36 protein-coding genes are annotated in these 43,076 nt (G+C 63.6%); 29 read left to right on the top strand and 7 right to left on the bottom strand.

Annotated features, from left to right (window positions below; translation table 11 throughout):
• The first annotated feature begins 601 nt into the window (after window positions 1-601).
• Window positions 602-1,639 (top strand): transporter, encoded by a 1,038-nt coding sequence (locus ACZ9H4_RS36070; protein ID WP_476122965.1) that lies wholly within the window; start codon window positions 602-604, stop codon window positions 1,637-1,639.
• A 343-nt stretch (window positions 1,640-1,982) separates the two neighbouring features.
• On the opposite strand, the gene hmpA is transcribed toward ACZ9H4_RS36070, so the two are convergent.
• Entirely contained in the window at window positions 1,983-3,164 is a 1,182-nt protein-coding gene (gene hmpA / locus ACZ9H4_RS36065) for an NO-inducible flavohemoprotein (RefSeq protein WP_476122963.1), read from the bottom strand.
• Between the two features lie 109 nt (window positions 3,165-3,273).
• On the opposite strand from hmpA, the gene norR reads away from it, so the two are divergent.
• From norR to ACZ9H4_RS36020, 9 genes are all read left to right on the top strand, one after another.
• Entirely contained in the window at window positions 3,274-4,869 is a 1,596-nt protein-coding gene (gene norR, locus ACZ9H4_RS36060) for a nitric oxide reductase transcriptional regulator NorR (protein ID WP_476122961.1), read from the top strand.
• Window positions 4,870-5,117: 248 nt separating this feature from the next.
• Complete coding sequence (locus ACZ9H4_RS36055) at window positions 5,118-6,653, top strand: class I adenylate-forming enzyme family protein (protein ID WP_408150241.1); 1,536 nt, start codon at window positions 5,118-5,120, stop codon at window positions 6,651-6,653.
• A 106-nt stretch (window positions 6,654-6,759) separates the two neighbouring features.
• Entirely contained in the window at window positions 6,760-7,950 is a 1,191-nt protein-coding gene (locus ACZ9H4_RS36050) for an ABC transporter substrate-binding protein (RefSeq protein WP_476122959.1), read from the top strand.
• 44 nt (window positions 7,951-7,994) lie between these two features.
• Window positions 7,995-9,149 carry an acyl-CoA dehydrogenase family protein gene (locus tag ACZ9H4_RS36045; protein ID WP_476122957.1) on the top strand — a complete coding sequence of 385 codons (1,155 nt, stop codon included), beginning with the start codon at window positions 7,995-7,997 and terminating at the stop codon, window positions 9,147-9,149.
• A 41-nt stretch (window positions 9,150-9,190) separates the two neighbouring features.
• Window positions 9,191-10,375: an ABC transporter substrate-binding protein gene (locus tag ACZ9H4_RS36040; RefSeq protein ID WP_476122955.1), complete on the top strand. Its 1,185-nt coding sequence runs from the start codon at window positions 9,191-9,193 to the stop codon at window positions 10,373-10,375.
• 58 nt (window positions 10,376-10,433) lie between these two features.
• Entirely contained in the window at window positions 10,434-11,306 is an 873-nt protein-coding gene (locus ACZ9H4_RS36035; RefSeq protein WP_476122953.1) for a branched-chain amino acid ABC transporter permease, read from the top strand.
• Complete coding sequence (locus ACZ9H4_RS36030; protein WP_476122951.1) at window positions 11,303-12,259, top strand: branched-chain amino acid ABC transporter permease; 957 nt, start codon at window positions 11,303-11,305, stop codon at window positions 12,257-12,259. Before ACZ9H4_RS36035 ends, ACZ9H4_RS36030 begins: the two co-directional genes overlap by 4 nt.
• On the top strand, window positions 12,246-12,974 hold the full coding sequence (locus ACZ9H4_RS36025) for an ABC transporter ATP-binding protein (protein WP_408150252.1): 729 nt from the start codon (window positions 12,246-12,248) through the stop codon (window positions 12,972-12,974). Before ACZ9H4_RS36030 ends, ACZ9H4_RS36025 begins: the two co-directional genes overlap by 14 nt.
• The gene (locus ACZ9H4_RS36020) at window positions 12,967-13,668 is read left to right on the top strand and encodes an ABC transporter ATP-binding protein (protein WP_408150254.1); all 702 of its coding nucleotides are present in this window, start codon (window positions 12,967-12,969) and stop codon (window positions 13,666-13,668) included. The genes ACZ9H4_RS36025 and ACZ9H4_RS36020 overlap by 8 nt, the downstream gene beginning before the upstream one ends.
• Window positions 13,669-13,676: 8 nt before the next feature.
• Here the strand turns inward: ACZ9H4_RS36020 and ACZ9H4_RS36015 are convergent, their stop codons facing one another.
• On the bottom strand, window positions 13,677-14,579 hold the full coding sequence (locus tag ACZ9H4_RS36015) for a LysR substrate-binding domain-containing protein (RefSeq protein WP_476122948.1): 903 nt from the start codon (window positions 14,577-14,579) through the stop codon (window positions 13,677-13,679).
• Between the two features lie 186 nt (window positions 14,580-14,765).
• Between ACZ9H4_RS36015 and ACZ9H4_RS36010 the strand changes: the two genes are divergently transcribed.
• The 14 genes from ACZ9H4_RS36010 to ACZ9H4_RS35945 all read left to right on the top strand — a co-directional run bounded on the left by ACZ9H4_RS36010 (window position 14,766) and on the right by ACZ9H4_RS35945 (window position 30,654).
• Window positions 14,766-15,671, top strand: a complete 906-nt coding sequence (locus tag ACZ9H4_RS36010; protein WP_408150286.1) for an SDR family NAD(P)-dependent oxidoreductase — start codon at window positions 14,766-14,768, stop codon at window positions 15,669-15,671.
• A 2-nt stretch (window positions 15,672-15,673) separates the two neighbouring features.
• Window positions 15,674-16,990, top strand: coding sequence for an acetyl-CoA hydrolase/transferase family protein (locus ACZ9H4_RS36005; protein WP_476122946.1), 1,317 nt, complete (start codon window positions 15,674-15,676; stop codon window positions 16,988-16,990).
• 25 nt (window positions 16,991-17,015) lie between these two features.
• Window positions 17,016-18,212: an acetyl-CoA C-acetyltransferase gene (locus ACZ9H4_RS36000; protein ID WP_476122944.1), complete on the top strand. Its 1,197-nt coding sequence runs from the start codon at window positions 17,016-17,018 to the stop codon at window positions 18,210-18,212.
• A gap of 74 nt (window positions 18,213-18,286) precedes the next feature.
• On the top strand, window positions 18,287-19,459 hold the full coding sequence (locus ACZ9H4_RS35995; protein WP_476122942.1) for a phenylacetate--CoA ligase family protein: 1,173 nt from the start codon (window positions 18,287-18,289) through the stop codon (window positions 19,457-19,459).
• A complete protein-coding gene (locus ACZ9H4_RS35990) occupies window positions 19,456-20,589 on the top strand; it encodes a lipoate--protein ligase family protein (protein WP_476122940.1) in 1,134 nt (377 codons plus the stop codon). The genes ACZ9H4_RS35995 and ACZ9H4_RS35990 overlap by 4 nt, the downstream gene beginning before the upstream one ends.
• On the top strand, window positions 20,586-21,377 hold the full coding sequence (locus ACZ9H4_RS35985; protein ID WP_476122938.1) for an enoyl-CoA hydratase/isomerase family protein: 792 nt from the start codon (window positions 20,586-20,588) through the stop codon (window positions 21,375-21,377). The genes ACZ9H4_RS35990 and ACZ9H4_RS35985 overlap by 4 nt, the downstream gene beginning before the upstream one ends.
• Window positions 21,378-21,384: 7 nt before the next feature.
• Window positions 21,385-22,254 (top strand): MaoC/PaaZ C-terminal domain-containing protein, encoded by an 870-nt coding sequence (locus tag ACZ9H4_RS35980; RefSeq protein ID WP_476122936.1) that lies wholly within the window; start codon window positions 21,385-21,387, stop codon window positions 22,252-22,254.
• Between the two features lie 107 nt (window positions 22,255-22,361).
• Window positions 22,362-23,180 carry a citryl-CoA lyase gene (locus tag ACZ9H4_RS35975; protein ID WP_476122934.1) on the top strand — a complete coding sequence of 273 codons (819 nt, stop codon included), beginning with the start codon at window positions 22,362-22,364 and terminating at the stop codon, window positions 23,178-23,180.
• A gap of 156 nt (window positions 23,181-23,336) precedes the next feature.
• Window positions 23,337-24,179 (top strand): HTD2 family dehydratase, encoded by an 843-nt coding sequence (locus tag ACZ9H4_RS35970; RefSeq protein WP_476122932.1) that lies wholly within the window; start codon window positions 23,337-23,339, stop codon window positions 24,177-24,179.
• Between the two features lie 40 nt (window positions 24,180-24,219).
• Window positions 24,220-25,383, top strand: coding sequence for an acyl-CoA dehydrogenase family protein (locus ACZ9H4_RS35965; RefSeq protein ID WP_408150274.1), 1,164 nt, complete (start codon window positions 24,220-24,222; stop codon window positions 25,381-25,383).
• A 26-nt stretch (window positions 25,384-25,409) separates the two neighbouring features.
• Window positions 25,410-26,588 (top strand): CaiB/BaiF CoA transferase family protein, encoded by a 1,179-nt coding sequence (locus ACZ9H4_RS35960; protein ID WP_408150276.1) that lies wholly within the window; start codon window positions 25,410-25,412, stop codon window positions 26,586-26,588.
• An 82-nt stretch (window positions 26,589-26,670) separates the two neighbouring features.
• Entirely contained in the window at window positions 26,671-28,059 is a 1,389-nt protein-coding gene (locus ACZ9H4_RS35955; RefSeq protein ID WP_408150278.1) for an MmgE/PrpD family protein, read from the top strand.
• Window positions 28,056-28,868: an HpcH/HpaI aldolase/citrate lyase family protein gene (locus ACZ9H4_RS35950; protein ID WP_408329162.1), complete on the top strand. Its 813-nt coding sequence runs from the start codon at window positions 28,056-28,058 to the stop codon at window positions 28,866-28,868. The genes ACZ9H4_RS35955 and ACZ9H4_RS35950 overlap by 4 nt, the downstream gene beginning before the upstream one ends.
• A gap of 400 nt (window positions 28,869-29,268) precedes the next feature.
• Entirely contained in the window at window positions 29,269-30,654 is a 1,386-nt protein-coding gene (locus ACZ9H4_RS35945) for an MFS transporter (protein ID WP_408150282.1), read from the top strand.
• Window positions 30,655-30,860: 206 nt separating this feature from the next.
• Here the strand turns inward: ACZ9H4_RS35945 and ACZ9H4_RS35940 are convergent, their stop codons facing one another.
• From ACZ9H4_RS35940 to ACZ9H4_RS35930, 3 genes are all read right to left on the bottom strand, one after another.
• A complete protein-coding gene (locus ACZ9H4_RS35940) occupies window positions 30,861-31,229 on the bottom strand; it encodes a response regulator (RefSeq protein WP_408150284.1) in 369 nt (122 codons plus the stop codon).
• Between the two features lie 434 nt (window positions 31,230-31,663).
• The gene (locus ACZ9H4_RS35935; RefSeq protein ID WP_476122928.1) at window positions 31,664-32,608 is read right to left on the bottom strand and encodes an electron transfer flavoprotein subunit alpha/FixB family protein; all 945 of its coding nucleotides are present in this window, start codon (window positions 32,606-32,608) and stop codon (window positions 31,664-31,666) included.
• 22 nt (window positions 32,609-32,630) lie between these two features.
• Complete coding sequence (locus ACZ9H4_RS35930) at window positions 32,631-33,380, bottom strand: electron transfer flavoprotein subunit beta/FixA family protein (RefSeq protein ID WP_476122968.1); 750 nt, start codon at window positions 33,378-33,380, stop codon at window positions 32,631-32,633.
• 171 nt (window positions 33,381-33,551) lie between these two features.
• Here ACZ9H4_RS35930 and ACZ9H4_RS35925 point away from each other — a divergent pair, with 171 nt between their 5' ends.
• The 4 genes from ACZ9H4_RS35925 (at window position 33,552) to ACZ9H4_RS35910 (ending at window position 38,744) form a co-directional block, all read left to right on the top strand.
• Window positions 33,552-34,439 (top strand): LysR family transcriptional regulator, encoded by an 888-nt coding sequence (locus tag ACZ9H4_RS35925; RefSeq protein ID WP_408150825.1) that lies wholly within the window; start codon window positions 33,552-33,554, stop codon window positions 34,437-34,439.
• 171 nt (window positions 34,440-34,610) lie between these two features.
• Window positions 34,611-36,110 (top strand): L-piperidine-6-carboxylate dehydrogenase, encoded by a 1,500-nt coding sequence (gene amaB / locus ACZ9H4_RS35920; protein ID WP_408150826.1) that lies wholly within the window; start codon window positions 34,611-34,613, stop codon window positions 36,108-36,110.
• Between the two features lie 120 nt (window positions 36,111-36,230).
• The gene (locus tag ACZ9H4_RS35915; RefSeq protein ID WP_408158136.1) at window positions 36,231-37,403 is read left to right on the top strand and encodes an NAD(P)/FAD-dependent oxidoreductase; all 1,173 of its coding nucleotides are present in this window, start codon (window positions 36,231-36,233) and stop codon (window positions 37,401-37,403) included.
• A gap of 132 nt (window positions 37,404-37,535) precedes the next feature.
• Window positions 37,536-38,744, top strand: a complete 1,209-nt coding sequence (locus ACZ9H4_RS35910; protein ID WP_408150835.1) for an aminotransferase-like domain-containing protein — start codon at window positions 37,536-37,538, stop codon at window positions 38,742-38,744.
• Between the two features lie 362 nt (window positions 38,745-39,106).
• Here the strand turns inward: ACZ9H4_RS35910 and ACZ9H4_RS35905 are convergent, their stop codons facing one another.
• Window positions 39,107-39,583, bottom strand: coding sequence for a PRC-barrel domain-containing protein (locus ACZ9H4_RS35905; RefSeq protein ID WP_408158140.1), 477 nt, complete (start codon window positions 39,581-39,583; stop codon window positions 39,107-39,109).
• Window positions 39,584-40,074: 491 nt separating this feature from the next.
• Here ACZ9H4_RS35905 and ACZ9H4_RS35900 point away from each other — a divergent pair, with 491 nt between their 5' ends.
• Window positions 40,075-40,479 carry a hypothetical protein gene (locus tag ACZ9H4_RS35900; RefSeq protein WP_476122925.1) on the top strand — a complete coding sequence of 135 codons (405 nt, stop codon included), beginning with the start codon at window positions 40,075-40,077 and terminating at the stop codon, window positions 40,477-40,479.
• A 48-nt stretch (window positions 40,480-40,527) separates the two neighbouring features.
• Here the strand turns inward: ACZ9H4_RS35900 and rpoD are convergent, their stop codons facing one another.
• Complete coding sequence (gene rpoD / locus ACZ9H4_RS35895) at window positions 40,528-42,522, bottom strand: RNA polymerase sigma factor RpoD (protein ID WP_408150832.1); 1,995 nt, start codon at window positions 42,520-42,522, stop codon at window positions 40,528-40,530.
• Window positions 42,523-43,076: the final 554 nt, after the last annotated feature.

Genomic DNA, 43,076 nt, shown 5'->3' with positions numbered 1-43,076 from the left:
GGCGCTCAACTGACCGGGGCGCCGGTCCTGCGGATTAAAGGTGCGGACGTCGCGCCGTAACAGGCCACCCGATCTCAATCTCGATCCCGATCCCGCTCCGCCACGCGCAACGCATGGCACATCAGCCGCCTGGCGGCCCCCCATCTCAACCCGGCCGCCAACTGAAGGCCGGACCGCTCGCGGCGTGCGCGTCGTCCTGAGCGCGCAGTCAGAGAACTCCAGCCGCTCTGGCGCTTTGCTTCAACTTGACTTGCATCGTACGCGTAAGCGCGCGCCCGGCGGATGATCACCCATACATTCTTCTCCGCCCCGCTAGTCAGGACCTTCAAATGAACCTCCCACTGATCGCGTCCTGACGCCGCAATATGACGTTCTTGTGACCATTAAACCTCAATAGCCTGAACGTTAGGCTCTGGTAAGCAAACAAAAAATTAACGGGTTAACCTTCTTTCGATTGGCCGCGATATGCTCGGGCATTTCGTTCCAATCCAGTCTGCGCGTACCGAAGATGGGAATCGCGGCGTGCCTGCCGGAATTTCATCTTCAGCCGCAAAAATGGCCGGATGCCGATTCGGCACGGGAAGCAAACGCTGAACGACATATGAAATCTGACCTGCTATTGCAAACCTACGGTGCCGATTCGTCCGGCATGGTATGCGGCTTCCTTTTTTCTTCGACCCGCGCCGGGCGGCCGATCGACGCGGACCAGGTCCTCGAATGGCTTCGTGAGCAAGACGTGCACGGTGAGGCGAAAGAGGCCGGCGAGTTTCTCTGGCTTCATTTCAATCTGGCGCACAGCACGAGCGAGCGCTGGATGAGAGCGCAACTCGACTTGCCGGAGGCATTCTTCGACGCATTGCAGGAGGGTTCGCACTCGACGCGTATCGAACATGCAGATGGCGCGCTACGCGCAGTCGTCAACGACGTCATGTTCAACCTCGAGTTCATTCCTTCTGAAATCGCGACGTTATGGATCTACGCGAATCAGCGGATCATCGTTACCGCGCGCCTCAAGCCGCTGCGCTCGGTCGACCGCTTGCGCGCGTCGGTCAGAGAAGGGGAAATATTCAGGTCACCTGCGGAATTGCTGGTTCACCTGATGCGCGACCAGGCTGACTTGCTGGTGCAGATTGTCCGGCGAACCAGCGCGGACGTCGACCGGATCGAGGACCGCTTCCTTTCGCAACGGCCGACACAGAACCGGCTCGACCTCGGCGCGATGCGTCGTATGCTGACGCGGTTGCAACGCATGCTCGCACCGGAGCCTGGCGCGATCTTCCGTTTGCTCGCACGGCCGCCGCGCTGGCTTCAGCAAGAAGACGTGCAGGATCTGCGCGAATCGACGGAAGAGTTCTCCGTTGTTCTCTCCGATGTGGCCGGACTGATCGAGCGGGTCAGGCTGCTGCAGGAAGAAATCATCTCCCGGCTCGAAGAGCAGAACAACCGCACGCTGTTCACGCTGACGCTGGTGACCGTGCTGGCGATGCCGATCAATATCGTCGCGGGCTTCTTCGGAATGAACGTGGGGGGTATCCCATTCGCCGAGAATCGCCACGGGTTTTGGGTCATGGTGTTCCTGGTCGCCGCCTTCACGGGGCTGGCCGGGTGGTGGGCGTTTCGCCGGCGCAAGGAGCGGTAGGAAAGAGCGGGTTCACGTGACCGTGAGAGCGTGCGCGCCGCTCTTCAATCAACTTTTCTCCGCCCGAAGAGCACGTCAAGGCGCCCGCAGAGTCCTGCGTCCAGACCTGTTCGTGCAAGTACGAGCCCGACGCGCATCATCGTCGTGAATGGACGCCTGGATGTCCGCAAGCACCGCAATCTGGATGCGAGCGGCCACATAATGCTGGGCACGAAGCCCATCGTGAGAAGCGATAGACAAAACAAAGTGGCCGATGGAAGGAGAACCCGGAGGCCCCCCAAGCAACTTCAATTCCCCTACCGCCCCCAACGATTCAAAACAGCCGACAAACACTCAAACAGGCCTATTCAAGCGCCGAAGCCGGCCCAAAGAACTCATAACGGCTTTGCGACTCCGGCACACCAATCGCCTTGAGATGCTTCTTCACCGCTTTCATGAACGCGATCGGCCCGAGGAAATAGACGTCGACATCACGCGTTTCCGGCAACCATTGAGCAAGGCGTGTCTCGTCGAGATAGCCGATGCCATGCGCGTCCGCATCACCCGCACGATGTTGCTCATAGCAATAGAAGCGCTTCAGCCGCGGATAGCGCGCAGCCAATGCGTCGATCGCATCACGGAACGCATGAACCCCGCCATGCCGCGCCGAATGGATAAAGTGCACAGGACGATCGGTATTCAGCGCGGCTTGCAGCATCGCCAGCGTGGGCGTGATGCCCACACCGCCGCTGATCAGCACCAACGGCTTGTCGGTATGTTCGAGCTTGAAATCGCCGGCCGGCGCGAACAGTTCCACGGTGTCGTTTTCGTTCACGCGCGTATGCAGATAGTTCGACACTTTTCCGTTCGGTTCGCGTTTCACGCTGATGCGGTACTCACGTCCATTCGCCATGGCCGAGAGCGAATAATTGCGGCGCACTTCTTCGCCATCGATGACCAGTCGCACGCCGATGTACTGCCCGGGATGAAATGCGAGCAACTCGCCGCCATCGTCAGGACGCAGATAGAACGACGTGATCTCATCGCTCTCACGCACTTTGCGCGCGACCCGGAACAGACGCGTGCCGCGCCACCCACCCGGTGCCGCTTCCCGTTCGGCGTAGATTTGTTCTTCGAGCCCGCTCAGCAGATCGGCGAGTTGCTGGTAGGCAGCGGCCCATGCCGCGATGACCGCATCGGTTGCGATTTCCGCGCCGAGCACTTCGCGGATGGCGCGCAGCAGGCACTGCCCGACGATTGGATAATGCTCCGGCAGGATATTCAGCGAGACATGCTTGTTGACGATCTGTGCGACCAATCCGCCGAGCTGGTCGAGTTGATCGATATGACGCGCGTACATCAGCACGCCATTGGCCAACGCACGCGGTTGCGCGCCGCTTGCCTGATTCGCCTGATTGAACAGTGGGCGCACTTCCGGATATTCGCTCAACATCAGGTTGTAGAAGTGCGTGGTCAGCGCCTCGCCTCCGCTTTCGAGCAGAGGAATGGTTGCTTTGACAATGGCGCGGTGTTCGGCGGAAAGCATATGAAGTCCTTGGGTGATGGTTTATGCAACTGATCTGCGAGACGGGACTTACTATCCACGATTCGTGCCAGGTATAAAATGCAGTTAAATCAAAGATCTGGGTATTAAAATGGTCGATTCGACCCCGGTCAAAAAGACTCCTGACGGAGTCAATCTGACTGCAGAAGCACTGCTTGACGCGCTGACGCCGCTGATCCTCGATCTGTCGCGCGATCTGTCCGACCGCGAACGCTATCGCCGTTTGCTCAGCAGTCTGCGCACGCTATTTCCGGGTGACGCCGCCGCGCTATTGCGTCTCGAAGGCGACACGCTCGTGCCGCTGGCTATCGATGGCCTGAGCAGCGATACGCTCGGACGGCGTTTTCGGGTCGGCGATCATCCGCGCTTCGAACGTTTGCTGTCGCGGCCCGAGCCGACGCGCTTCGCGGCCGACTCCGATTTGCCTGACCCCTACGACGGCCTCGTGCAAGGCGTGCCTGGGAAGCTCGAAGTGCACGACTGCCTCGGCTGTCCGCTGTTCATTCGCGGTCGCCCTTGGGGCCTGCTCACGCTCGACGCACTGGACCCAGCCCGCTTCGACGCGATCGACATGGCCTCGCTGCGTGCATTTCTCGGCCTTGCCGCCGCGACGGTGAGCGTCGTGGAACGGATCGACACGCTGGCCCGCAGTGGAGAAGAAGCGCGCCTTCGCGCTGAAGCCTACCGGCAGGCGAGCAGCCAGAGCCGTCGCGAGTTGATCGGCAGCAGCGATGCTCATCACCACATGGTCAAGGAGATCGAGGTGGTCGCCGCAAGCGACCTGACCGTGCTGATCACAGGCGAGACCGGCGTTGGCAAGGAACTCGTGGCGAATGCGATCCACGCGTTGTCGCCGCGAGCGAACAAGCCGCTGGTGAGTCTGAACTGCGCGGCGTTGCCGGACACGCTGGTCGAGAGTGAATTGTTCGGGCATGTGCGCGGCGCGTTCTCGGGCGCGTCGTCGGATCGGCGCGGCAAATTCGAACTCGCGGACGGCGGCACGATCTTTCTTGACGAGGTGGGAGAGCTGCCGCTCGCCGTGCAAGCCAAACTCTTGCGTGTACTTCAGAACGGCCAGCTACAGAGAATTGGTTCGGATCACGAACATAAAGTCGACGTGCGGCTGATCACCGCGACGAATCGCGACCTCGCCGAAGAAGTGCGGGCAGGGCGGTTTCGGGCGGACTTTTATCATCGTCTGAGTGTCTACCCGTTGCGCGTGCCGCCCTTGCGCGAGCGAGGTCGCGACGTGCTGCTGCTGGCAGGCTTTTTCCTCGAAGAGAATCGCTCGCGGCTTGGCTTGCTGAGTCTGCGGCTGGCGGCGGACGCGCAGGCCGCGTTGTTGCGCTATTCGTGGCCGGGCAATGTGCGGGAACTCGAGCATCTGATCGGGCGCAGTGCGTTGAAGGCGCTGGCCGCCAATCGTGAGCATCGCCGCATTCTCACGCTGAGCGCCGCCGACTTTGCGCTGTCCGATACGCCGCACGGAGAAAAAATCCCGGCACCCACAGGGGTGACGCAGGAGAGCGGAGCGAAGGATTTTCGCAGCGCGGTGACGGAGTTCGAGCGTTCCATCGTGCTCGACGCGCTCGCACGCAACAAGCAGAATTGGGCGGCGGTCGCACGTGAACTCGGGCTCGACAGGGCAAATCTGAATCGTCTGGCGAGGCGGCTTGGGCTTAAATGAATCACAGCTGAAAAGGCTCAGTAGTCGATGACGCGAGCGCATCGACGGCGATCTGTCATCAACGGAACACCTTCACCGCTTTTTCCCACACCCTTCACCCTTGCAGACACGTCAGTAAAACTACCAGGTTAAGCCACGCCGAATCCCCACTTCGCTGAAAACAAATTGTGAGCGCCGCGCGGCTCGAAGACACTGGCATCCAGTCGAGCGGCGCATTCAGGCGTCGCGCAGCTTAGGGGATAGGGACCATGACATTGGCTGGACCGGAGCCGCACAAGATCAGCGACATTGCACGTCACTGGGCGGCGGCCACGCCCGACGCCATTGCGATTCGCGAAGAGGGCGCGCAGTTGAGCTTTGGACGTTTGTGGCAGAACGTCGAAGCGGCAACGCGATTCCTGCGCGAGCAGGGCGTCGACAGCGGCGACCGCGTGATGATCGTCGCGGAAAACTGCACGGCGGTGATCACGCTGTTGTTCGCGCTGTCGGAACTGGGGGCGTGGCCCGCGATCGTCAACGCGCGCCTGTCCGAGCGTGAGATCGAGGCGATCCGCGAACACTGCACGCCGCGTCTGATGATCTTCACGCACTCGGCTTCGCCCGATGCGGTACGTCATGGCGTGCGCTATCGAGCCCGCGAGATCGCACCGCAAGGGCTGGGGCCGTTGATGCTTGGCGCGCATGACGCCGCCGCGATACGTGAGCCGGAAGCACAGGCGCGCGAGGTGGCGTTGCTGATCTACACGTCGGGCACCACCGGCAAGCCGAAGGGCGTGATGGCCACGCATCGCGGCCTGCTGCATTTCGCACGCGTCTCGGCGAGTTCGCGCGACATGACGCCCGCCGATTGCGCGTACGCGGTCATGCCGATCTCGCACATTTTCGGCCTTGCTACGTTGCTGCTCGCGACCTTCCAGGCCGGCGCGAGTCTGCTGCTCGCGGCGCGTTTCAGCGCGGAAGAGGTACTCGCCGCGCTCGCCGCCGACGAAATCTCGATCCTGCAAGGCGTGCCCACCATGTTCACGCGCATCGTCGCCCAGGTGCGCGAGCAGGGCGGCCTGCGCTTCACGTCGAAGCTGCGTTATCTGTACACCGGTGGCGGTCCGTTGGACCCGACCTTGAAGAAGGATGTCGAAGCGTTGTTCGGTCAGCCTCTGCATCACGGCTACGGGATGACCGAATACGCGGGCTCGCTGTTCATCACGCGGATGGAGCGGCCGCGTGAGGATTGCTCGTCGGGCGAGATCGTCGAAGGCGCGGAACTGCGCATTGTCGATGCCGAACACAACGACGTCGAGCGCGGCACACCGGGAGAGTTGTGGGTGCGCGGCCCCGGCGTGATGCGCGGCTACTATCGCGCGCCGGAACAAACCGCTGAAGCGTTGCGCCCCGGCGGCTGGCTGAACACCGGCGACATCGGCCGCCTCGGCGACGACGGCGCGCTGTTCATCGTCGGCCGTACCAAGGACCTGATCATTCGCTCGGGCTTCAACGTCTATCCGATCGAAGTCGAATCGGTGATCAACACGCACGAGTCGATCAAGCAATCGGCGGTAGTGGGCCGCACGACCGGCGACGGCAACGAGGAAGTGATCGCCTTCGTAGAACTGAAAGAGGACGCCGAGTTCGACGTCGAAGAACTGCAGGACTATCTGGCCGACCGACTCTCCGCATACAAGCGGCCCGCGCAGATCGTTCGCATCGATGCGATTCCGACCACCGCGAGCGGCAAGCTGCTCAAGCAGAAGCTGCGGGCGCTCGCCGGAGAATTGCAGGCGCACTAGAAAGCGCACGAGGCCGCCGCGCCGCGCGGCCTCGGTGCGCTCATCGCCAACCAGGGCGGCGGCAGCAACACCTCGAAAACAGGCCAATCAAGGCCACGGAGGAGACATGAAGCAATTCGCGTTGCGCGGCCGGATCGCCGCGAGCTTTCTCGCCGGCACAATGTTGTTCGCTGGCGCGTGCACCGAGGTCTACGCTGCCGAATGGCGCGTCGGCGTCGAGTTGCCGCTGACCGGTTCGCTCGCGCAGGCCGGCACTGAAATGTATCGCGGCATTCAGGTCGCCGCCGATGTCTACAACCGTCGCAATCCGCAAAACAGGATCACGCTGGTCGCGATCGACGACGAATCGAATCCGGCCAAGGCCGTCGCCGCCGTCGAGAAGCTTGCGTCGCAAAACGTGCTCGCGATTGCTGGCGCGGCCAATTCCAATTGCGCGGGCCCGGCGTCCGAAGCGGCGAGCAAGGCCGGCATCGTGTACATGACTTCAGGCGGCACCAGCGACGACATGGTGCGCCGTGGCCTGAAGAACTTCTTTCGCGTCAGCAACACGCCCGGCTATACCAAAGGCATGCTCGGCCTGTTCCAGCAGCTCGGCGTGAAGTCGGTGTCGATCGTCTATTCGACGAAAGACGCGACGAGCGATCTTGCCCAGCAACTCGACAGCGCGCTCAAAGCCAAGGGCATGACGACCACGCTGCACGCGTTCGACCCGTCGATGACCGACTTCAAGCCGATCGTCAACAAGGTCAAGCTGCAGGACAAGTCGGATGCGATGGCGATGATCGGCTACGAAAACGACTACGTCGGCATCCTGCGCGCCGCGAAAGTGCTCAAGCCGAACCTGAAGGCGATCGCCGCACCGTGGGCATTCGCGAGCCCGAAGATGGCCGCGTCGTTTCCCGATCTGGTGCCGAACGTGTACGGCGCGACCGTGCTCGCTTCCCCGGCCGACTATCGCTCGGCCGATCAACGCGAGTTTTCCGATACCTATAAGCGCCTCTTCAGGAGCGATTCGAACTACCAGTCGCAGACTTCGTTCGCTTACGCGCAGTTGCTGTTCGATGCGATTGCCCGCGCGCAGAAGGCCGGCACGCTCGACAAGGGCGGCCTTGCCGACAGTCTGCGCCAGAGCGCCGGCGACGGCACCTTCCTCGGCAAGGTCAGCTTCGACTCACGCGGCGACAACCCCGGCTACGTTGCGCACATGGGCCAGTTCGCGCACGACGGCAAGCTGGCCGTGGTATGGCCCGCCGACTACGCGACCGCCAAACCCGTTTATCCAGGTGTGCCGTGGTAAGCCGCGCGCCGTCCAACACGCCATCACGAAAGAGGTAAGCAGCGATGATCCGCGATCAGGAAACCATGAACGTTCTGCTCGACAACGTTGCGCGCTTCGTGCGCGAGCGTCTCGTGCCGAACGAAGAACGCGTCGCCGAAACCGACGAGATTCCCGCCGATGTCGTCGACGACATGAAAGCACTCGGCCTCTTCGGCCTGACAATTCCCGAGCAATACGGAGGCCTCGATCTGACGATGGAGGAAGAAGTGCTCGTCATGTTCGAACTCGGCAAGACCTCGCCCGCGTTTCGCTCGATCATCGGCACGACGGTCGGCATCGGCTCGCAAGGCATCGTGATCGACGGCACCAATGAGCAGAAAGCGCAGTGGTTGCCGAAGCTCGCGAGCGGCGAGACGATTGCGAGCTTTGCACTGACGGAGCCGGAGTCGGGCTCGGACGCCGCGTCGCTGAAAACGCGCGCTGTGCGTGACGGCGATCACTACGTGGTGAACGGCACGAAGCGATTCATTACCAATGCGCCGCAAGCCGGCATCTTCACGCTGATGGCGCGCACCAATCCCGACGAGCCGCGCGCGGGCGGCATCACCGCGTTCATCGTCGAAGCGGACACGCCGGGCATCAGCTTCGGCAAGCGCGATCGCAAGATGGGGCAGAAAGGCGCGCATACCTGCGACGTGATCTTCGAGAACTGCAGGGTGCCGGTGCGCAACGTGATCGGCGGCAAGGAAGGGGTCGGCTTCAAGACGGCGATGAAAGTGCTCGACAAGGGCCGCATTCATATTGCCGCGATCTGTGTGGGTGTCGCGCAGCGCGTGCTCGACGATGCATTGCGCTACGCGATGGAGCGCAAGCAGTTCGGTCAACCGATCGCCGAATTTCAACTGATTCAGGCGATGCTCGCCGACAGCCAAACCGAACTGTACGCGGCGCGCTGCATGGTGCTCGACGCGGCGCGCAAGCGTGATGCTGGCGAGAACGTCAGCACCGAGGCCTCGTGCGCGAAGCTGTTCGCGTCGGAAATGTGCGGACGGGTTGCGGATCGCGCCGTGCAGATTCATGGTGGCGCGGGTTATATGGCCGACTACGGCGTCGAGCGTTTCTATCGCGACGTGAGGTTGTTCCGTATCTACGAAGGCACCAGCCAGATTCAGCAGATCGTGATCGCACGCAACATGATGCGGGCCGCGGCGCGGTAACGCCAGGCACACCGCGCACAAAAAATACAATGGAGACACGCATGAAACGCAGCACGACCGCGCCACTCGCCGCATCGATCAAAACACTCGCCGTCGTATCGGCGCTCGCGCTCGCGGCGCGGGCGCAGGCTGCCGAGTTGCCGGTCGGCGTGGAATTGCCGCTGACCGGCGCAATGGCGCGCGCTGGCAACGCGCAGCTCGAAGGCATCAAGGTTGCCGCCGACGTGTTCAACCAGCGCAACAGCAAGCACACGGTCAAGCTTACGATCGTCGACGACGAAGCGCAGCCGGCCAAAGCCGTGTCGGCAGTGGAGAAGCTCGCGTCGCAGGGCGTGCTGGCGATCACCGGCGGTTACGGTTCGAACTCGGTCAGCCCCGCATCCGAAGCGGCCGACAAGGCCGGGCTCGTGTACATCACGTCGGGCGGTGTGGATAGCGCAATGACCTCGCGCGGCCTGAAGAACTTCTTTCGCATCGGTCCCGCCTCCGGCTATTCGAAAGCGATGGTCGGATTGCTCACCGACATGAACGTGAAGTCGGTTTCGATCGTCTCGTCGACCAAGCAGGCGACCACCGACCTCTCCAAAGACGTGTCCGCCGCGCTCACCGCGAAGGGGATCAAGGTCACGGTGCACGAATTCGATCCGGCGATGACCGACTTCAAGCCGATCGTCAACAAGATCAAGCTGCAGGACAAGCCCGACGTGATGGTGATGATGGGCTACGAGAACGACTACATCGGCATTCTGCGCGCGGCCAAGGTGCTCAAGCCTCAATTGAAGGCGGTGGTCGGCTGCTGGTCGCTCGCCACGCCGAAGATGGTGAGCGAATTTCCCGACCTCGTGAACAACGCGCTCGGCAATGCGATGCTGCCGCATCCGGTGCAATTCGCCTCGCCGGAAGGCAAGGCGTTCGTCGCCGCTTATCAGAAGGCCTATAACAAGGACCCGGACTATCTCGCCGAGTTCTCCTACGTGCAATCGATGGTGCTGTTCCAGGCGCTATCGAGTGCCGCCGACAAGGGCACGCTGAAGAAAGGCGGCGTGGCCACCGAGTTGCGCGCGCAACCGTTCGACACGCTCATCGGCACCGTGCGCTTCGACAGCAAGGGCGACAACCCCGCGTTCCTGAACAACATGGCGCAGATTCAGGACGGCAAGGTGGTCGTGATCTGGCCGAAGGACAAGGCCACCGGCAGGCTCAACTACCCGGCGCAGCCGTGGTGACGCCGCATTCGCAACGCGCCGCGCGCTTGCTCACCCCCATGCCGACCGAGGAGTTGTCATGACCGATCTGATCCTGCAATCGCTTTACTCCGGCGTGCTGGTCGGCGGCGCCTATGCGCTGGTCGCGCTCGGCCTCGCGCTGGTGTTCGGCGCGATGCGCATCATCAATCTCGCGCACGGCGAACTGGTGCTGCTGTCCGCGTACATCGCGTATTCGTTCGAAACGCGGCTCGGCATCAACCCGGTATTCGCGATTCCAGCCGCAATTCCGGTGGTGTGCGCGGCGGCCGGCACGGCCTGGTTTCTCGTCAGCAAGATTGCGCGCGACCGTGAACTGAACTCGCTGATTCTCACGTACGGGCTCGGCATCATCCTGACCAACGGCGTGCTGCTGATCTGGGGCGCCGACGTACGCTCCACCAATTCCGCGTGGCTGCAGGACAGCGTGATGCTCGGCAACGTGCTGAGCATGCGCAGTGAACTGCTGTCGTTCGGTATCAGCGTCGTGTTGATGGGGGCGCTGTGGTGGTGGCTTTCGCATTCGTGGTATGGCCGCGCGGTGCGGGCCATTTCCAGCAATCGCGACGCCGCGCGGCTCATGGGTATCAATCCGAAGAAGACCGAACTCGTGTCGTTCCTCGTGGCCGGCGTGCTGGCGTCGTGCGCAGGTGTGGCGATGTATGCGAGCAGCGCGATCCAGCCTTCGATCGGCGAGGCGATGACGGTGAAGGCGTTCATCATCACCGTGCTCGCGGGTGTGGGCTCGATTCCGGGTGTGCTGCTGGGCGCGATGCTGCTCGGCATTACCGAGGCGCTGACCGTCACGCTGTATAGCTCGGCGTTGCAGGAACTGGCGGGCATGCTGCTGTTTCTGCTGGTGCTGTATGTGCTGCCGAACGGTCTGTTCGGCGTTGCCAGGAGAAGAGGATGACGCGCAATCTCTCGCTAGCCGTGCTCGTGCTGGCGCTGTATTTCGGCGTGCCGCTCGTGCTCGGACACGATCTGTATCTGATGAGTCTCGCGGTTGCATCGCTGACGATCGCCGGCGTCGCGCTGGCCTGGGCGTTGCTCGGCAATCTCGGCGGCATGGTGAGCTTCGGGCATAGCGCTTTCTTCGGCGTCGGCTCGTATATCTCGGCGTTGCTGACGCTGAAGGCCGGCTGGCCCGTGTTCCCCGCGATGCTGGCAGGTGGTGCGGGCGCGGTGGTCGCGTCGCTCGCCATGCTGCCCGCGCTGCGCCTCAAAGGCCCGTATTTCGCGCTGGCGATTCTCGCATATGCGCAGATCTTCCGCATTCTCGCGACGCAGTTCTCCGGTCTCACCGGCGGTTCGAGCGGCCTGTCGAGCATTCCCAGCCTGCCGACAGTGGCGGGCTTCGATTTCGGCTCGAAGACCGGCGGTTATCTGGTGATCCTCACGCTCGTGCTGGCGTTCGCGCTCGCGTATCACTTCCTGCGGCGCAGCTACATCGGTCTCGCGTTGCGGGCGATGCACGAATCGGAAGACGCGACGCGCGTGGTCGGCGTGAACAGCGTGATGCTCAAGCTGTCGATGCTGATGCTCTCAGCGCTGATGACGGGCCTGGTCGGCGCGTTCAACGCGCACTACATCAACTTCCTCGAACCGGACTACGCGTTCAATTCGTCGTGGGCAGTCGTGCCGATCATCGCTGCGATTTTCGGCGGCTACCGGACAATCTTCGGACCGTTGGCTGGGGCGGTCGTCGTGTATCTGGCCGATCAGTTGATCCTGAAGAACCTGCTGCCCACCGGCCATCAGATCGTGCTCGGCATGCTGCTGGTGGCGATGATCATCGTCAGTCCGGGCGGACTCACGGCAATGGCGTTCAGAAAGCCCAAGCGAGGTGCGTATGCCGCAAGCTGAACTGCAACTGCGCAACGTGACGATCCGCTTCGGCGGTATCACGGCGGTCAACGACGTGTCGATGGAAGTCGGCAAGAACGATCTGGTCGGTCTGGTCGGTCCCAACGGCGCGGGCAAGACCACGCTCTTCAATGCGATCTCGGGGCTCGTGCGGCCGACGCAAGGCTCGATCAGCTTCGAAGGTGCGGACATGCTGCGGACGTCGCTGCATCGCCGCGCGCGGCTCGGCATCGGCCGCACGTTCCAGGTGCCGCAGCCGATGCACGAGCTGACGGTGCGCGAGAATCTGATCGTCGCGCAACGTTTCGGCGCGGGCCAGGTGGATCAGGCGCGCATCGACGAGATTCTTTCGTTTCTCGATCTGAGCGGCAAAGCCGAACGCAACGCGGCCACCGAACTTGCGCTGACCGAGTTGAAGGCGCTCGAAGTCGCGAAGGCGCTGGCGACCGCGCCGAAACTTCTGCTGCTCGACGAGGTGCTGGGCGGACTCGAAACCGCCAGCAAGCGCCGCTTCATGAAAACGCTGATGGACGTGCACGAGCGCTATCAGGTGGGAATCCTGATCATCGAGCACGACATCGAAACCGTGATGAATCTGTGCCGCCGCGTGTGCGTGCTGAACTTCGGCCAATTGATCGCCGATGGTCCACCCGCCGAAGTGTTCCGCGATCCGGCGGTGGTGAAGAGCTATACCGGAGAGGTGATCGATGCTTGAAATGAACGCGGTGCGAGCCGGTTATGGTGCGATCAACGTGCTGTGGGACGTGTCGCTAAACGTGGCGCGCGGCGAAGTGACCACCATCGTCGGCCCGAACGGCGCGGGCAAGACCACGCTGCTGCGCGCGATCATGGGCTTGCTGCCGTTGCAGCGCGGACAGATCGTCTATGACGGAACGTCGTTGGCCGGCGTGCCCACATGGGATTTACCGGAGCGCGGGATCGCGATGGTGCCCGAAGGGCGGATGATCTTCCGCGATATGTCGATCGAAGAGAATCTGATGCTCGGCGCGTTTCCCAAAGCACGTCGCGGCGCCGCGAAGGCGCAGCTCGAAGAAGTGTTCGCGCTGTTTCCGTTGCTCAAGGAGCGTCGTGCGCTGCCGGCGGGCACGTTGTCCGGCGGACAGGCGCAGATGCTGGCGCTCGGGCGCGGGCTGATGTCGTCGCCGCAATTGATGCTGATCGACGAGCCGTCGCTCGGCCTCGCGCCGGTGGTGGTGCAGGAGGTGTTCGAGATTCTCGCGCGTTTGAAGGCCGAGGGCCGCACCATCGTGCTCGTCGAGCAGAACACCAATATGGCGCTGCGGGTCGCGGATCAGGTGTATCTGATGCAGGGCGGCAAGGTTACGCTGTCCGCGCGCGCCGCCGAGGTGGACGTGGACACGTTGCACGACATGTATTTCGCGCGCTGAAAAAAGACTTATTCGAGGCGGCCGATGCCATCGGCCACCAGCAGATCGACCAGCTTGCGGGCGAATAGCGGGAGCGCCTGCCTATCGGCGACGCAGATTTGCAGCTTGCGCACCGCCCATTCGTCGGTGAGCGGAATGATGCGCAGCGCCATGGTTTGCGCGTGGCGTCGCGCTGTACCTTCGGGCAACACGCCGATGCCGATGTTCGCTTCGATCATCCGGCACGCGGCTTCGAAGTTGCTCACCTGAATGCGCCAGCGCATCACGCGTTGCAGGTCGGCCGACGCGCGTTTCAGGAAGCCATAGATCGCGCTCGCTTCGGGCGGCCCGATGAAATCGTAGTCGAGCGTTGCACCGAAATCGATCTTCCTGTGTTGCGCGAGCGGATGGCTCAACGCAGTCGCGAGCACCAGGCGATCGCGCCGGTAAGGCATCACTTCGAGTCCCTCGGTGCGTACGTTGCCCGCAACGATGCCGATATCGACCGTGCCTTCCTGCACCGCCTTGACGATGTCCGGGCTCAGCCGTTCGTGCATATCGACGTACACGTCGGGATGATTCACGAGATACGTGCGCAATACCGCCGGCAGAAACTCGCTCATCGCGGTGGTGTTCGCGAACACGCGCACGTGCCCCTTCACGCCTTGCGCGTACTCCTGCAGATCGCCGGTGAGTTTTTCGAGTTGCTGGAACACGCGTCGCGCGTGCAGCAGCAGTGTTTCGCCCGGCGCGGTTAGCGTGACGCCCTGACTCGTGCGACTCAGCAGCTTCACCTTCACCTGCTCCTCGAGATTCTTGATCCGCGTGCTCGCCGCAGGTAGGGACAGGTGCGCCCGTTCCGCACCGCGAGTGAGGCTGCTTGCTTCAGCGATGTGAATGAAGAGCTTGAGATCGACGAGATCGAAATGCATGGAGGTGTCCGTTGGAGGGCAAGCCCATTATTGCGCCGTCGCGCGCTCTACGACATTAGGCGAACTACGGGTTAATGCTAGCCGAATTGGGGTTTCGGCATATCCAAATTGTCCTTGTGCGAACGATGCGTCAAGCTGCATCGAAACATGAGACAGCGAGGAGCGACACGCATGACGACGCAGCAGATGATGGCGGGCAAGGTGGTGATCGTAACCGGCGCGGGCGGCGGTATTGGCCGCGATATCGCGCTGCTGATGGCGCGAGAGGGCGCACAGGTGGTGGTGAACGATATCGGCGCGACGCTCGAAGGCGAAGGCCGCAATGCGGGTCCGGCGCAAAGCGTGGTCGACGAAATCGCGACGTTCGGTGGGCGCGCGACCAGCAATACCGATAGCGTCGCCGACGCGCAAGGCGCGGAGCATATCGTGCAAAACGCGCTGGACGTATTCGGCCGCGTGGATTGCGTGGTCAACAACGCGGGCATTTTGCGCGACCGCTTCTTTCACAAGATGAGCAGCGACGAGTGGGACGCGGTTCTCAAGGTGCATCTGTACGGCACGTACAACGTATCGCGCGCCGCCGCTGCACATTTGAAGGAGCAGGGCTCGGGTTCGTTCGTGCATATGACATCGACGTCGGGACTGATCGGCAATCTCGCGCAGGCCAACTACAGCGCGGCGAAGCTCGGCATTGCGGGCCTATCCAAATCGATTGCGCTCGACTTGCAGAAGTTCGGCGTGCGTTCGAATTGCATCGCCCCGTTCGCCTGGAGCCGCATGATCAGTTCGATCAAGGTCGATTCGGCGGAGCAGGAAGCGCGCGTCGCCAAGATCAAACAGATGACGCCCGCGAAGATCGCGCCGCTCGCCGTGTACCTCGCGAGCGATACGGCACACGACGTGAACGGCCAGATTTTCGCGGTGCGTAACAACGAAATCTTCGTGATGAGCCAGCCGCGCCCGGTGCGTTCGGTGCATCGCGGCGAAGGCTGGACGCCCGCGAGCATCGCCGAGCATGGGATGCCGGCGCTGCGCTCCGCGTTCCATTCGCTCGACGTGTCCGCGGACGTGTTCAGCTGGGACCCGGTGTGAGCATGCGCGACGCGCTCGAACTCGACGCGGCGCAGCTCGAATTCGCACGTTACGTGCGGTCCGGCGACACGGTTTGTTGGGGGCAAGGCGGCGCCGAGCCTTGCACGCTGACCGAAGCACTGGTCTCGCAACGACGCGCGATCGGCGGACGCTTCAGGGTGTTCGTCGGCGCATCGTGGTCGCAGACGCTGCAACCGCAGCACGCGGACGCGATCGACATGAGCGCGTATTGCGGCTCGGGTACGAATCGGCAACTGGCCGCCGCGGGCGTGCTCGATATCGTGCCCGCGCATTACTCGGCGTTCGATCGCGCGTTGACGCGCGGCCCGTTCAAGGTGGACGTGCTGTTGCTGCAAGTCGCGCCGGCCGATGCCGATGGCCATTACAGCCTCTCCATCGCGCACGAGTATCTGATCCCGTTGATCGACTCGGCGCGCGTCGTGATCGCCGAAGTGAATCACGCGGCGCCCTGGACTTACGGCGAGCGTGCGCTACGCAAGGCCGATTTCGACGCACTGATTCACACCGACCGCGCGCCGCTCGAAGCGCCGCGCGCGACGCCGGGCGAGATCGAAACCCGTATCGCGCAGCACGTGGCGACGTTGATCGAAGACGGCACCACGCTGCAACTCGGCCTCGGCGCGTTGCCCGATGCGATCCTCGCGCATCTCGGCGACCGCCGCGATCTCGGCATTCATAGCGGCGCGATCGGCGACGCCGTGGCGAGTCTGATGGCGCGCGGTGTCATCACCAATGCGAAGAAGCGCAACGATCGCGGCGTGAGCATCGCGGGCGCGATGATGGGCAGCCGCAAGATCTATGGCTTCGCGCATCGCAACTCCGCCGTGCAATTTCGCTCGACCGCCTATACGCACGATATCGGCGTGCTGGCCGGCATCGACCGCTTTGCCGCGATCAACTCGGCGATCGAAGTGGACCTCACCGGGCAGGTCAATGCCGAAGTGGCCAACGGTCAGTACCTCGGCTCGGTGGGCGGCGCCGTCGACTTTCTGCGTGGCGCGGCCCGCTCGCGCGGCGGCTTGCCGATCGTCGCATTGCCCGCGCGTTCGCGGCACGGCAGCCGCATCGTCGCGCGGCTCTCGGGACCGGTGAGCACGCCACGCAGCGACGTGGGCCTCGTCGTCACCGAATACGGTGTGGCCGATCTGCGCGGGCTGTCGCTCGCGCAACGCACGCGGCGCATGCTCGACATCGCGCCGCCCGAGGCGCGCGACGCGCTCGCAGCAGCGCACGCCGCCGCTTTGCATGACAGCGTCCACAGCATACACAGCTCGGCGCGCGAAGCCATCTCCTCATGACAATCCAACGCACAAGGACATCCAGATGAAACGAGCAGCGATCGTCGCACCGGTTCGCACGCCGGTCGGCACATTCGGCGGCAGCCTGCGGCCAGTTCCCGTCGAAGCCCTCGCAGCGACTGCGATTCGCGCGACGCTCGCGAAGAGCGGTATCGATCCGGCGCGTATCGAAGACGTCGTGTTCGCGCAGTCGTACGCGAATAGCGAAACGCCGTGCGTCGGCCGCTGGGCAGCGCTCGAAGCGGGATTGCCGGTGCACGTGCCCGGCATGCAGCTGGACCGGCGCTGCGGCGGCGGACTTCAGGCGATCGTCACGGCCGCGATGATGGTGCAAAGCGGGGCGGCGGATGCGGTGATTGCAGGCGGCGTCGAAAGCATGAGCAACATCGAGTACTACAGCACCGACATGCGCTGGGGCTCGCGCGCGGGTTCGGTGAAATTGCACGACCGGCTCGATCGCGGCCGGGAGCGTTCGCAGCCTGAAGCGCGCTTCGGCTACATCTCCGGAATGATCGAGACGGCCGAGAACCTCGCAAAGCAATACGGCATCACGCGCGAAGAAGCGGACGCCTACGCGCTGCGCAGTCATCAGCGCGCGGTGGCCGCGTGGGAGTCGGGCAAATTCGCCGATGAAGTCGTGCCCGTACAGGTGCCGCAACGCAAGGGCGACTCGTTGAGCTTCTCGCGCGATGAAGGCGTGCGTGGCGACGCAACGCTGGAATCGCTCGCGAAACTGCGGCCCTTGGTGAAAGGCGGCACCGTCACCGCCGGCAATGCTAGCCAGCAGAACGATGCGGCGGCGGCATGTCTGATCGTTGCCGAAGACAAGCTCGACGAATTGGGTCTCACGCCGCTCGGTTACCTCGTCGGCTGGGCCGCCACCGGTTGCGAGCCGGCAACGATGGGCATCGGCCCCGTACCCGCCGTGCACAAGCTTTTCCAGAAGACCGGCCTCACGTTCGAGCAACTCGATCTGGTCGAGCTGAACGAAGCGTTCGCCTGCCAGGTGCTGGCGGTGCTGAAGGGTTGGGGCTGGCATGACGAGTCGCGGCTGAACGTGAACGGCTCCGGCATTTCGCTGGGGCATCCGATCGGTGTAACCGGTGTGCGGATCATGACGACCCTGCTGCACGAATTGCAGCGCCGCAAAGGCCGGTATGGTCTGGAGACGATGTGCATCGGTGGCGGCCAGGGCATTGCGGCAGTGTTCGAACGGGCCTGAGCCCCCGCCCGTCCAACCCGTAAGCACAGCGCGCAATCACAACCCGCAATCAAAAAAGAACAGGAGCAGGAGACATGCTCGATCGATTGAACGCGCAGCTCGAGCGGCTGCGCGAGCACCCGTTCTATGGGGGACGCCTGCCGTCTCGCGTGACGAGCACCGAGGAGTTCGCCGCGCGCGTGCCGTTGATGTCGCGCGCGGCACTGGTCGCCGAAATGGGGCGCCCCGGCTATGGCGCGTTTGCGCCGCACGTCCCACCGGTTCGCGTGCATCTCACGCCGATGGGCGCCGCGTTGGTGCCGATCCTGCACAGCGCCGCCGACCTGCGCGCGATCGAAGCCGCCTGCGGCCAGCATCTCGACGCGTGCGGCATCGGCCCCGGTGACGTGTGCATGGTCACGTTCGGCTATCACCTGTTCGTCGCGGGGCTGTTCTATCAGAGCCAGATGGAAGCGCGCGGCGTCGCGTGCATTCCGCACGGTCCCGGCGAAACCGAACGCGCTGCCGACATCGCGCGGCGTTGCGGCGTGACGGTGCTGGCCGGCAATCCGTCGCATGCGCTCAAGCTGATCGAAGCGGGTTGCCCGGTGCCGCGCGTGTTTTTTGCGGGCGGCGAGGCGTTCACCGGAAACGAGGCGTTGTATCGGCGCGTGCGTGACGCGATGCCGAACACGCTGCTGATCGACAGCTTTTCGTTATCCGAATGCCTGCCGGTTGCGCGGACCTTTCCGGGCGGCACCGGTGTGCATGTCTTCGACGAATTGCTGTACGCGGAAGTAATCGATCCCGATAGCGGCAAGCCGGTCGCTCAAGGCGAGCGCGGCGAACTCGTGCTCACGCACCTGAAGAAAGAACTACAACCGCTCGTGCGCTATCGCACCGGCGACCTCACGGTATTGAGCACCGCCAAACCGCTGTTCGGACGCACGGTGTCGTTGCCGCGCGTGGTGTTCGGCCGTGCCGACTCCATGCTGAAGATCAAAGGCGTCAAGGTTTATCCGTCCGAGTTGCGCACGGCGCTGCTCGGCGTCGACGGACTGAGCGGCGCGTACCGGCTCGTGGTGTCGCGCAAGCCGGGCGGCGGCGACCACCTGAAGCTGCAGATCGAAGGCACGCCCACGCGCGCCGCGCTCGACGCAATCGCCGTGCGCGTCAAACAGCAAACCCTCATCAGCGCGGATGCCGTCGAAGCGGTTGCGAAGCTGGACGGCACGCATCTCGTCACCGATCAAAGGAGCACAGCATGAGCAGTGAAGCGAACCGCACGCCCTGGCGTTTCATCGTCGGCCATCACAGCTATGCGGACTTTTCGATTTCGATTTCGCCGGCCGTGGAGCGCGCGGTGGCCGAAGGACTGGCGCCGCCGACCGTCTATCTGAACATCTTCGACGAGGACAGCATCACGATCGGTGTCAACGAAGATCCGCAGCAGGTGCTCGATCTCGCGTTCTGCCGCAGTCATGGCGTACTCACGCGACGGCGCGAGACCAGTGGCGGTGCGATCTATGCGGGCAAGGGCTCGGCGTTTCTCGCGCTCTATCTGCCGACCAGCGTGCGCGGCGTGCCGCCCACCGCGGCAATTGCCTTTCCGACGATCCTCGGCCATGTCGCGGACAGCTTGCGCGAAGTGTTCGATCTGTCGGCGTCGTATCGTCCTTTGAACGATGTCGAAATCGATGGGCGCAAGCTGGTCGCGACGTCGTTGAAGATCGAGGGCGGCGTGCTGACGTTCCGCATCTTGCTGAACATCAAGGCGATCAACACGGACATCGCGGCGCAGGCGATGCCGCTTGCGCCCGAGAAAACGCGCGACAAGAAGCACAAGGATCTTGGCTCGCGCTACACGTTTCTGGAAAAGGAACTCGACCGTTCGATCACGCACGAGGAATTGATCGCCTGGGTCGACGCGTGCATGCGCCGCGCGTTCGATGGCGCGCCGTTGCAGTGCGGCGGTACGCTGGTCCCACACGAAGAAGCGCTCGCGCGGCAGTTCGCGAGCGAATTGACGAGCGACGCCTGGTTTAACGAAAAGAGCGAGGCCGTGCGTTATGGTCCCCTGATGCGCGCGGGCGACCGCATCGGCCGGGGCCGCGAAAAAGCGCCTGCGGGTTTGATCTGGCTGAGCCTGCTGGTGCGCGACGGTCTGGTGATGCGGGCCATTGTCAACGGTGACTGGCATCCACGGCCGATTCGCTCGGTCGATTGGCTCGAACAGGGTTTCACCGGTTTGCCCGCCACGCGCGAAGCGTGCGAGCGCCACATCAACGCGTTTCTGCAACGTGACGATGTGGAGTTCGCCGGTGTCGAAGCAACGCATCTGTTGAAAGCGCTCGACCTCGCGCTGGCCAGTCTCGATCACGCGGAGGTCACGGCATGAGCGACACTGCATTGCTCTACGACGTCGACGCCGAGGCCGGCATTGCAACGCTGACGTTGAACCGTCCGCAGCAAAAGAACGCGATGGACATGTCGATGCGCGTTGCGCTGCGCGAGGCCGTCTACGCGATCCGCCAGGACCGTTCGATCCGCGCGGTCGTGCTGTGCGGCGCGGGCGAAGACTTCTGCGCGGGCGGCGACTTGCGCGGCATGAATGTAGCGAGCGCGGAGGAGGGCCGCAATCGTCTCGACGATCTGCACGGCTGGGTCGGCATGCTGCTCGATCTGGACCGGCCGGTGATCGCCGCCGTCGACGGTGTCGCGTATGGCGCGGGTTTCAGTCTCGCGCTGGCGGCGGACTTCGTGCTCGCCACGCCGCGTGCGCGCTTTTGCCTGCCGTTCATGAAAGTCGGCCTCGTGCCGGATTGCGGTGCGTTCTACACACTGCCGCGCGTGATCGGGCTGGCGCGGGCGAAAGACCTGGTGTTCACCGCGCGTGAGATCCAGGCCGAAGAGGCGCAGCGCATCGGCGCGGTATTCGAAATCGTCGCGCAGGACATGCTGCACGCACGGGCGATGCGAATCGCCGCCAGTCTCGCGGGCGCGTCGCCGGTTGCGTTCGGGCTCGCGAAGCGCGCGTTGAACCAGTCGCTCGGCGCGGATTTGCGCGCGATGCTCGAGCTCGAATCGGCCGCGCAAGGCATCGCGTTCTCGACCGAATTCCATCGCGAAGCCGTGCAGCGCTTCAAGGACAAAACGACGCCGCTGTTCCAGTGGCCCGCCGCCTGAGCCCATCATGACGATCGACTATCACACGCTGCGCAACTGGCCGTTCGAAGACATCGAGCAAACCTATACTCAACGCGACGCGATCCTCTATAGCCTCGGCCTCGGCTATGGCCACGATCCGCTCGATCCCGACGACCTGCCGTTCGTCTACGAGAAAGCGCTGCGGGTGCCGCCGACCTTCGCTGCCGTGCTCGGCTATCCGGGCTTCTGGGCACGCCATCCCGGCACCGGCATCGACTGGGTGAAGCTGCTGCACGGCGAGCAGCGGCTGCGGATTCACCGGCCGTTGCCGGCGGCGGCGACCATCGTCGGACGCTCGCGGGTCGCGCGCATCGTCGACAAGGGGCCGGGCAAGGGCGCGTTGGTGCTGATCGAGCGCAGCATCGTCGACAAGACCAGCGGCGAGCTGCTCGCCGCCGTCGAGCAGCTGAATTTCTGCCGGGGCGACGGCGGTTTCAGCGCGAACGGCCAGCCTTCCGACGAGCCGCTTCCGGGGCCGCCGCCGATGCCCGAGCGCGTGCCGGATGCGATCTGCGACTTGCCCACTCGTCCCGAGACGGCGTTGATCTATCGTCTTTCCGGCGACGACAATCCGCTGCACGCGGACCCGGCCGTCGCGCGCGCGGCGGGTTTCGAGCGACCGATCCTGCACGGTCTCGCGACGTGGGGCGTGGCCGGGCATGCAGTGCTCAAGACGGCCTGCGCGGGCCGTCCCGAGAACCTGGCGTCGCTGTATGCGCGTTTCACGGCGCCGGTTTATCCTGGCGAAACGATCCGCACTGAGCTCTGGCTCGACGACGGCGTGGTGAATTTCCGCTCGCGCGTGCTGGAGCGCGACGTGCTCGTGCTCAACAACGGGCGCGCGGAGTTGCAGTGAAGCTTCGCACTGGCTGCATTTGCATTTGCATTTGCATGCGCACGCCTGCCGCCTCACGTCGAATCCGTTTTTTGAATCGATAACCGCTCACAGGATTCACAATCATCATGTCCAGAACGCCCAAGCCGCTGATTCATTCGAATATCGCCTACAGCACGCCGGATCGCATCGTCGTGCGCGGCAAGGATTTGCCCAACGAAGTGCTCGGCCACATGAATCTCGGCGACTTCGCTTTTCTGCAACTGACCGGCAAGACCGCAACGCGCGAGCAGTCCGCGATGTTCAACGCGATCCTGATCACGCTGGTCGAGCATGGCATGACGCCGAGCGCGATTGCCGCGCGCATGACCTACGCGGGCGCGCCCGAATCGTTGCAGGCCGCCGTGGCGGCGGGATTGTGCGGGCTGGGGTCGGTATTCGTCGGCAGTATGGAGGGCGCGTGCCGGATGTTGTCGGAGGCGCTGCCGGCTGCTCAGCACGACGCGCAGCAAGATGCGCAAAGTGGCGCCGCGATTGTGGACCTCGAACAGATCGCACGCGATACCGTCGCCGCCTATCGCGCACGCGGCGCGAGCGTGCCGGGTTTGGGTCATCCGCTGCATAAGCCGATCGATCCGCGAACGCCGCGTCTGTTCGAGCTCGCCGCGGAAAACGGCATGTCCGGCAAGTACGTGAGGCTGATGCAACTGATCGGCGCTGAGGCCGAGCGCCTGTCGGGCAAGTCGCTGCCGATCAACGCAACCGGCGCGATCGGCGCGATCTGCTGCGAGTTCGGTTTCCCGTGGCGCATCGTGCGCGGCTTCGGCGTGATGGCGCGCGCGATCGGCCTCGTCGGTCATATCATGGAGGAAGGCGAGAAGCCGATGGCGATCGAAATCTGGCAACGCATCGAAGACGAAGCGTCGGCGCATCTGCGCGAAGGCTGATCGTCAACGGCCAGCGGGCAAACCAACGGCCGCGCTCGCCGCACGCCTTAAGCAAAACCAAAGGCCCGATTCGAAAATGCAAACTTCGCGGAACGCACCGCGTCGTTCATAGTAGGGCTCTACCAAGCTAACCAAGCGTATCCGGAGACTTCGCCCATGTCCGCGGCCTCAGAGAAACTCGACGACTGGCTCAACAAGGAGGCGGTGACCGAAGACGACATCACCGCCTTTCCGCTGACGGCGCTGGCCGCCACGCTCGATCGCGAAGAAAACGGCGCAACGGTGCCGCCGTTGTGGCACTGGCTGTACTTTCTGCCGGTCGCGCCGATGTCCGAAGTCGGCGCCGACGGTCATCCGAAGCGCGGCGGCTTCCTGCCGCCGGTGCCCCTGCCGCGCCGCATGTGGGCCGGCGGCCGGCTGACCTTTCATGCCTCGCTCAAAGTGGGCGAGCGCGCCACGCGCACCTCGACCATCGCCAATATCGAGGACAAGACCGGCCGTTCGGGTCGCCTCGTGTTCGTCACGGTGCAGCACTCTATCGAAGCGGGCGGCGAGCTGAAGATCGAGGAAGAGCACGACATCGTCTATCGTGACGCGCCGCAGGAAGGCGCGCGGCCGCAAACACCGCAACTCGCGCCGCAAGGCGAAACGTGGCGCCGCACGATTGACACCGACGCGGTGCTGCTGTTCCGCTATTCGGCGCTGACCTTCAATGGGCATCGCATTCACTACGACTACCCGTACGTCACGCAGGTCGAAGGCTATCCGGGCCTCGTCGTTCACGGCCCGTTGATCGCGACGCTGCTGGTCGATCTCGTGCGCCGCGAACAGCCGAACGCCACGCTGCAAAGCTTCGCGTTCAGGGCGCTGCGCCCCACGTTCGCCGGCCAGCCTTTCACCGTGTGCGGCCAGCCCTCGGCCGACGGCAAAACCATCGAGCTATGGGCCAAAGACCACGAAGGCTATCTGACCATGCGCGCGACGGCCGCGCTTGCCTGACCTTCGCTTGAACATCGGCTGAACTCCAAGAGATTCGACTATGCAAACCACGCAACAGGATTCGTTTCAGGACATTCGAGAAGCAGTGCGCGATCTGTGTCAGCAGTTTTCCGGCGAGTACTTCCGCAAGATCGACGAAGCGCGCGGCTATCCGGAAGAGTTTGTCGATGCGCTCACCAAGGCCGGCTGGCTGGCCGCGCTGATTCCGCAGGATTTCGGCGGCTCGGGGCTCGGGCTCACGGAAGCGTCGGTCATCATGGAAGAGATCAATCGCGCAGGCGGCAACTCGGGCGCGTGCCACGGCCAGATGTACAACATGGGCACGCTGCTGCGTCACGGCTCGGAAGAGCAGAAGCGCAAGTATCTGCCGAAAATCGCATGCGGCGACTTGCGTTTGCAATCGATGGGCGTGACCGAGCCGACCACCGGCACCGACACCACGAAGATCAAGACCACCGCCGAGCGGCGCGGCGACCGTTATGTGATCAACGGGCAGAAGGTATGGATCTCGCGCGTGCAGCACTCCGACCTGATGATTCTGCTCGCGCGTACCACGCCGCTGTCCGACGTGAAGAAGAAGTCGGAAGGCATGTCGATCTTTATCGTCGATCTGCGCGAAGCGATCGGCCACGGCTTGACCGTGCAGCCGATCCTGAACATGGTCAATCACGAGACCAACGAGCTGTTTTTCGATAACCTCGAAATCCCCGCGGAGAATCTGATCGGCGAGGAAGGGCAGGGCTTCAAATACATCCTCGACGGCTTGAACGCGGAGCGCACGCTGATCGCCGCGGAATGCATTGGCGACGGCTACTGGTTCGTCGACAAGGTGACCGGGTACGCGAAAGAGCGCGTCGTGTTCGGCCGTCCGATCGGCCAGAACCAGGGCGTGCAATTCCCGATCGCGCGTTCGTTCATCAACGTCGAAGCGGCGAGTTTGATGCGCTTCGAAGCGGCGCGTCGTTTCGATGCGCACCAACCGTGCGGCGCGCAGGCGAACATGGCGAAGCTGCTCGCGGCCGACGCGTCGTGGGAAGCCGCCAACGCCTGCCTGCAATTTCACGGCGGTTTCGGCTTCGCGTGCGAATACGACGTCGAGCGCAAGTTCCGCGAAACGCGTCTATACCAGGTCGCGCCGATTTCGACCAATCTGATTCTCTCGTACGTGGCCGAGCATATTCTCGGGCTGCCGCGTTCGTTCTGACATTCAGGCAGAAGGCAGACATAGACATGAGACCACTCGACGGTATCAAGGTCGTCACGCTCGAACATGCAATCGCTGCGCCGTTCTGCACGCGTCAACTCGCCGATCTCGGCGCACGGGTGATCAAGATCGAGCGCCCCGGCGTCGGCGATTTCGCGCGCGGCTACGACGAGCGCGTGCATGGACTGTCGTCGCATTTCGTCTGGACCAATCGCTCGAAGGAGAGTCTCGCGCTCGATCTGAAGCAGCCCGAAGCAGCGGAGATTCTCGGCGCGCTGGTCGCCGATGCCGACGTCCTGGTGCAGAACCTCGCACCGGGCGCGGCGGAGCGGCTCGGTCTCGGCTACGACGCGTTGAGCGCGAAGTACCCTAAGCTGATCGTTTGCGATATCTCCGGTTATGGCGCCGATGGTCCTTATCGCGACAAGAAGGCGTACGACCTGCTGATCCAGAGTGAATCCGGCTTTCTGTCGATCACCGGCTCACCTGGCGCGCCCGCCAAGGCAGGCTGCTCGATCGCGGACATCGCCGCCGGCATGTACGCGTATTCGAACATCCTCAGCGCATTGCTGTTGCGCGGCCGCACGGGGCGCGGCTGCCGCATCGACGTGTCGATGCTGGAAAGCATGGTCGAGTGGATGGGCTATCCGCTCTACTACGCGATCGACGGTCAATCGCCGCCCGCGCTGTCGGGCGCGGCGCACGCAACGATCTATCCATACGGACCATTCCCCGCCGGCGACGGCAAGACCGTAATGCTCGGCCTGCAAAACGAGCGTGAATGGAAGCTGTTTTGCGAGCGCGTACTCGAACAACCGGAACTCGCCACCGACGAGCGCTTCGCGTCGAACTCGAAACGCACGTCCGCGCGCGACGCGTTGCGCGAGGTGATCGTCGCGGCCTTTGCGAAGCTGAGCGCCGCGCAGGTGATCGAGCGGCTCGATCAGGCCGGCATCGCTAATGCGCAGATGAACACGCTGGGCGACGTGTGGGCGCATCCGCAATTGAAGGCGCGCGAGCGCTGGCGGGAAGTCGGCACGGCGGCGGGCGCGGTGCCCGCGCTGTTGCCGCCGGGTCTGCCTGCCGATTTCGCACCGCGCATGGACCCGGTGCCCGCACTCGGTGAGCATACCGAATCGATTCTGCGCGAACTCGGCTATGACAGCACGCGCATCGATGCGCTGCGTGCGGCCGGCACGATCTGAAGCGCCTTTTCGCGCCGGCGTGTGGACGACGCCATGCCGGCAATCCGAACAAACCCTGAACGAACCCGACTCCCGCACGCTCATGAACGATCATCCCAGTCTCACGCTTGCCACCTTCGCCGCGCAGCTCGACTTCGACAGCATTCCGCACGCGGTGGTCGAGCGCACCGTCAACCTGTACGTCGACTGGCTCGGCTCGGCCTTGGCCGGTAAAGGCGCGCGACCTGTTGAAACGATTGCGCGCTTCGCACGCCAGGCAGCGGGCGCGACGCAGCACGGCCCGTGCGAAGTGTTGATCGACCGCAGCCGCACCACGCCCTATTTCGCGGCGATGATCAACGGCGCGGCATCGCACTTCGCCGAACAGGACGACGTGCACAACGGCTCGGTGTTTCATCCGGCAACGGTGGTGTTTCCGGTGGCGCTCGCGTTGGCTCAAGCCACGCAGGCATCGGGGCGCGATTTCATCGCGGCGGCGGTCGCGGGTTATGAAGTCGGTATCCGCATCGGCGAATTTCTGGGCCGCTCGCACTACAAGGTATTTCACACCACAGGCACGGTCGGCACGATCGCGGCGGCGGCCACGGCCGGACGGCTGCTCGGGTTGTCGCCGACGCAGATGCTCGACGCGTTCGGGTCGGCCGGGACGCAAGCTAGCGGGCTGTGGGAGTTTCTGCGCGACGCCGCCGACTCGAAGCAACTGCACACGGCGATGGCCGCCGCCAACGGGCTGATGGCCGCGCAACTCGCCGCCGACGGCTTCAAGGGCGCGACGCATATTCTCGAAGGCGCGAAGGGCATGGCGGCGGGCATGTCGAGCGACGCCGATCCGGCGCGCCTCGTCGACCGGCTGGGCAGCCGCTGGGCCACCGAGGAAACCTCGTTCAAGTATCACGCGGCGTGCCGTCATACGCATCCCGCCGCGGACGCACTGCTCGCCGTCGTGCAGGACCACCGTCTCGCACCACGCGATATAGCGAAGGTGGTTGCGCACGTGCATCAGGGCGCGATCGACGTGCTCGGCGCGGTCGTCACGCCGCGCACGGTGCATCAGGCGAAGTTCAACATGGGCACCGTGCTCGGGCTCGTCGCGCATCACGGCTATGCGGGCGTCACCGAATTCGAACACGGCTTCGACGCGGATACGATCGCCGCGTTCCGCGACAACGTCACGATGGCCTTCGATGCCGAGGTCGATGCAGCCTACCCCGCGCGCTGGATCGGCAAGGTCACGGTGACGACCACCGATGGCCGTGTCCTCAACGGCCGCGTCGACGAACCGAAGGGCGATCCGGGCAACACGCTGTCGCGCGATGAAATCGCGACCAAGCTGCATCGGCTGGCGGCATTCGCGGGCGCGGCCACCGAAGGCGAAGCGGCGCGTTTGCTCGGCAACGCATGGCATATCGCGGAGCAGACTGAGGTCGGCTCGGTGTTCGAAGCGACATCGCACGCGACGGTGCTCGCATGAACGCCACGCTGCCCCGTTCGTATCTGTTCGTGCCGGGCAACCGGCCCGAGCGTTTCGAGAAAGCGCACGCGGCTGGCGCGGACGCGGTGATCCTCGATCTCGAAGATGCCGTGCAGCCCGATGAAAAATCCATGGCGCGCGCGGCCGTGCTGGCCGCTGTATCGGACGGTGCATCACGGCCCGCGTGGGTGCGCGTCAACGGCTCGGATACCGTGTGGTTCGACGACGACGTTGCCGCGCTCGCAAGCCAGACCGGCGTCGCCGGCATCGTGCTGCCGAAGGCCGAGGCGCGCGAGCAGGTCGACGCGGTGCTCGCGCACGCGCATCCGGGGTTGCGCGTGTTGCCGATCGTCGAGACCGCCCGAGGCTTTGCGAATCTGGCGGTGTTGTGCGCCGCGCCGCGCGTGCAGCGCATCGTGTTCGGCACGCTCGATTTCCAGATCGACCTCGGCATCGACGGCGATGCCGAGGAGTTGCATGTGTTCCGTTCGCAGATCGTGCTGGCATCACGGCTCGCGGGAATCGGCGCGCCGGTGGATGGCGTGTCGACCACCATCACCGACGCCGATGCTATCGAAGCCGACGCGCGGCGCGGCCGGCGCTTCGGTTTCGGCGGCAAGCTGTGCATTCATCCGAAACAGATCGACGCGGTGCATCGCGCCTATGCGTGGAGCGAGGCCGAGCAGGCGTGGGCGCGGCGCGTGCTGGCGGCGGTGGAGACCAGCAGCGGCGCGGCGGTGGCGGTGGACGGCAGGATGGTCGACATGCCGGTGATTCTGAAGGCTCGCAGGATCGTGGCGGGTCGATAAGCCGCGCGCACGCGGCGTGTGAATTCGTTGGACGTCTGATCGCGTGCGTGAAACGGCGCGGTGCATGAAGATGCACCGCGCCGTTTTGCTTTGCTGCGCGCAGGGCGGGCCATGCGGAACGGAGCCGGGCCGATCGACCCAAACTGCGCTGTCCCGTCGGATGCCGCCCCGCACCGGGCCGGAACCGTCTCGTACCCTTAACCGCAACAAAACATCGGCTTCCAATAATGCCAATTCCCTCACCACGCCGGCTGTCGCACTCTTAGCACTACACGACACGGCGACATCGAACCGTGTCGCCCAGGACCCCGCGTCAGAGCCGTTGCATGCAAAAAGGCGGCCACGCGGAACTGTTTTGCGCAAGCGGCTCAACCGCGTGCGGCCTCTCAGGAGACTAAGTTTGGCAACCGTCACAGTCAATTCCGGGGCGCGGCTCGACCGCCTGCCCATCACCCGTTTCCACTGGAACATTCTTGGCCTGATCGGCGCAGGCGCTTTCCTCGACGCATTCGATATCTATCTGGCCAACGGCGCGCTCGCGGCGATGGTCAAGAGCGGCTTCACCGATTTGCGGCTCGGCTCGTTTTTCATCTCCGCGACCTTCATGGGCATGATGATCGGCGCGGGTCTGTCCGGCTATCTCGGCGACCGCTTCGGCAGGCGCTATTCGTATCAGGCGAATCTGGCGATCTTCGGTGTCGCGTCGCTTGCCGCGTGCTTTGCCCCGAACATCTACTGGCTGATCCTGCTGCGCTTCATCATGGGTGTGGGGCTGGGCGCCGAACTCGTGGTGGCGGCGGGCACGCTGTGCGAATTCGTGCCGCCCGCCACACGCGGACGCTGGACCGCGCTGCTCGCGCTGATCATCAACTCCGGTTTGCTCGGCGCGACCGCGATCGGCTACTGGGTGATTCCGCATCTCGGCTGGCGTTACATGTTCGCGATTGCGGGGCTCGGGGCGCTGATCGTGTGGTTTCTGCGGCATCGGATGCCGGAGTCGCCGCGCTGGCTCGAAACGGTGGGGCGGCTCGACGAAGCCGAGGCCACGGTGTCGGCGATCGAGCGGCAAGTCGAAGCGCGCGTCGGCAAGTTGCCGCCGGTCGCACGCGTGGTCAGCCACGAGGTGCCGGCCGCGCCGTTCTCGGCGCTGTTCGCGCGCGGGATGATCGGCCGCACGCTGGTGGCGGCGTTGACCTGCATGGCGATCAACATGTCGCTGTATGGGTTCGTCGCGTGGCTGCCGACGTTCTTCGTGAAGGAAGGGTTGACGATCGTGCAGTCGCTCGGCTTCGTGCTGCTGATGTCGTTCGGTGCGCCGGCCGGCGCGGTGGTCGGTTATCTCGTGACCGACCGGCTCGGGCGTCGCAATGGCATCGTGCTGTTCTCGCTCGTGACGATTCTGCTCGGCTTCGTGTACGTGCAGATGCGCTCGCCGGCGGCGATCTCGGTCGTGGGCTTCGCGTTGGTGACGGCGATCTATACGGTCTGCACGCTTGGACTGTTCGGCTATATCCCGGAGTTGTTCCCGACCGCGCATCGGTTGCGCGGAACCGGTGTCGCGGGTACGTGCGGACGCGCGGCGTCGATGTCCACGCCTTATGTGGCGCTGCTGCTCTACACGCGATTCGGCGTGACGGGTGTGCTGACGATGGTCGGCGGCGTGCTGCTTCTGCTCAGCGTCGCGATTCTGGCGCTGCGGATCGAGACCAGTCAGCAGACGCTGGAGGATATCTCGCCCGATGCCGATTTGACGCCGCGTGGGGAGTTGATGGAGAAGTCGGCGTAGCGGTGCCGGGGGAATGCGCGAATGTCTGAAGACGGTCTGGCGACTCGGGCCGTCAATTGCAACCGTGTTCCACCGGGGCGAAATACACAGACAGGGACGCGATTTGACGCAAGCGCAGCGCAAAGCCATGCCTTGCTATCGCGCACGCTTGCCCGTTGGGCCGAATGCTTGCCCCGTTGTCGTGCGCGAGCGGCAAGGCCAAATGTTCAGCAAACGCCTTGGGTTGTCGCGCCGTTCTCGCATTCGGCGAGCAGCGACAGCAGTTTATCCAGCGCGAACGGCTTGCGAAGAAAGCCCTTCATGGGCAACGAGGGCGCTTCGCCGCTGCCGCTCGTCAGGATGACAGGGACCGACGCGAGTCCACTCGTGGCCTGCATCGATTCGATCAGTTCGGCGCCATCCATGTTGGGCATGCGCCAGTCACACACGACGGCGCTCACGCGCGTGCGTTGCAAACGTTCGAATGCTTCGACACCGTCCGCCGCCGTGGCCACTGTATAGCCACGGCCGACCAGCACGGCACGTAACGCGGACAATGCTTCGGGTTGATCGTCCACGAGTAAAACGCGACTCATGATGCTTATGCCTGGAAAAAATCGGGTTTGCGTGCGGTCGTCGTGAGCGCGTGGCGCTCTCTCGACGACAGGGAATGCGAGCCAGACGGTCGTACTTGTCTTGTCCGGTCGAGTCGATTGAGCGAGCAAGGGATGTGCCTGACGGTCATGGCTTGAGTACGTGAGACCTGGTTGGTGTCGCGAGGGCGTGCTGTTGTTGAGTTGCGCGACGGCGTCAATGGGGTGTGTGTGGCGGAGTGCGCGCTTGCGCGGTGGAGAGTGCGGCGGACCGACGTCGCGAAGTGAGTACGATGCATGGCTACGCGAGGTAAGCGATTCAACCGTTACCGGTAATCGCAGCATCCGGCACATGGGCTTTCGAAGTGGGAAGGGCGTAAGCCAAAACATTCTATCGACCAGGCGCGACGTCGAACACGGCGCGCCTGTAGCTTGCATCAGGCGACTTCACCCGCCATTTCCGGCACGACGCTGAAAAGATCGCCCACGAGACCATAATCGGCGACGCTGAAAATCGGCGCTTCCGGGTCCTTGTTGATCGCGACGATCACCTTCGAGTCTTTCATGCCGGCCAGATGCTGGATCGCACCCGAGATGCCGACGGCCACGTACAGTTGCGGCGCAACGATCTTGCCGGTCTGGCCGACCTGATAGTCGTTCGGCACGAAGCCCGCATCGACGGCTGCGCGCGATGCGCCCAGCGCTGCGTTCAGCTTGTCGGCCAGCGGCTCGAGCACCTTGGTGTAGTTCTCGCCATTGCCCAGACCACGGCCACCCGACACGATGATCTTCGCCGACGTCAGTTCCGGACGGTCCAGTTTCGTCACTTCACGGCTCACGAACTGGGTAACGCCCGCGTCTGCTGCCGCTTCGATCTTTTCCACGCTCGCGCTGCCGCCTTCTGCTGCCACCGGATCGAAGCCGGTCGAGCGCACCGTGATGACCTTGATCGGATCAGCCGATTGCACCGTTGCGATCGCGTTGCCCGCATAGATCGGACGCTCGAACGTGTCGGCACTATCCACGGCCGTGATGTCGCTGATCTGCGCGACGTCGAGTTTCGCGGCGATACGCGGCGCGATGTTCTTGCCGTAAGCGGTCGCCGGCGCCAGGATATGCGTGTAGTCCTTCGCGATGTTCATCACGGTCGCTTCGACGTTTTCCGCGAGACCCGCTTCGAGTTGCGGCGCGTCGGCCAGGAGCACCTTCGACACACCCGCGATCTTCGCAGCCGCATCGGCAGCAGCTTGTGCGTTGTGACCCGCGACCAGCACGTGAACGTCACCGCCAATCTTCTGCGCCGCTGCAATCGTGTTCAGCGTCGCTGCCTTGATCGACGCGTTGTCGTGTTCTGCTATTACAAGATTAACAAGATTCGTCATTTCGTCCGTCTCCGGGTTCTACTTAAAGCACCTTGGCTTCGGTCTTCAGCTTCTCGACCAGCGTCTTCACGTCCGGCACCTTCACACCAGCGGAGCGCTTCGGCGGTTCGGCGACTTTCAGCGTCTTCAGGCGCGGCGTGACGTCCACACCCAGGTCTGCGGGCTTGATCGTTTCGAGCGGCTTCTTCTTCGCCTTCATGATGTTCGGCAGCGTCACATAGCGCGGCTCGTTCAGGCGCAGGTCGGTGGTGACCACGGCCGGCAGCGTCAGCGACAGCGTTTCGGCGCCGCCGTCCACTTCGCGCGACACGGTTGCCTTGCCGTCAGCCACGACAACCTTCGATGCAAACGTCGCTTGCGGCAGATTAGCCAGCGCGGCGAGCATCTGGCCGGTCTGGTTCGAATCATCGTCGATGGCCTGCTTGCCGAGAATGATCAACGAAGGCTGCTCCTTGTCCACCAGCGCCTTCAGCAGCTTGGCAACCGCCAGCGGCTGCAGTTCTTCGGTCGACTCGATCAGGATCGCGCGATCCGCGCCGATCGCCAGCGCCGTGCGCAGCGTCTCTTGCGCCTGCGCAACACCGGCCGACACAGCGATCACTTCGGTCGCCACACCAGCTTCCTTCAGACGCACCGCTTCTTCCACCGCGATTTCATCGAACGGATTCATCGACATCTTCACGTTCGCGATGTCGACGCCCGTGCCGTCCGACTTGACCCGAACCTTCACGTTGTAATCGACCACTCGTTTGACCGGCACCAGAATCTTCAACACGCTCTCCCCAGATAAAACGCCTGCATCGACAGCAAGCGCGAACCGCTTCACTCTGACAGAGACCGCCAGCGCAGGGAATTCGGTTTTTTCGAACGTGTGCTTCGTGCCCGGTTAAGATTGCTGTTTGTCTTGCGAGCGCCCATCGGCGCTTCATCACCGGCTTTCATCATGCATTTCGATTTCGTGGATTTGCGTCTGCTCCTGAATATCGCCGACACGCAGAACCTCGCGCGCGCGGCGGAGCGCTCGCATCTGTCGGCGCCGGCTGCCAGCAACCGGGTCAAGAATCTCGAGGAACAACTCGGTGTCAAGCTGCTGTATCGAACCAGCCAGGGCGTGACGCTGACGCCCGCAGGCGAAGCGTTCGTGCATCATGCGCGGCTCGTGCTCGAACGTGTCGAGCATCTGGCGGGCGACATGCAGGAGTACGGCGAAGGCATCAAGGGCCACGTGCGCATCTGGGCCAACACGACCGCGATCAGCGAGTTCATGCCCGCCGTGCTGAGCCATTTTCTGCGCGATCATCCGGACGTCAACATCGATCTGCGCGAAGTGCTGAGCGGCGAAATCGTCAAAGGCGTGGCGGATAGCGCGACCGATATCGGCATCGTTGCGGGCAACGTGCATGCGGAACATCTGGAGATGCTGCCGTATCGCGACGATCGCCTGGTTCTCGTCACATCATGCGATCACCCGCTGGCGAAGCAGGCGTCGGTCGATTTCTCGCAGGTGCTCGGCGCCAACTTCGTGAGCCTGCCCACGTCGAGCGCGATCCATGCGTTCATCACGAGCGCCGCCGATGCGCTCGGCGCACGTCTGAAGCTGCGCATCCAGGTCGGCAACTTCGAAGCCGCGTGCCGGATGATCGAAGCGGGCGTGGGCATCGGCGTCGTGCCGGAGTCGGTCGCGCTGCGGCACAGGAAGACGATGCAGATCGCGATCGTCGGCTTGAACGATCCTTGGGCCGAACGCAAGCTCAAGATCTGCGTGCGCAGCCTCAAGGACTTGCCGCCGTTCGCGCGGGTGCTCGTCGACAGGCTGATGGCGGCGGTGTGATTCCGGCCGGCTTCGACACCGGCGCGGACCATCAAAGTTTCCTTATGGAAACATCTGACGCCATGTCAACTAGCATTTCCCTGCCATCGACATGTTCTTGCAGCCATAAAAGCCCGCGTGTATAGTTTCCGAACTTACTCTTGTTTCGCATCGGAAATCATAGGGGTTTTCATGGACGCTTCCACTATCCTCGCCGATCTCGGCATCGCGCACGCGGCGCAAGCCGGCGACCTCGCGGTTCATTCGCCGATCACGGGCGAGCTCATCGGCCGTGTGGCCGTCAACACGGTGGCGGAAGTCGACACGGCCCTCGCCCGCGCGAAAGACGCGTACACCGCCTGGCGCAACGTGCCGGCGCCGCGCCGCGGCGAACTGGTGCGGCTGCTCGGTAACCGTCTGCGCGAGAAGAAGCAGGCGCTGGGCAGCATCATCACGCTCGAAACCGGCAAGATCCTGCAGGAAGGCATGGGCGAAGTGCAGGAAATGATCGACATCTGCGATTTCGCGGTCGGCCTCTCGCGCCAGTTGTACGGTCTGACGATCGCCTCGGAGCGTCCCGGCCACCGGATGGCGGAGACGTGGCACCCCATGGGCACCTGCGTCGTGATCTCGGCGTTCAATTTCCCGGCGGCGGTGTGGTCGTGGAACGCGGCACTCGCGCTGGTCTGCGGCAACGCGGTGATCTGGAAGCCGTCGGAAAAGACGCCGCTCACCGCGCTCGCCGTCAACCAGATCCTCAACGAGGCGCTGCAGGAATTCGGCGACGCGCCGGCCGGCCTGACCGCGCTGATCAACGGCGGGCGCGATGTTGGCGCGAAGCTGGTGGCGGATCCGCGCGCATCGATCGTCAGCGCGACGGGCAGCACGGAAATGGGCCGCACGGTCGGCGTGGAAGTGGCGAAGCGCTTCGGCCGCTCGCTGCTCGAACTCGGCGGCAACAACGCGGGCATCGTCGCACAAACCGCCGACCATGAACTCGCGATGCGCGGCATCCTGTTCTCGGCGGTGGGCACGGCGGGGCAGCGCTGCACGTCGCTGCGGCGTCTGTTCGTGCATGAGAGCGTGTATGACAAGACCATCGAACGTCTGAAGCAGCTGTACAGCAAGGTGCCGATCGGCAATCCGCTCGAAAAAGGCACGCTGATGGGGCCGCTGATCGACAAGCAGTCCTACGCGCGCATGCAGGAGGCGTTGCAGCAGGCCGCGGCCGAAGGCGGCAAGGTGTTCGGCGGCGAGCGTGTCGAGGTGAAGGGTTATGAAGGCGGTTACTACGTGCGCCCGGCGATTGTCGAAATGCCGTCGCAAACCCCGGTCGTGCTGAAGGAAACCTTCGCGCCGATTCTCTACGTGTTGCGCTATACGGATTTCGCCGACGCAGTCGAAGCGAACAACGCAGCGGTTCACGGTCTGTCGTCGTGCGTGTTCACGACCGACCTGCGCGAAGCGGAACGTTTCCTGTCCGATTCGGGCAGCGACTGCGGTATCGCCAACGTCAACATCGGGCCGAGCGGCGCGGAAATCGGCGGGGCATTCGGTGGCGAGAAGGAAACCGGCGGTGGTCGCGAGTCGGGCTCGGACGCATGGAAGGCTTACATGCGCCGCGCGACCAATACGGTCAACTACTCGTCGGCATTGCCGCTCGCGCAGGGGATCGACTTCAATATCGGCTGAGCGCGCCGGCAACGCGTTTATGCGCGGCGGCCATCGCCGTCGCGCGCATCACATCTCTTCAGCAATCCGTTTGCGCCGCCCGGCGTTTTCAGAGCGGCCACGCTACTCGTGGAGTAAGACGTGAGTTCCAAAGTCGTGATCGTCGGCGGTGGGGTGATCGGCAGCTCGATTGCGTATTTCTTGCGGCTGTCCGATCCGACAGTCAGCGTCACGGTGATCGAGCGCGATCCGACTTATGCGCGCTCGTCGTCGGCACTGTCGGCGGCGTCGATCCGTCAGCAATTCTCCACGCCGCTTTCCATCCAGATGTCGCTGTTCGGCATCGAGTTCTTGCGCTCGATCGGCGAGCGGCTCGAAGTCGACGGCACGCGTCCGTCGGTCGATCTGCACGAAGGCGGCTACCTGTTTCTCGCGACGTCCGCGGGCGAGTCCACGCTGCGCGAGAATCACGCGCTGCAAAAAAGTCTCGGCGCGGATATCAGTCTGCTCGACAAGACCACACTACAAGCGCGCTTTCCCTGGCTCAATACCGATGATCTCGTCGCCGGTGCATACGGCGAAAGCGGCGAGGGCTGGTTCGACGGCTACGGTCTCGTGCAGGCGTTGCGCAAGAAGGCCCAGGCGCTCGGCGCGCGCTACGTCGCCGCGGACGTCACCGCCGTGCAGCGCGACGGCAAACGCGTTACGCACGTGCAGACCGCGAACGGCGAGACCTATGCGTGCGACGCGGTCGTGAATGCCGCCGGCGCCTGGTCGCGCCGGGTCGCGCAGATGGTCGGCATCGACCTGCCGGTCTACGCGCGGCGCCGCAGTATTTTCAACGTGAGTTCGCCGGCGCGGCTCGAACGCTGTCCGTTGCTGATCGATCCGAGCGGCGTGTACTTCCGGCCTGAAGGCAACGCGTACATTTGCGGCACGTCACCCGCCGCGGATCGCGATCCCGACGACCTGCCGCTCGACGAAGTCGATCACGCGCTATTCGACGACGTGATCTGGCCGACGCTCGCGCATCGCGTGCCGCAGTTCGAAGCGCTGCGCGTGCAGAACTGCTGGTCCGGCTACTACGAATACAACGTGCTCGATCAGAACGCCATCATCGGTTATCACCCCGACGTCGACAACTGCATTTTCGCCAACGGTTTCAGCGGACACGGCTTGCAGCAAGGTCCGGCGACGGGACGCGGCATCAGCGAACTGATCCTGCACGGCCGCTACACGACGCTCGACCTCGGCTCGCTGAGCTTCGCGCGCGTGCTCGACAACCGGCCGATCGTGGAGAAGAACGTGGTGTAGCCGCGCGCCCGGTTGATGCGGAAAATGCAATACGTAGTGCGTAGATATCGTTTGCCGCGCACCCGGACGATGGCCACAATCGACGCCGATCTTCCCCTCGACAGAGAACTCGACCCAGAGCGGCCCGTCACCATGTTCACGTTCAATCCCGCATTCGAAGCACCGACCGGCTCGCCAATTCGCGAGCTGTTCAAGTATCTCGCGCAGCCCGGCATGATCTCGTTCGCGGGCGGTTATCCGGCCAGCGATCTGTTCGATCGTGGAGGGCTCGACGCCGCCACCGTGCGCGCGTCGCAACAGCCCACGCTGTGCCTGCAATACGGTCCGACCGATGGCCTCGCGGTCCTCAAGGAACAGCTTGCTCAGCTGATGGCGCGCCGCGGCACGCCATGCGCGCCGCAGGACCTGCTCGTGACGACCGGTTCGCAGCAGGGCTTCGATCTGCTGCTGCGCGTGATGGTCGCTCCCGGCGACGTGGTGCTGGTCGAACAGCCCGCCTACCCGGCGACCTTGCAGGCGCTGAAGCTGCAACAGGCGGACGTCGTGACGGTGCCCGTCGATCAGCACGGGCTCGACGTCGATGCGCTCGCCGCCCTGCTCGAAGCCGGCACGCTGCGCGCTGCACCGAAGCTGCTGTACACGGTGCCGACGTTTGCCAATCCGACCGGTGCGACCTTGTCGCTCGAGCGGCGCATGGCGTTGTTGAAGCTGGCGGCGCGTCATCGCATTCTGATCGTCGAGGACGACCCGTACGGCGACTTGCGCTTCAGCGGCGCGGCATTGCCGTCGCTGCTCGCGTTGAGCGAGCAGGTGCCGGGGTCGCGCGACTGGGTGGTGCATTTTTCGAGTCTGTCGAAGATCGTCGCGCCGGGTTTGCGGGTCGGCTGGATGGTCGCGCATGCGGAGATTCTGCGTCGCTGTGTGGTCGCCAAGCAGACCGTCGATCTATGCAGTTCGTCGTGGACCCAGGCGATTGCCGCAGAGTATCTCGCGAGCGGTGCGCTGGAGCGCCATTTGCCGCTCATCGTCGACGCGTATGCGGTGAAGTGCCGCGCGCTGTGCGATGCGCTCGATGCGCAATTGGCGCAGCACATCGCGTTTCATCGCCCGGACGGCGGTATGTTCGTATGGGCGCGATTGAAGGCGGGAGGGAATGCGGCCGACTATCTGCGTGTCTGTATCGAGCAGAATGTGATGTTCGTGCCGGGCGTCGCGTTCTATAAAGACAATGTCGATGTGGCGGCATTGCGTCTGTCATTCGCCGCGCCGGGCGTGGTGGATATCGAAACGGGTGTGCAGCGGATGAAGCTCGCGCTCGAACGTTTCGTCGAGGCAGGATAGAGCGGTATTGGCGTCAGAGCGATGAGCGCTGGGGATAACTCCCTCCCGCGTTTTTCGTGTCGACGGGCAAGCGGGCGTGCAGCGCAGGCAAGGCGCTCGAATTTCTGCTGGGCCGTCGTGCACCACTGAGCAGGAGACGCGCAATCGCGACTCGCCCCTTACGAAAGCGCGTCGACGGCTCAGCAACGGGCGGCGGCTCGCGCACTATGCGCGAAGCCTGCGACTCATTGGGAGCGCGCGCATGAAAACCAATGAGCTCAATGAGTTGGGTGAGTCATGAGCATGTTGTCCACAGGCTTGTGCCCAATTTCTGTGGATAACAAATCTTGCTCAGCGGCAGTCGCACACATGCCAGGTCGTCCTCAGAAATTCGAGTCCGATTCCCGCTCTTCCACCACATCCCGCGTTGCCGACCAATAGGGCGACCGGTTGTAGTGCGCGTGCACGGACCTGCCCCATTGCATATCGGCCATCGATGGCCAGTTGTCCTTGTCAAAGCTCGGCGCAGTCCTGATTCGCTCGGCGGATGCGTCGAGCAGGAAGCATTTGTCGTCCGTGTCGAGCGTGAGGGCGCTCCACGGAATGGCGTGCAGCGAGTCGCCCATGCCGAGAAAGCCCCCGCTGGACAGCACCGCATACGCGATCCGTCCGCCGCGCACGTCGAGCATGATGGCGGAGATCTTGCCGACATGTTCGCCATCGGATGACATTACCTTGTTGCCGTCGAGTGTGGATGCGGCCATTACATCCGGTCCGGGACCGTCGCCCATACCTGCTCCGACGACGTTCGCGCCTTGCTCGCAGGTGGCTGCCGGCCCTTGGGGATCGAGCGTAGTCATGACGTGCTCCTCGTGAAAAAGCATGAACAGCGACGCGCAACGACCATGCCCAGCCGGGAATGTGGACTCGGTGGAAAGCGGCGCAGAGTCGGGATTGACTTTGACTCGCTGGCTCGAGCTGTGAAGCAGGTGCGTGTGATGCGGCCGGGTGACGCCGAGGCGCGCAATTGGCCACTGCGCACGCGTCTGGCGGGTGAAAGTGAAAGTGACGCGCGGGTTGTGTGTGCTGCTTCGGGTGGTTTGGATGACCCGGTTGGCGGCGCGCGTTGTTTTCAGGCACACCGTCACGTCATACGCCGCGGCGAAAGCCGGCTTGCGCTTACCGCCCCTTACGGATGCTCAAGTTGCGGCCAGTCGGCGTCGATAGATCTTGTGACCGGCGGTGCGTCGAACCCCCGACCCGTCATGCGCGACGCCATCACACAGCGGGTTTGACTTGCGGTGGCGCGATGGCGCAGCACATGTCTTGAGTGTAACGAACGGAGATAGCCATGCAAATCGACAGCGCATTGTCGTCGACCCGACAGGGAGCGGATCGCGCGGCGGCGAATAGTCTGCCCGCGGCGAACGACGCCGCCTCCGCGCAGATCGCGACGTCTACGACATCCGCGGCATCGACGACATCCGCACAGGATGACGCTGTCCATATCTCTGCCGAAGGCGCAGCAGCGGCGGATCGGGACGGAAATACAGGGCAGGAAGAGGGGGGAGTCGATTTCACGAGAACAGACAGCGCGCCGGCGGCGGGCGCCTCGGCGGTGCAGTCGTTTGCATACGGCACGCTCGGTCTTGAACGGCCGGACCAGCCTCACGACGACAGCAATGCGTTCTACACGGCTGGACGTTGGCTGGCAGCGGGCATCACCGTGGGCGGGATCGTCTCGCTGCTTGTTTGAGGAGGGGGCGCTTGCCGTGCAGGCCGCACGGCAAGCGCGATCGCTAATTTAGCGGTCGAGGAACGACTTCAGTCGATCGGCGCGGCTCGGATGCATCAGCTTGCGCATGGCCTTGCTTTCAATCTGACGAATCCGCTCGCGCGTCACGTCGAACTGCTTGCCGACTTCTTCGAGCGTATGGTCCGACTTCGTGTTGATGCCGTAGCGCATGCGCAGCACCTTTGCTTCGCGCGGCGACAGCGAGTCGAGCGCGTCGTCGATGGCGGCGCGCAAGTCGGCTTGCATCGCCGCATCGGCCGGCGACGAAGCCGCCGAGTCTTCGATCATGTCGCCGAGCGTGGCGTCGCCGTCGTCGCCGACCGGCGTTTCCATCGATACCGGCTGCTTGGCGATCTTCAGAATGCCGCGCACCTTCTCTTCCGACAGCTCCATGCGTTCCGCGAGCACCGACGGATGGGCTTCCATACCCGTCTGCTGCAGGATCTCGCGCGAAATGCGGTTGAGCTTGTTGATCGTTTCGATCATGTGCACCGGCACGCGAATCGTGCGGGCCTGGTCGGCGAGCGAACGCGTCACGGCCTGGCGGACCCACCACGTTGCATATGTCGAAAACTTCCAGCCGCGACGGTATTCGAACTTGTCCACGGCCTTCATCAGGCCGATGTTGCCTTCCTGGATCAGATCGAGGAACAGCATGCCGCGGTTCACGTACTTCTTCGCGATCGAGATCACGAGACGCAGATTCGCCTCGATCATCTCGCTCTTGGCCTTGCGCATCTTCGATTCGGCCGCAACCATCTTGCGGTTGACCTCTTTCAGATGCTTCAGCGGCAGCGAAACGGTGGCTTCGATCTCGATCAGCTTCTGCTGTTCGGACTGAATCGCCGGCAGATGGCGCTCGAGCGCCGCGCCGTACGACGTATTGCCGCGCGCTGCGCGTTCCGTCCAGCTGAGGTCGGCTTCGTGGCCGCCAAACGACTCGATGAACTTCTCGCGCGGCATGCCGCTCTTCGTGACGACGATTTGCAGAATGTTGCGCTCGATCGCGCGCACCTGCGCAACCTGGTGCTGGACGTCGCCGCACAGGCGGTCAATCGTGCGTGCGGTGAAGCGGATCTTCGCGAGGTGCTGCTGGATCTCTTCACGTGCGCGCAGATAGGCTTTGGAGGTGACATCGCCACGCGTGTGCGACGCGTTCATCTGGTCAGACAGCATGCCGACCTGCGCGAAGATTTCGAGGCAGTCGCTCGTGAGCTGCTTCAGGCGCGCTTCGTCCGCCGCCGACGAGTCGGCCGGGCCGACGTCGTCATCGCTATCGCTGTCGTCGTCTTCGTCGGCGTTCGTGTCGACGTCGGCTGCCGTGTCGGCGCTCGCTTCCTCTTCCGCCGCGACCGTGTCTTCATTCAGACCGTCGACCAGCTCGTCGATGCGCAGTTCGCCGTCGGCGACCTGCTGGGCGCTCGCCAGAATCGCGGAGATCGCGAGCGGGCAGGCGGCAATGGCTTGCACCATTTCATGGAGGCCGTCTTCGATGCGCTTCGCAATGGCGATTTCACCAGCGCGCGTCAGCAGTTCGGTTGCGCCCATTTCGCGCATATACATGCGCACCGGGTCGGTCGTACGGCCGAATTCGGAGTCGACGGTGGACAACGCGACTTCAGTTTCTTCGTCCGCCTGATCGTCCGACACCACGGCGGGGGCGTTCGAGTTGAGCAGCAGCGTTTCCGCGTCGGGGGCCTGCTCGTAGACCTGCACGCCCATGTCGCCAAACGCGCTGACGATGCTGTCGATTGCCGCGGTTTGCGCGAAGTTGTCGGGCAGATGGTCGTTGATCTGCGCGTGGGTCAGGTAGCCTTGCTCCTTGCCCAGCTGGATCAGCGCACGCATTTGGCGCTGACGTTCTTCGGCTTGTTGCGGGAGCAATTCGGCCGCAACGGGGATCGCTTTGCCGGCGCCCTTGCCCTTGGCCGTGCGACCGGAGGGGGCTTTGCCGCTGTAGCCGGCGTTTTCGTGTTGCGAATCTTCGCGATCAAAAGGGTTCACGTATTCTCCTCTAGAGGCTTCGCTATGAGACGCAAGACGCGACCGTCAGGCGTTTCGAGCATGGCTCAACATCACCTGAGTGACTCAACGCGGTTGTTTGGGTGTGCTCTTGGGGAGCAAAAAAGATGAGCCCGCTTGAAGCGGGCCGATAGAAATATGCGAAATTCGCGCGGCTCGCATTATATACGAGCTTGCGCGTTCGCGCTCATGGGGGCACACCAATTAATCGTGCAAGTTGTTGCAGGGGCGCTTGTAGTTTGCCGGGAGCGCGCGCAGCGGCGTCCTTTGAGCGACGCGACGACTTCTGCTTTGAGGTTGCACGTTGCTTTCTGCATATATAGGAACCCTTTGGCCTCCTGCGACGGGATCAGTTCCGGCGCTCTGGCTCTATCTATGGCGCTCTGGCTCTATCTATATATAGGGCGCGCATGCTCTGGCGTTGTGCCGCGTGTGCCTTCAAAGAAAATTCACAGAAGGGGCTTGACGACCTGGCGACCGTTCTCCATAATCTCGTTTCTCTGCTGCTGATGCAGCGACGCAGAACGAAGCGGTGC

Source organism: Paraburkholderia sp. TE9906 (assembly GCF_056279605.1).
The sequence above is the reverse complement of the archived record's forward strand: the minus strand, read 5'-3'. Positions and strand labels throughout refer to the sequence as shown.

Coding starts and splice junctions, on each gene's coding strand:
- ACZ9H4_RS36030 (WP_476122951.1), top strand. CDS start 11,303: ATGACGCGCAATCTCTCGCTAGCCGTGCTCGTGCTGGCGCTGTATTTC.
- ACZ9H4_RS35960 (WP_408150276.1), top strand. CDS start 25,410: ATGAGACCACTCGACGGTATCAAGGTCGTCACGCTCGAACATGCAATC.
- ACZ9H4_RS35965 (WP_408150274.1), top strand. CDS start 24,220: ATGCAAACCACGCAACAGGATTCGTTTCAGGACATTCGAGAAGCAGTG.
- ACZ9H4_RS36035 (WP_476122953.1), top strand. CDS start 10,434: ATGACCGATCTGATCCTGCAATCGCTTTACTCCGGCGTGCTGGTCGGC.
- amaB (WP_408150826.1), top strand. CDS start 34,611: ATGGACGCTTCCACTATCCTCGCCGATCTCGGCATCGCGCACGCGGCG.
- ACZ9H4_RS35995 (WP_476122942.1), top strand. CDS start 18,287: ATGCTCGATCGATTGAACGCGCAGCTCGAGCGGCTGCGCGAGCACCCG.
- ACZ9H4_RS35900 (WP_476122925.1), top strand. CDS start 40,075: ATGCAAATCGACAGCGCATTGTCGTCGACCCGACAGGGAGCGGATCGC.
- ACZ9H4_RS35950 (WP_408329162.1), top strand. CDS start 28,056: ATGAACGCCACGCTGCCCCGTTCGTATCTGTTCGTGCCGGGCAACCGG.
- norR (WP_476122961.1), top strand. CDS start 3,274: ATGGTCGATTCGACCCCGGTCAAAAAGACTCCTGACGGAGTCAATCTG.
- ACZ9H4_RS36070 (WP_476122965.1), top strand. CDS start 602: ATGAAATCTGACCTGCTATTGCAAACCTACGGTGCCGATTCGTCCGGC.
- ACZ9H4_RS35975 (WP_476122934.1), top strand. CDS start 22,362: ATGTCCAGAACGCCCAAGCCGCTGATTCATTCGAATATCGCCTACAGC.
- ACZ9H4_RS36045 (WP_476122957.1), top strand. CDS start 7,995: ATGATCCGCGATCAGGAAACCATGAACGTTCTGCTCGACAACGTTGCG.
- hmpA (WP_476122963.1), bottom strand. CDS start 3,164: ATGCTTTCCGCCGAACACCGCGCCATTGTCAAAGCAACCATTCCTCTG.
- ACZ9H4_RS36005 (WP_476122946.1), top strand. CDS start 15,674: ATGCGCGACGCGCTCGAACTCGACGCGGCGCAGCTCGAATTCGCACGT.
- ACZ9H4_RS35985 (WP_476122938.1), top strand. CDS start 20,586: ATGAGCGACACTGCATTGCTCTACGACGTCGACGCCGAGGCCGGCATT.
- ACZ9H4_RS35955 (WP_408150278.1), top strand. CDS start 26,671: ATGAACGATCATCCCAGTCTCACGCTTGCCACCTTCGCCGCGCAGCTC.
- ACZ9H4_RS35905 (WP_408158140.1), bottom strand. CDS start 39,583: ATGACTACGCTCGATCCCCAAGGGCCGGCAGCCACCTGCGAGCAAGGC.
- ACZ9H4_RS35940 (WP_408150284.1), bottom strand. CDS start 31,229: ATGAGTCGCGTTTTACTCGTGGACGATCAACCCGAAGCATTGTCCGCG.
- ACZ9H4_RS36055 (WP_408150241.1), top strand. CDS start 5,118: ATGACATTGGCTGGACCGGAGCCGCACAAGATCAGCGACATTGCACGT.
- ACZ9H4_RS36025 (WP_408150252.1), top strand. CDS start 12,246: ATGCCGCAAGCTGAACTGCAACTGCGCAACGTGACGATCCGCTTCGGC.
- ACZ9H4_RS35925 (WP_408150825.1), top strand. CDS start 33,552: ATGCATTTCGATTTCGTGGATTTGCGTCTGCTCCTGAATATCGCCGAC.
- ACZ9H4_RS35990 (WP_476122940.1), top strand. CDS start 19,456: ATGAGCAGTGAAGCGAACCGCACGCCCTGGCGTTTCATCGTCGGCCAT.
- ACZ9H4_RS35935 (WP_476122928.1), bottom strand. CDS start 32,608: ATGACGAATCTTGTTAATCTTGTAATAGCAGAACACGACAACGCGTCG.
- ACZ9H4_RS35980 (WP_476122936.1), top strand. CDS start 21,385: ATGACGATCGACTATCACACGCTGCGCAACTGGCCGTTCGAAGACATC.
- ACZ9H4_RS35910 (WP_408150835.1), top strand. CDS start 37,536: ATGTTCACGTTCAATCCCGCATTCGAAGCACCGACCGGCTCGCCAATT.
- ACZ9H4_RS36010 (WP_408150286.1), top strand. CDS start 14,766: ATGATGGCGGGCAAGGTGGTGATCGTAACCGGCGCGGGCGGCGGTATT.
- ACZ9H4_RS35970 (WP_476122932.1), top strand. CDS start 23,337: ATGTCCGCGGCCTCAGAGAAACTCGACGACTGGCTCAACAAGGAGGCG.
- ACZ9H4_RS36020 (WP_408150254.1), top strand. CDS start 12,967: ATGCTTGAAATGAACGCGGTGCGAGCCGGTTATGGTGCGATCAACGTG.
- ACZ9H4_RS36040 (WP_476122955.1), top strand. CDS start 9,191: ATGAAACGCAGCACGACCGCGCCACTCGCCGCATCGATCAAAACACTC.
- ACZ9H4_RS36015 (WP_476122948.1), bottom strand. CDS start 14,579: ATGCATTTCGATCTCGTCGATCTCAAGCTCTTCATTCACATCGCTGAA.
- ACZ9H4_RS36050 (WP_476122959.1), top strand. CDS start 6,760: ATGAAGCAATTCGCGTTGCGCGGCCGGATCGCCGCGAGCTTTCTCGCC.
- ACZ9H4_RS36000 (WP_476122944.1), top strand. CDS start 17,016: ATGAAACGAGCAGCGATCGTCGCACCGGTTCGCACGCCGGTCGGCACA.